This is a genomic window from Marinobacter sp. Hex_13 (genome assembly GCF_001566815.1).
Classification (GTDB): Bacteria; Pseudomonadota; Gammaproteobacteria; order Pseudomonadales; family Oleiphilaceae; genus Marinobacter; species Marinobacter salarius.
In genome coordinates, this window is the sequence record NZ_LSMM01000060.1 from 1 (window position 1) to 56,863 (window position 56,863).

55 protein-coding genes (1 of these 55 cut by a window edge) are annotated in these 56,863 nt (G+C 57.9%); 30 read left to right on the forward strand and 25 right to left on the reverse strand.

From position 1 onward, the window contains the following. A partial coding sequence (locus AXW11_RS15050) for a virginiamycin B lyase family protein (RefSeq protein WP_286792448.1) occupies positions 1 to 1,129 on the forward strand: 1,129 nt, incomplete at its 5' end. Between the two features lie 21 nt (positions 1,130 to 1,150). Here AXW11_RS15050 and guaA read toward each other — a convergent pair. Together guaA and guaB are read right to left on the reverse strand one after the other, a co-directional pair. Beyond that, positions 1,151 to 2,728, reverse strand: coding sequence for a glutamine-hydrolyzing GMP synthase (gene guaA / locus AXW11_RS15055; RefSeq protein ID WP_036205338.1), 1,578 nt, complete (start codon positions 2,726 to 2,728; stop codon positions 1,151 to 1,153). 65 nt (positions 2,729 to 2,793) lie between these two features. After that, positions 2,794 to 4,257, reverse strand: a complete 1,464-nt coding sequence (guaB, locus tag AXW11_RS15060) for an IMP dehydrogenase (RefSeq protein ID WP_007152454.1) — start codon at positions 4,255 to 4,257, stop codon at positions 2,794 to 2,796. Positions 4,258 to 4,485: 228 nt separating this feature from the next. Here guaB and xseA point away from each other — a divergent pair, with 228 nt between their 5' ends. From xseA to AXW11_RS15075, 3 genes are all read left to right on the forward strand, one after another. Further along, positions 4,486 to 5,841, forward strand: a complete 1,356-nt coding sequence (xseA, locus tag AXW11_RS15065; protein WP_091641318.1) for an exodeoxyribonuclease VII large subunit — start codon at positions 4,486 to 4,488, stop codon at positions 5,839 to 5,841. Between the two features lie 111 nt (positions 5,842 to 5,952). After that, positions 5,953 to 7,827, forward strand: coding sequence for a propionyl-CoA synthetase (locus AXW11_RS15070; protein ID WP_091641321.1), 1,875 nt, complete (start codon positions 5,953 to 5,955; stop codon positions 7,825 to 7,827). Between the two features lie 319 nt (positions 7,828 to 8,146). Beyond that, positions 8,147 to 8,356, forward strand: coding sequence for a cold-shock protein (locus AXW11_RS15075; protein ID WP_008169155.1), 210 nt, complete (start codon positions 8,147 to 8,149; stop codon positions 8,354 to 8,356). Between the two features lie 77 nt (positions 8,357 to 8,433). On the opposite strand, the gene leuA is transcribed toward AXW11_RS15075, so the two are convergent. Next, positions 8,434 to 10,134 (reverse strand): 2-isopropylmalate synthase, encoded by a 1,701-nt coding sequence (leuA, locus tag AXW11_RS15080; RefSeq protein ID WP_075196213.1) that lies wholly within the window; start codon positions 10,132 to 10,134, stop codon positions 8,434 to 8,436. Between the two features lie 146 nt (positions 10,135 to 10,280). On the opposite strand from leuA, the gene AXW11_RS15085 reads away from it, so the two are divergent. After that, on the forward strand, positions 10,281 to 10,778 hold the full coding sequence (locus AXW11_RS15085; RefSeq protein WP_036205333.1) for an Lrp/AsnC family transcriptional regulator: 498 nt from the start codon (positions 10,281 to 10,283) through the stop codon (positions 10,776 to 10,778). A gap of 4 nt (positions 10,779 to 10,782) precedes the next feature. Here the strand turns inward: AXW11_RS15085 and AXW11_RS15090 are convergent, their stop codons facing one another. Both AXW11_RS15090 and AXW11_RS15095 read right to left on the reverse strand, forming a co-directional pair. After that, positions 10,783 to 11,397: a TetR/AcrR family transcriptional regulator gene (locus AXW11_RS15090; RefSeq protein ID WP_036205332.1), complete on the reverse strand. Its 615-nt coding sequence runs from the start codon at positions 11,395 to 11,397 to the stop codon at positions 10,783 to 10,785. Positions 11,398 to 11,407: 10 nt separating this feature from the next. Next, positions 11,408 to 11,836, reverse strand: coding sequence for a PaaI family thioesterase (locus AXW11_RS15095; RefSeq protein WP_036205331.1), 429 nt, complete (start codon positions 11,834 to 11,836; stop codon positions 11,408 to 11,410). A gap of 108 nt (positions 11,837 to 11,944) precedes the next feature. Between AXW11_RS15095 and AXW11_RS15100 the strand changes: the two genes are divergently transcribed. Then, the gene (locus tag AXW11_RS15100) at positions 11,945 to 13,678 is read left to right on the forward strand and encodes a proline--tRNA ligase (RefSeq protein ID WP_091641325.1); all 1,734 of its coding nucleotides are present in this window, start codon (positions 11,945 to 11,947) and stop codon (positions 13,676 to 13,678) included. 37 nt (positions 13,679 to 13,715) lie between these two features. Here the strand turns inward: AXW11_RS15100 and murB are convergent, their stop codons facing one another. The 9 genes from murB to AXW11_RS15145 all read right to left on the reverse strand — a co-directional run bounded on the left by murB (position 13,716) and on the right by AXW11_RS15145 (position 22,538). Continuing rightward, complete coding sequence (gene murB / locus AXW11_RS15105; protein WP_091641328.1) at positions 13,716 to 14,750, reverse strand: UDP-N-acetylmuramate dehydrogenase; 1,035 nt, start codon at positions 14,748 to 14,750, stop codon at positions 13,716 to 13,718. Beyond that, a complete protein-coding gene (locus AXW11_RS15110; RefSeq protein WP_036205328.1) occupies positions 14,747 to 15,226 on the reverse strand; it encodes a low molecular weight protein-tyrosine-phosphatase in 480 nt (159 codons plus the stop codon). The genes murB and AXW11_RS15110 overlap by 4 nt, the downstream gene beginning before the upstream one ends. Beyond that, a complete protein-coding gene (gene kdsB / locus AXW11_RS15115; protein WP_041334280.1) occupies positions 15,223 to 16,020 on the reverse strand; it encodes a 3-deoxy-manno-octulosonate cytidylyltransferase in 798 nt (265 codons plus the stop codon). The genes AXW11_RS15110 and kdsB overlap by 4 nt, the downstream gene beginning before the upstream one ends. A gap of 12 nt (positions 16,021 to 16,032) precedes the next feature. Next, positions 16,033 to 16,221 carry a Trm112 family protein gene (locus AXW11_RS15120; protein ID WP_041334278.1) on the reverse strand — a complete coding sequence of 63 codons (189 nt, stop codon included), beginning with the start codon at positions 16,219 to 16,221 and terminating at the stop codon, positions 16,033 to 16,035. Positions 16,222 to 16,231: 10 nt separating this feature from the next. Next, positions 16,232 to 17,242 (reverse strand): tetraacyldisaccharide 4'-kinase, encoded by a 1,011-nt coding sequence (gene lpxK / locus AXW11_RS15125; protein ID WP_091641331.1) that lies wholly within the window; start codon positions 17,240 to 17,242, stop codon positions 16,232 to 16,234. After that, positions 17,239 to 19,014, reverse strand: a complete 1,776-nt coding sequence (msbA, locus tag AXW11_RS15130) for a lipid A export permease/ATP-binding protein MsbA (RefSeq protein ID WP_075196219.1) — start codon at positions 19,012 to 19,014, stop codon at positions 17,239 to 17,241. Before msbA ends, lpxK begins: the two co-directional genes overlap by 4 nt. Then, complete coding sequence (locus tag AXW11_RS15135) at positions 19,007 to 19,432, reverse strand: ExbD/TolR family protein (RefSeq protein WP_036205324.1); 426 nt, start codon at positions 19,430 to 19,432, stop codon at positions 19,007 to 19,009. Before AXW11_RS15135 ends, msbA begins: the two co-directional genes overlap by 8 nt. Positions 19,433 to 19,437: 5 nt before the next feature. Continuing rightward, positions 19,438 to 20,064, reverse strand: coding sequence for a flagellar polar localization protein PocA (pocA, locus tag AXW11_RS15140; protein ID WP_007155358.1), 627 nt, complete (start codon positions 20,062 to 20,064; stop codon positions 19,438 to 19,440). 92 nt (positions 20,065 to 20,156) lie between these two features. Continuing rightward, positions 20,157 to 22,538 carry a DNA internalization-related competence protein ComEC/Rec2 gene (locus AXW11_RS15145; protein ID WP_177190595.1) on the reverse strand — a complete coding sequence of 794 codons (2,382 nt, stop codon included), beginning with the start codon at positions 22,536 to 22,538 and terminating at the stop codon, positions 20,157 to 20,159. Between the two features lie 95 nt (positions 22,539 to 22,633). On the opposite strand from AXW11_RS15145, the gene AXW11_RS15150 reads away from it, so the two are divergent. Next, positions 22,634 to 23,206 carry a DUF2062 domain-containing protein gene (locus AXW11_RS15150; RefSeq protein ID WP_036205322.1) on the forward strand — a complete coding sequence of 191 codons (573 nt, stop codon included), beginning with the start codon at positions 22,634 to 22,636 and terminating at the stop codon, positions 23,204 to 23,206. On the opposite strand, the gene AXW11_RS15155 is transcribed toward AXW11_RS15150, so the two are convergent. Continuing rightward, a complete protein-coding gene (locus AXW11_RS15155; RefSeq protein ID WP_036205321.1) occupies positions 23,194 to 23,904 on the reverse strand; it encodes an ABC transporter ATP-binding protein in 711 nt (236 codons plus the stop codon). The genes AXW11_RS15150 and AXW11_RS15155 overlap by 13 nt on opposite strands. After that, complete coding sequence (locus AXW11_RS15160; RefSeq protein ID WP_036205320.1) at positions 23,897 to 25,138, reverse strand: lipoprotein-releasing ABC transporter permease subunit; 1,242 nt, start codon at positions 25,136 to 25,138, stop codon at positions 23,897 to 23,899. The genes AXW11_RS15155 and AXW11_RS15160 overlap by 8 nt, the downstream gene beginning before the upstream one ends. Before the next feature lie 114 nt (positions 25,139 to 25,252). Between AXW11_RS15160 and AXW11_RS15165 the strand changes: the two genes are divergently transcribed. From AXW11_RS15165 to infA, 9 genes are all read left to right on the forward strand, one after another. Beyond that, the gene (locus tag AXW11_RS15165; protein ID WP_036205319.1) at positions 25,253 to 25,840 is read left to right on the forward strand and encodes a PilZ domain-containing protein; all 588 of its coding nucleotides are present in this window, start codon (positions 25,253 to 25,255) and stop codon (positions 25,838 to 25,840) included. 155 nt (positions 25,841 to 25,995) lie between these two features. Then, positions 25,996 to 26,304: a hypothetical protein gene (locus AXW11_RS15170; protein ID WP_041334275.1), complete on the forward strand. Its 309-nt coding sequence runs from the start codon at positions 25,996 to 25,998 to the stop codon at positions 26,302 to 26,304. A 92-nt stretch (positions 26,305 to 26,396) separates the two neighbouring features. After that, complete coding sequence (locus tag AXW11_RS15175; protein ID WP_082040548.1) at positions 26,397 to 27,431, forward strand: agmatine deiminase family protein; 1,035 nt, start codon at positions 26,397 to 26,399, stop codon at positions 27,429 to 27,431. Further along, the gene (locus tag AXW11_RS15180; RefSeq protein WP_041334272.1) at positions 27,428 to 28,351 is read left to right on the forward strand and encodes a carbon-nitrogen hydrolase; all 924 of its coding nucleotides are present in this window, start codon (positions 27,428 to 27,430) and stop codon (positions 28,349 to 28,351) included. The genes AXW11_RS15175 and AXW11_RS15180 overlap by 4 nt, the downstream gene beginning before the upstream one ends. Before the next feature lie 7 nt (positions 28,352 to 28,358). Beyond that, positions 28,359 to 29,270 carry an AAA family ATPase gene (locus tag AXW11_RS15185; RefSeq protein WP_036205316.1) on the forward strand — a complete coding sequence of 304 codons (912 nt, stop codon included), beginning with the start codon at positions 28,359 to 28,361 and terminating at the stop codon, positions 29,268 to 29,270. Between the two features lie 164 nt (positions 29,271 to 29,434). Beyond that, the gene (trxB, locus tag AXW11_RS15190) at positions 29,435 to 30,385 is read left to right on the forward strand and encodes a thioredoxin-disulfide reductase (protein WP_041334269.1); all 951 of its coding nucleotides are present in this window, start codon (positions 29,435 to 29,437) and stop codon (positions 30,383 to 30,385) included. Between the two features lie 202 nt (positions 30,386 to 30,587). Next, entirely contained in the window at positions 30,588 to 31,301 is a 714-nt protein-coding gene (gene aat / locus AXW11_RS15195) for a leucyl/phenylalanyl-tRNA--protein transferase (RefSeq protein WP_041334266.1), read from the forward strand. Further along, positions 31,302 to 32,015, forward strand: coding sequence for an arginyltransferase (locus AXW11_RS15200; RefSeq protein WP_041334264.1), 714 nt, complete (start codon positions 31,302 to 31,304; stop codon positions 32,013 to 32,015). It begins immediately after the preceding gene. A gap of 78 nt (positions 32,016 to 32,093) precedes the next feature. Next, positions 32,094 to 32,312, forward strand: coding sequence for a translation initiation factor IF-1 (gene infA, locus AXW11_RS15205; protein WP_007153725.1), 219 nt, complete (start codon positions 32,094 to 32,096; stop codon positions 32,310 to 32,312). A 76-nt stretch (positions 32,313 to 32,388) separates the two neighbouring features. Here the strand turns inward: infA and AXW11_RS15210 are convergent, their stop codons facing one another. The 3 genes from AXW11_RS15210 to clpS all read right to left on the reverse strand — a co-directional run bounded on the left by AXW11_RS15210 (position 32,389) and on the right by clpS (position 36,300). Beyond that, on the reverse strand, positions 32,389 to 33,420 hold the full coding sequence (locus AXW11_RS15210; RefSeq protein ID WP_051946689.1) for a putative solute-binding protein: 1,032 nt from the start codon (positions 33,418 to 33,420) through the stop codon (positions 32,389 to 32,391). Between the two features lie 231 nt (positions 33,421 to 33,651). Beyond that, a complete protein-coding gene (gene clpA / locus AXW11_RS15215) occupies positions 33,652 to 35,922 on the reverse strand; it encodes an ATP-dependent Clp protease ATP-binding subunit ClpA (RefSeq protein ID WP_036205311.1) in 2,271 nt (756 codons plus the stop codon). An 18-nt stretch (positions 35,923 to 35,940) separates the two neighbouring features. Next, positions 35,941 to 36,300: an ATP-dependent Clp protease adapter ClpS gene (clpS, locus tag AXW11_RS15220; RefSeq protein ID WP_036205304.1), complete on the reverse strand. Its 360-nt coding sequence runs from the start codon at positions 36,298 to 36,300 to the stop codon at positions 35,941 to 35,943. Between the two features lie 316 nt (positions 36,301 to 36,616). Here clpS and AXW11_RS15225 point away from each other — a divergent pair, with 316 nt between their 5' ends. The 8 genes from AXW11_RS15225 to AXW11_RS15260 all read left to right on the forward strand — a co-directional run bounded on the left by AXW11_RS15225 (position 36,617) and on the right by AXW11_RS15260 (position 43,670). Next, positions 36,617 to 36,940, forward strand: coding sequence for a cold shock domain-containing protein (locus AXW11_RS15225; RefSeq protein WP_041336669.1), 324 nt, complete (start codon positions 36,617 to 36,619; stop codon positions 36,938 to 36,940). Between the two features lie 194 nt (positions 36,941 to 37,134). After that, complete coding sequence (locus tag AXW11_RS15230; RefSeq protein ID WP_091641469.1) at positions 37,135 to 37,776, forward strand: pseudouridine synthase; 642 nt, start codon at positions 37,135 to 37,137, stop codon at positions 37,774 to 37,776. Next, complete coding sequence (locus tag AXW11_RS15235; RefSeq protein WP_041334261.1) at positions 37,773 to 38,222, forward strand: NUDIX hydrolase; 450 nt, start codon at positions 37,773 to 37,775, stop codon at positions 38,220 to 38,222. Before AXW11_RS15230 ends, AXW11_RS15235 begins: the two co-directional genes overlap by 4 nt. Positions 38,223 to 38,271: 49 nt before the next feature. Further along, positions 38,272 to 39,432, forward strand: a complete 1,161-nt coding sequence (gene mnmA, locus AXW11_RS15240; RefSeq protein WP_091641336.1) for a tRNA 2-thiouridine(34) synthase MnmA — start codon at positions 38,272 to 38,274, stop codon at positions 39,430 to 39,432. Further along, positions 39,429 to 40,073 carry a high frequency lysogenization protein HflD gene (gene hflD / locus AXW11_RS15245; protein WP_036205300.1) on the forward strand — a complete coding sequence of 215 codons (645 nt, stop codon included), beginning with the start codon at positions 39,429 to 39,431 and terminating at the stop codon, positions 40,071 to 40,073. Before mnmA ends, hflD begins: the two co-directional genes overlap by 4 nt. Positions 40,074 to 40,152: 79 nt before the next feature. Next, on the forward strand, positions 40,153 to 41,520 hold the full coding sequence (gene purB, locus AXW11_RS15250) for an adenylosuccinate lyase (RefSeq protein WP_041334256.1): 1,368 nt from the start codon (positions 40,153 to 40,155) through the stop codon (positions 41,518 to 41,520). 3 nt (positions 41,521 to 41,523) lie between these two features. Beyond that, positions 41,524 to 42,675, forward strand: coding sequence for a cupin domain-containing protein (locus AXW11_RS15255; protein WP_091641339.1), 1,152 nt, complete (start codon positions 41,524 to 41,526; stop codon positions 42,673 to 42,675). A gap of 29 nt (positions 42,676 to 42,704) precedes the next feature. Continuing rightward, positions 42,705 to 43,670 (forward strand): GNAT family N-acetyltransferase, encoded by a 966-nt coding sequence (locus AXW11_RS15260; RefSeq protein ID WP_091641341.1) that lies wholly within the window; start codon positions 42,705 to 42,707, stop codon positions 43,668 to 43,670. Here the strand turns inward: AXW11_RS15260 and AXW11_RS15265 are convergent. Then, on the reverse strand, positions 43,659 to 44,669 hold the full coding sequence (locus AXW11_RS15265) for a LysR family transcriptional regulator (protein ID WP_007153713.1): 1,011 nt from the start codon (positions 44,667 to 44,669) through the stop codon (positions 43,659 to 43,661). The two genes, AXW11_RS15260 and AXW11_RS15265, sit on opposite strands and share 12 nt — an antisense overlap. A gap of 232 nt (positions 44,670 to 44,901) precedes the next feature. Between AXW11_RS15265 and AXW11_RS15270 the strand changes: the two genes are divergently transcribed. Further along, positions 44,902 to 45,675, forward strand: a complete 774-nt coding sequence (locus tag AXW11_RS15270; protein WP_041336667.1) for a hypothetical protein — start codon at positions 44,902 to 44,904, stop codon at positions 45,673 to 45,675. A gap of 122 nt (positions 45,676 to 45,797) precedes the next feature. Beyond that, positions 45,798 to 48,068: a hybrid sensor histidine kinase/response regulator gene (locus tag AXW11_RS15275; protein ID WP_228301351.1), complete on the forward strand. Its 2,271-nt coding sequence runs from the start codon at positions 45,798 to 45,800 to the stop codon at positions 48,066 to 48,068. Here the strand turns inward: AXW11_RS15275 and AXW11_RS15280 are convergent. Further along, entirely contained in the window at positions 48,028 to 48,498 is a 471-nt protein-coding gene (locus tag AXW11_RS15280; protein ID WP_036205291.1) for a MarR family winged helix-turn-helix transcriptional regulator, read from the reverse strand. The two genes, AXW11_RS15275 and AXW11_RS15280, sit on opposite strands and share 41 nt — an antisense overlap. A 3-nt stretch (positions 48,499 to 48,501) precedes the next feature. After that, positions 48,502 to 48,987 carry a glutathione peroxidase gene (locus AXW11_RS15285; RefSeq protein WP_075196229.1) on the reverse strand — a complete coding sequence of 162 codons (486 nt, stop codon included), beginning with the start codon at positions 48,985 to 48,987 and terminating at the stop codon, positions 48,502 to 48,504. Positions 48,988 to 49,227: 240 nt separating this feature from the next. Here AXW11_RS15285 and AXW11_RS15290 point away from each other — a divergent pair, with 240 nt between their 5' ends. The 3 genes from AXW11_RS15290 to htpX all read left to right on the forward strand — a co-directional run bounded on the left by AXW11_RS15290 (position 49,228) and on the right by htpX (position 51,893). Beyond that, complete coding sequence (locus tag AXW11_RS15290; protein WP_036205287.1) at positions 49,228 to 50,442, forward strand: pyridoxal phosphate-dependent aminotransferase; 1,215 nt, start codon at positions 49,228 to 49,230, stop codon at positions 50,440 to 50,442. Positions 50,443 to 50,452: 10 nt separating this feature from the next. Continuing rightward, entirely contained in the window at positions 50,453 to 50,914 is a 462-nt protein-coding gene (locus tag AXW11_RS15295; protein ID WP_041334247.1) for a hypothetical protein, read from the forward strand. Between the two features lie 97 nt (positions 50,915 to 51,011). After that, on the forward strand, positions 51,012 to 51,893 hold the full coding sequence (gene htpX, locus AXW11_RS15300; protein ID WP_091641347.1) for a protease HtpX: 882 nt from the start codon (positions 51,012 to 51,014) through the stop codon (positions 51,891 to 51,893). 30 nt (positions 51,894 to 51,923) lie between these two features. Here htpX and pdxB read toward each other — a convergent pair whose 3' ends face one another. The 3 genes from pdxB to AXW11_RS15315 are packed head-to-tail and all read right to left on the reverse strand — an operon-like array spanning position 51,924 to position 54,969. After that, positions 51,924 to 53,078 (reverse strand): 4-phosphoerythronate dehydrogenase PdxB, encoded by a 1,155-nt coding sequence (pdxB, locus tag AXW11_RS15305; RefSeq protein WP_091641350.1) that lies wholly within the window; start codon positions 53,076 to 53,078, stop codon positions 51,924 to 51,926. Positions 53,079 to 53,097: 19 nt separating this feature from the next. After that, positions 53,098 to 54,384, reverse strand: coding sequence for a DEAD/DEAH box helicase (locus tag AXW11_RS15310; protein ID WP_041334245.1), 1,287 nt, complete (start codon positions 54,382 to 54,384; stop codon positions 53,098 to 53,100). A gap of 6 nt (positions 54,385 to 54,390) precedes the next feature. Next, the gene (locus AXW11_RS15315; protein ID WP_041336666.1) at positions 54,391 to 54,969 is read right to left on the reverse strand and encodes an elongation factor P hydroxylase; all 579 of its coding nucleotides are present in this window, start codon (positions 54,967 to 54,969) and stop codon (positions 54,391 to 54,393) included. 150 nt (positions 54,970 to 55,119) lie between these two features. On the opposite strand from AXW11_RS15315, the gene dsbD reads away from it, so the two are divergent. Further along, on the forward strand, positions 55,120 to 56,863 hold the 5' portion of the coding sequence (dsbD, locus tag AXW11_RS15320) for a protein-disulfide reductase DsbD (RefSeq protein WP_091641354.1). It continues 170 nt past the right edge of the window; 1,744 of the gene's 1,914 nt are visible here — the first part of the coding sequence; it begins with the start codon at positions 55,120 to 55,122; its stop codon lies off the right edge, out of view.

Consider the following 56,863-nt stretch of genomic DNA (forward strand, 5'->3'; position numbering starts at 1 on the left):
ATCTTCACTACCGGAAGGTGCCGGCAAAGCATTGGTTGAGAAAGCCTGCACGGCCTGCCATGGCGTCTCCACCATCAAGCGCTCAGCTGGCTATAGCTCACCCGAAGAGTGGCGACGGGTTTTCTCTACCATGATTGACCTGCAGGATGAGCAGGCCACCAGGATCGCCAATTATCTGGCCCAACACTTTCCGGAAGACCCCAGCAGGCGACCAACACTGGTTCCGGGAAACGTCGACATTGAGATTACCGAATGGACAACACCTACCCTTGGTCAGCGCACTCGGGACCCGATTGAAGCACCAGACGGCTCTATCTGGTGGACAGGTATGTGGGCGAGCCTGGTTGGAAAACTGAACCCGAATACTGGCGAAATGAAGGAATACAATTTACCGCCATCAGCCCGGCCACACTCCATTGTCCCTGATGAGGATGGCAACATCTGGTACACCGGAAACAGCAACGCCACTATCGGGAAGCTGAATCCGGACACCGGCAATATCACTGAATATGAAACGCAGGCCAAAGACCCTCACTCTGCCGTGTTTCATCCCAACGGCAACCTGTATTTCACGGCTCAGCACGCGGCCATGCTGGGCCGACTGGATCCTGAAACCGGTGTATTGAAGGAAGTGAACACTGAAGCCAGGCCCTATGGAATCAAGGTAGATTCCAACGGCACCGTTTGGATTGCCTACAATGGCACGAACAAGATTGGCGCCATGAACCCGAACACTATGGAGGTTCGTTATTACAACCTGCCGGATAAACGAACCCGAGTACGTCGACTTGACCTGGATAGCCAAGGCAACGTTTGGTACGTCAATTCAACGAGGGGAAAAATCGGCCGACTGAACCCGGATACCGGCGCAATCACCGAATGGGATTCCCCCAGCGGCACGGACTCTCATCCTTACGCATTGGCCGTCATCGACGACATTATCTGGTACAACGAATCGGGCATGCGACCTGATGCACTCGTCAGATTCGACCCGAAAGCCGAGACCTTTCAAAGCTGGGCCATTCCCTCGGGAGTTGGGATCATTCGCAATGTTTGGGTGACTGAAGAAGAAAACCTGCTAATCCATCAAAGCAGCACCAATCAGGTCGGGTTGGTCAGAATTAACTGACCAACCCGACCAGCATACCGGTCACTCCCACTCGATGGTTGCCGGCGGCTTGGAGGAAACGTCGTAGGTTACCCGGGACACACCTTCAATTTCATTGATGATGCGATTGGATACCGTTTCCAGCAGATCGTACGGCAGGTGTGCCCAACGGGCGGTCATGAAATCGATGGTTTCCACTGCGCGCAATGCCACCACGTATTCATAGCGTCGGGCATCACCTACCACTCCAACCGATTTGACGGGCAGGAAGACCGCAAATGCCTGACTGGTTTTGTGGTAAAAGTCAGCACGGTGCAACTCTTCCAGGAAAATAGCATCAGCCCGACGGAGGATTTCGGCGTATTCCTTCTTCACTTCACCCAGAATCCGCACGCCCAGGCCGGGCCCGGGGAATGGGTGGCGATACACCATGTCGTAAGGCAGTCCAAGCTCCAGGCCAATACGGCGAACCTCGTCCTTGAACAGTTCCCGCAGCGGCTCCACCAGCTTCATTTTCATGGTTTCCGGCAGACCACCCACATTATGGTGGGATTTAATAACATGGGCTTTACCGGTCTTGGAGGCTGCGGATTCAATGACATCCGGGTAGATGGTGCCTTGGGCCAGCCAGTTCACATCGCGGATGTTGGCGGCTTCTTCGTCGAACACATCAATGAAGGTGTTGCCAATGATCTTGCGCTTCTGCTCAGGATCATCAACACCCTTGAGCTTGGACAGGAACAGGTCTTCGGCATCAACGCGAATAACCTTCACACCCATGTTGCTGGCGAACATATCCATCACCTGATCGCCTTCGTTCAGGCGTAACAGGCCGTTGTCCACGAACACACAGGTCAACTGGTCGCCGATGGCTTTGTGAAGCAGCGCAGCGGTAACGGAAGAATCCACACCACCAGACAGACCCAGAAGCACCTTGCCACTGCCCACCTGATTACGGATCTGCTCCACCGCATCGTCAACAATCTTGGCTGGCGTCCACAGAGCCTCGCACTGGCAGATGTTGAGAATGAAGTGCTCCAGGATGCGCTTGCCCTGCAGGGTATGGGTCACTTCCGGGTGGAACTGGACGCCGTAGAGGTTACGCGACGTATCCTGCATGGCCGAAATCGGCGCACTCTCCGTTGATGCCAGCAGTTCGAAGCCCTCTGGCATCACCACAACCTTGTCGCCATGGCTCATCCACACATCCAGCAAAGATTCGCCGGTTGCCGTGAGATGGTCTGTAATATCTTTCAGCAAAGGCCCCTTGGCCCGCACTTTGACCTGGGCATAGCCAAATTCCCGCTTCTCGGAACTGGCAACACGACCGCCCAGCTGCTCGGCCATGGTCTGCATGCCATAACAAATGCCCAGAACCGGAATCCCTTTTTCGAACAGGCCTTCCGGCGCACGAGGGCCACCCAGTTGAGTCACGGACTCGGGGCCGCCCGCGAGAATGATACCTTTGGGATTGAACTCTTTCAGTTCCTCATCGGTAATATCAAAGGCCTTGATCTCACAATAGACCCCAATTTCCCGAACGCGGCGCGCGATGAGCTGGGTGTACTGGGAACCGAAATCGAGAATCAGAATACGGTGGTCGTGGATGTTATGGGCCATGAAATCCTCGGAGCAGAAAGAAAAAACGCGGCTCACTGGGTGAGCCGCGCCCGAATCGACAGTGGTCAGCCGATACGGTAGTTAGGGGCTTCTTTGGTGATGGTCACGTCGTGGACGTGACTCTCACGCATGCCCGCATTGGTGATGCGGACGAATTCAGGCTTGGTGCGCATTTCTTCCATGGTGGCACTGCCGGTATAACCCATGGAAGCCCGCAGGCCGCCCATCAACTGGTGCACAATGTTCCGCATCGGGCCCTTGCAGGCAACGCGGCCTTCAATGCCTTCCGGCACCAGCTTCTCAATGCCTTTACTGGCGTCTTGGAAGTAACGGTCACTGGACCCCTGCCCCATGGCTCCAATGGAACCCATGCCGCGGTAGGCTTTATAGCTACGGCCCTGATACAGCTCAACCTCGCCCGGGGCTTCGTCAGTACCGGCCAGCAGGCTGCCGATCATGACACTGTAGGCTCCGGCTGCAATGGCCTTGGAAATATCGCCAGAGAAGCGAACGCCACCATCCGCGATCACGGGCACGCCACGGTCTTTCAAGGCGGCGGCCACATTGGACACTGCTGTGATCTGTGGCACGCCAATGCCGGCCACAATACGGGTCGTGCAGATGGAACCGGGACCGATACCTACCTTGACCGCGTCTGCACCAGCGTCGGCCAGATCGATTGCGGCATCAGACGTAGCAATGTTGCCGCCGATCACCTGAACTTCCGGGAAATGTTCTTTAATCCAGCGAACCCGGTCGAGCACGCCCTTGGAATGGCCATGGGCCGTATCCACTACGATCACGTCAACTCCGGCCTCAACCAGCGCGGCTACACGTGCATCTGTATCTGCACCGGTGCCAACGGCAGCGCCAGCTCGAAGACGGCCCTGCTCGTCCTTGCAAGCGAGCGGATAGTCCTTCGCCTTCTGGATATCCTTGACGGTAATCAGCCCGCGCAATTCAAAGTCGTCATTCACGACCAGGACTTTTTCAATGCGGTGACGATGCAACAGCTCTTTCACGTCGTCCAGGTTGGCACCCTCTTTCACCGTCACCAACTTGTCCTTGGCGGTCATGATTTCCGAGACAGGCGTGTCCAGGCGGCTTTCAAAGCGAATATCACGACCGGTGACGATACCAACGAGATCGACACCGTCCACCACCGGCAGCCCCGAAATGTTGTTGGCCATGGTAATGTCCACGAGTTCGCGAACCGTAGTGTCCGGCGTCACCGTGATAGGATCCTTCACGACGCCGCTTTCGAACTTCTTGACCTTGCGGACGGCCGCGGCCTGCTGCTCAACAGACATGCTCTTGTGCATGATGCCGATGCCACCTTCCTGGGCCATGGAAATGGCCAGATCAGCTTCGGTCACGGTATCCATAGCCGCTGATACCAGCGGAATATTCAGGGTGATACCTTTGGTCAGCTGGGTTTGCAGGCTGACCTGGTGAGGAAGAACCTCTGAGCGTCCTGGAACGAGCAGTACATCGTCAAAGGTGAGGGCTTCTTCGGCAATTCGCAGCATTGGGATCCGCCTTTTGAACATGCTAGATTGGAGAATTCTGACACCACACCCCGCAGGCTGTGGCAGTACAAAATTCTTAATCGACCTATTATAAATGGGCCTTGGTTGACAGTAAACCGGGGCTGACTACCTATTGGGTTGCATCTTTTTGAATTTTCGCTATTTTTACTCTCCAATTTTCGGCTTTTGCGTATACAGCAACCCCACAGAAACGAAGGAGCACCCCCTTTGGACAGCGGTTTCCAGGATTCCCGGCCCCGAGCGCTGAGTGTCAGCGAGCTCAATCACCAGGCCCGCCACCTGCTGGAAGCCAGCTTCATGCAGGTTTGGGTTGAGGGTGAATTGTCCGGATTCTCCCGCCCCTCTTCTGGCCATTGGTATTTTTCCCTGAAAGATCGCAAATGCCAGATCCGCTGCGCCATGTTCCGGGGCTTCAACCAGCGGGTGAAAGAAATTCCGAAGGAAGGCGAGCAGGTTCGCATCCGCGGCAAGGTAACGCTTTACGAGAACCGGGGCGATTTCCAGATCATTGTCGAGCATGTCGAGCCAGCGGGACTCGGCGCGTTGCAGCAGGCCTATGAGGAGCTCAAACGCAAGCTGCAGATGGAGGGTCTGTTCGATGCAGCCCGCAAAAAACCGCTGCCATCAACCCCTCGCCACATTGGGGTTGTGACATCGCCCACCGGCGCCGCCATTCACGATATCCTGACCGTACTTGCCAGACGATGCCCGGCCATTCCCGTCACCCTTTACCCCACCGCTGTCCAGGGGCAGGCAGCAACAGCTGACATTGTCCGCGCCATTGACCGGGCAGCCCGACACGGACTCGCCGATGTGCTGATTATTGGTCGCGGTGGTGGCTCACTGGAAGATCTTTGGTGTTTCAACGAGGAAGCCGTCGCCCGCGCCATAGCAGCATGCCCCCTGCCAACGGTCAGTGCGGTTGGCCACGAAGTGGACGTAACCATTGCCGACTTTGTCGCCGACCTGCGGGCACCCACACCGTCCGCCGCTGCGGAAAAGATATCACCCGATCAGCAGGACTGGCTGCGACAGCTCAAGGAACGGGAACATCGACTCGCCGGCGCCGCCAGCCGAGCCCTCAAACGCATGGGGACTCAGCTGGCGCATCTTTCCGCCAGGCTCAGGGATCCCCGGCGTGAACTGATGGAAAAAGCCCAGCGCATGGACGACCTCGACCTGCGGCTGGGCAAAGCCATGCGTCAACGCATGGAGCGGGAAAAGGTGCGCGCTGAACACCTTGGCCAGCGCCTGAGGATGCAATCTCCCGCAAAACGGCTCGACGACAACCGCAGGAGCGTCAGCCAGCTGTCCGAACGACTGACCCGCTTGGCTCGCCAGTCCGTCGTCCAACGCCAGGAGCGCCTTGAGCATCTGGCTCAAACACTGAATGTGGTCAGCCCACTGGCGACGCTGGGGCGGGGGTACGCCATCGTCCAGCAGGAAAACGGGGATATAGTTCGCCAGGCCAGTGAACTCGCGCCCGGAGACAGGATCACTGCCCGTGTTGCCAGCGGCCACGTTGAAGCGAACGTGACCGCGGTCAATTCAGGAAACCAATAACTTTCAAAAAGACAGAAACTTAGCCTATGGTCTAGTAGTCCTATACCTCAAAGCGCCTAAAGTTGTGGGTATTACAAAACACAACAACAACAGTGATGCGAGGTGGATGTTATGGACTACCACTCCGAGTTCAGGCAATCAATCGACCAGCCTGACGCCTTCTGGCGCGAGAAAGCGTCTGCCATTGACTGGATGGAGCCCCCGAAAACCATCTGGCAGCCCACCGATAACGGACATGGGGAGTGGTTTCCCGATGGCGTCCTTAACACCTCCGACATAGCACTGGATGCCAACATCCGGGCCGGGCGCGGCGAACAGAAAGCCCTGATTTACGATTCTCCGGTCACCGACACCATCCGCTCATACACCTACAATGAGCTCACCCGTGCGGTGGCAACCTTCGCCGGTGCCCTCCAGGACAGAGGCATCACCAAGGGTGACCGGGTGATTCTCTACATGCCCATGATTCCGGAAGCCGTCATTGCCATGCTGGGATGCGCCCGGATTGGCGCCATTCATTCCGTGGTCTTTGGCGGTTTCGCATCCAATGAACTGGCGGTGCGCATCGATGATGCCAAGCCCAAGGCCGTCATCACAGCCTCCTGCGGCATCGAAGTCAGCAAGGTCATCGAATACAAGCCCTTGGTGGACAAAGCCATCGATCAGGCGGACCACAAGCCCGAGTGTTGCATTGTGTTTCAGCGCCCGCAGGCTAAGGCCACGCTTCAGGAAGGTCGCGATTTCGACTGGGGTGAAATGGTTAGCCGGGCCCGGGCGGTAGACCCGGTGCCTGTCAGGGCCACCGACCCGCTTTATATCCTCTACACGTCCGGAACCACCGGTAAACCCAAGGGCGTTGTGCGCGACAACGGCGGCCATGCCGTCGCTCTTCGCTACAGCATGCACTTGGTTTACGACGCCAGCCCGGGAGATGTCTACTGGGCCGCATCGGACGTTGGCTGGGTGGTCGGGCACAGCTATATCGTCTATGCCCCCTTGTTTGCAGGCTGCACCACCATTCTTTACGAGGGCAAGCCGGTCAAAACTCCGGATGCCGGCGCCTTCTGGCGAGTGGTCCAGGACCACGGCGTGAATCTGTTGTTCACGGCACCGACCGCCTTCCGGGCGGTCCGCAAGGAAGACCCTGAGGCTGATCAGCTGTCCCGCTACGACATCAGTTCCCTGAAGCGCCTCTTCCTGGCCGGCGAACGACTGGACCCACCCACCTACGAATGGCTGAAGGAACATACCCGCCTGCCAATACTGGACCATTGGTGGCAAACCGAAACCGGCTGGGCAATCTGCTGCAACCCGGTGGGCATCGAGATGATGACGACGAAACCCGGCTCCGCCACGCTTCCGTCCCCCGGATTCAACGTTCAGGTGGTGGACATGGAGGGCCATCAGGTGCCCGCCGGCGAACAGGGCCAGATTGCCGTTAAGCTGCCATTGCCTCCGGGCTGCATGTCCACGGTCTGGGGTGACGACGCCCGATTCCGTAACACTTATCTTGCCCCCATCGAAGGTTTCTACAGTTCCGGTGATGGAGGATTTGTTGATGAAGACGGCTATGTGTTCGTGATGGGGAGAACGGACGACGTTATCAACGTCGCGGGCCACCGGTTGTCCACCGGAGAGATGGAGGAAGTGGTGGCGGCCCACCCGGCCATCGCGGAATGCTGCGTGGTCGGTGCTCACGACGACATGAGAGGCCAGGTGCCCGTGGGGCTCGTACTGATCAAGGACGGCGCAACCATCGACCACGACGAACTTGAAGAAGAGCTGGTTGAGATGGTGCGCGAAAAAATCGGCGCTATTGCCTGCTTCCGCAAGGCGCTGGTCGTGGAACGACTCCCCAAAACCCGGTCCGGCAAGATCCTGCGCCGGGTAATCCGACAAATCGCCGATGGTGAGGACTACGCAGTGCCAAGCACGATTGACGACCCCGCCATACTGGAAGAAATCAGCGAGCAGTTCAAAAGCTGACCACGAGACGCTGTCACCAATCGGAATCTGCGCCACAACGGTGCATCCGTTTGGTGACGATTTTATGACAACTTGTTGTTTTTGCGGATTAAAAAACTTAAATAAAGTGCTAAAAAAAGCGTTGACGCCCTCCCATCTCGGTCTATACTGAAATTGCTGTGAAAATACAGCGGTATTTGGTGAATGCGTTTCAACGTCCTGCCGCAGTGCTCTTCGTTGCCCCTTTCCTCAGTACTTTCTGAATTTTTACAGCGCCGGTATTCCGACTGGATACCGATGGTCCCGTGAGGGCAAAATTTCAGAAATACAGGAAAGATCAATGTCAGATACAAAAACAGGCCACGTAAAGTGGTTTAACGAGTCCAAGGGCTTCGGCTTTATCGCCCAGGACGGTGGCAGTGACGTTTTCGTTCACTATAGTGCAATCAACGCGAGCGGTTTCCGCACCCTGACCGAAGGTCAACAGGTGCAGTTTACCGTGACTCAGGGTCCGAAAGGTCCCCAGGCGGAAAACGTAACCCCAGTCTGAGGTTACGCGACCCCGCCCTATGCCCCTCACGGGCACAGGGAATCCGAAAAAGCCGGCATTCGCCGGCTTTTTCTTTTTCAGGCATCCGCTTCCGCCGACGCCTTATTGGTGACCCCATCCCGACGACCAGCTTCGACCACCTGGGAAACCGCTGAAAACAGCGCCTGCAAGGTAGCCGACGTGGTATCCTCGGCCAGAGCGGCCGCACTGCAGTGATGTCCATCCACCGTCACACGGATACAGGCCAGTGCATTGGCGTTGGTGCCCTCACCCAATGCAAATTCATCGTAGGCTTCTACCGCCAGGGTTACGCCGTATTCCGCCTCCAACGCCGCTGACACTGCCTCGACCGCTCCGAGGCCATGACCTTTGAGTATGATCGGGTCGCTTTCAGCGCCAATACTCACAACGGCATTCACGCCTTCATCATCCCGGTGAAGGTCATAGGATCTCAACTCCCAGGCTTTGGCCACCTTCAGGTAACGATCTTCGAACAACCGATGAATCGTCAGTGAGTCAATCTCTCCGCCGTTGGTTTCGGCCTCTCGCTGCACCAGCTTACTGAACTCGATCTGCAACCACCGTGGCAGGCTGATGTTGTAATCACGCTCCAGGACATAAGCCACACCACCTTTGCCAGACTGGCTGTTGATGCGAACCACTTCCTCATAACGGCGACCGAGGTCGTGAGGATCGATGGGCAGATACGCCACATGCCAGCTTTCGCCTTCGGTGCGGCGGGCCAGGCATTTACGGATGGCATCCTGGTGGCTACCCGAGAAGGCTGTAAACACAAGCTCACCGGCATAGGGGTGGCGGGGATGGGTGGAAATCTCGGTACAGGCTTCAACCACATCGGTAATCTCAGCCATTCCAGACAGGTCCAGCGTCGGATCCACGCCCTGTGAGTAAAGATTCATCGCCATGGTGACCAGGTCCATGTTGCCGGTACGCTCACCATTGCCCATCAGCGTGCCTTCCACCCGGTCAGCGCCGGCCATCACCGCCAGCTCCGCCGCCGCTACGGCACAGCCACGGTCGTTGTGGGTATGGACGCTGATACTGATGTGCTCGCGATACCGAACGTGATCGCAGATCCACTCGATCTGATCGGCAAATACATTGGGGGTCGCCATTTCCACGGTGGCTGGCAGGTTGATCACCACCGGCTGGCCCTGATCCGGGCGCCAGACGTCGTTTACCGCATCGATCACGTCCGCGGCGTATTCCAGTTCCGTTCCGGTAAAGCTCTCCGGCGAATACTGGAAAGTCCATTCGGTGTCCGGGTACTTGGCGGCGTTGGCCTTGACGATGCGGGCACCATTGACCGCAATATCTTTCACGCCTTCGCGGTCCATGCCGAAGACCTGCTCCCGCTGAACCGTCGACGTCGAGTTGTACACATGTACGATAGCCTTGCGAGCCCCCTTAAGGGCATCGTAGGTGCGCTCAATCAGCTCCGGCCGCGCCTGGGTCAGCACCTGAATGTGCACATCATCGGGAATGCGATCTTCTTCAATAAGTTTGCGACAAAAATCAAAATCCGGTTGGCTCGCTGCCGGAAAGCCAATCTCGATTTCCTTGAACCCCAGCTTTACCAGCAAATCAAACATCCGCTGCTTCTGCGCTACCGACATCGGCTTTACCAGTGCCTGGTTGCCATCCCGCAGATCCACCGCACAAAAACGGGGAGCGGTGGTGATGACTTTGTCAGGCCAGCGACGATCGGTTTTCGCCACCGGCGTAAACGCAACGTATTTACGATGATCAAATGCCATTGGGGTGATTCCTTGCTGTTCTCACGGGGAATTCATTGATTGTGTATCAGGATAACGCGTCACACGGGGAAAATGATTGCTTTTTCTCCCTTAAGAAACCCAGAATAGACACAATATTCCAGGATACTCACTGAAGGTGCAATTTTATGTCAACTTCCGACAAGTCGCTTGTTAAAATCGACAGGATTGACCGTCATATCCTCGAACAGTTGCAACAGAATGGCTCGCTGACAAACCAGGAGCTGGCAGACAAAGTCGGTCTTTCACCCTCCCCTTGCCTGCGACGGGTCCGCGCACTGGAGGACGCCGGGATCATAGTTCGGCAGGTAACAATCCTTGATCACAAAAAGCTGGGACTGTCCCTTACGGCGATCATACTCATCGGCATGGACCGGCACACCCCCGAACGCTTTGCCACGTTCGAGCGGCAGGTGGGTGAATACCCCGAAGTTCAGGAATGCTACCTGATTACCGGCCAGGACGCCGATTACATGCTCAAGGTGGTAGTGCCCGACATGGATCATTATCACCACTTTCTGCTAAATCGCATCACCCGCATCCAGGGCGTCAGTGGTGTGCACTCCAGCTTTGTGCTGAGGCGGGTTATTGACAGCACGGCCCTGCCTCTGGGGTATCTGTCCTGACTTGCTAGCGGATGAGCTCAGCCAGATAGGCCCGGGCCATGCATTTGAGCTCACTCACCATCGAACGGGCCTGATCGTCCGGCAGGGTAGCCGCAAGCCTGAGAACGGTTCCGGCCGAGCGGGGCAACATCAGGCTCGCCGTCCACCGACGGTCTTCCGGAATGCGGGGGCAGACGTCCCGCAAGCGGTTATCCAGGTCGCGGGCATGGCTGTAGAGCTCACGGATATCCAGGTCCCGCAATTCGGGCATCGATTCCACCCCGCTCCAGATCACGGAATAGGCAGGTTCGGTCCGATAAAACTCATAGAACAGGTCAATCAGAACGTCTACGGCATCCACCAGCTCCAGAGTCTGGAGCCGCTCCCGCAACGCCGTCTCCATGCGCTCAACATGCCCTTCAGCAATCGCCTTTACGATGGCCGCCTTGTTGGGAAAGTAACGATAGAGGGAGGCGAGTGACATGCCGGACTGACGGGCAATGGCAGACATACTGGTGGCATCGACACCCACCTCGTGGAAAATCGCTGCCGCATGGCTGAGAATGCTATTCACGCGCTCGCGGCTTCTGGCCTGAACAGGCTGACGGCGAGGCGTGATATCTACGGTTTCTTCGGTCATATCTCCTGCTTCAGTCGCGGTTATACGGTAAAGCATAGCTGCCCGTTACATGGGCGACCAGTTTCTCCTCGTTTCCCTGCCCGGATAGCAACCGCACCTCGCAAAAAGCAAGTCGGCGCCCCATCCGCAGAACCCTCGCCTCCCCTATCAGGTCGTCCGGTGCCGGCTTATGCAGGAAATTGATCGACAGGTTGCTGGTCACCGCCATCTCAACCTGACCAATGGCGGCCATCACTGCCGCGTACATGGACGCATCCGCCAGGGCCATCTGCACCGGGCCAGACAGTGTGCCGCCGGGGCGAATCAGGCGTTCGGAAAACACCAGGCGGGTGCGGGCGAACCCGTCTTCCCGCGCTTCGTCGACGGTAAATCCGATATCCTCGGCCATAGGCACACCGGCCCTGATAACGGCCTCGACTTCAGTTGCGGTCAGTGTCATTCGCAGCTCTCCCAATGTCCATCTGTACCTCGTGGTAATCGCTCCGTACAATAGCGAGCACGACAGGATAAATAAAGAACCCCTTCTCAACTGCTTACGGATAACACAATGCGAGCAAGCCGCTACCTGATTGCCACCCAAAAAGAAACGCCTGCCGATGCCGAGATCATCAGCCATCAAATGATGCTCCGGGCAGGAATGATCCGAAAACTGGCCTCCGGCCTCTACTCCTGGCTGCCAATGGGATTGAGGGTGCTTCGCAAGGTTGAACGCATCGTGCGCGAGGAAATGGACAAGAGTGGCGCACAGGAAGTGCTGATGCCCGCGGTACAGCCGGCGGAGCTGTGGCAGGAATCCGGGCGCTGGGAACAGTATGGCGGTGAACTACTGCGGATGAACGACCGCCATGGTCGCGACTTCTGCTTCGGGCCCACCCACGAGGAGGTCATCACCGATCTGATCCGCAACGAGCTGAAAAGCTACAAGGAATTGCCCGCGAACTTCTACCAGATCCAGACCAAGTTCCGCGATGAACGACGTCCCCGGTTCGGCGTGATGCGTGCGCGGGAATTCATCATGAAGGACGCTTACTCGTTCCATGTGAATGCGGAATCATTGAACGACACGTATCAGGTCATGCATCGCACCTACTGCGCCATCTTTGATCGACTGGGCCTGGATTACCGCCCCGTCGAGGCGGATTCAGGCGCTATCGGCGGAAGCGCGTCCCACGAGTTCCATGTACTGGCCTCATCCGGTGAAGACGCCATTGTGTTCAGCACCGACAGCGACTATGCCGCCAACATTGAGAAAGCCGAAGCCGTTGCGCCTGCCGGAGACCGCTCATCGCCTTCCGAAGAAATGGCGGAGGTGGCCACACCAGAGCAACGGACCATAGAGGCCGTTGCCACATTCCTGAACGTAGACGCCAGTCGCTGCGCCAAGACCTTGCTGGTCAAGGCCGAAGAAGACGACAACGGCCACAGTGGCCTGATTGCCCTGATTCTTCGGGGGGATCACACCCTTAATGAAATCAAGGCGGAAAACCTGCCCGATGTCGCTGAACCGCTGACCATGGCCACCGATGAGGAAATCGAACAGGTTGTCGGTTGCAAGGCCGGCTCCATCGGCCCCGTGAACCTGACAGTGCCCGTCATTGTCGATCGCAGTGCGGCACACATGGTGGACTTTGTCTGCGGCGCCAACAAGGAAGGCCACCACCTGACCGGCGTAAACTGGGAACGCGATGTAGCCCTGAGCCGCGTGGAAGACCTGCGCGATGTGGTCGAGGGCGATCCCAGCCCGGACGGCAAGGGCACCCTGGAAATCCGGCGCGGTATTGAAGTTGGCCACATTTTCAAGCTGGGCAATAAATACAGCAAGGCCATGAACGCCACGGTACTGGATGAAAACGGCAAGAGCGCCACCCTGGAAATGGGCTGCTACGGTATCGGTGTCTCCCGGATTGTCGCCTCGTCCATTGAGCAGAACCATGACGACAAGGGCATCATCTGGCCCGACGCCATTGCTCCGTTTGAGGTGGCTATCGTGACACTGAACGGCCACAAATCCCCTTCGGTCATGGCTGCCGGGGAAAAGCTCTATGAGCAGCTTCGCCAGGCTGGTTTTGATGTCCTTCTGGATGACCGGAACGAACGTCCGGGCGTGAAGTTCGCGGATATGGAACTGATCGGCATTCCTCACCGGTTCGTGGTATCCGAGCGGGGCCTGACGGCAGAAACCCTGGAATACAAGGGCCGCCGTGACGAAGACAAGCAGGATATTCCACTCGCTGAGGCACTCCCCTTCCTGATTAGCGCCTCCCCCCGCAACGGCCTTTAAGGAACCGTGCAACGAGCGTAATCGGTTCAGGCCTGCCCTATGGGCATGAACCGATTACGCCCGGTTCCATTTCCAGCGCAATACCAAAGCGGGCTTCAACATCCTCCCGGATACGGTTGGCCAATGCCAACACGTCCTGACCGCTGCCATTCGAATGGTTCACCAACACCAGTGCCTGACGGTTATGGACGCCAACGCGGCTATTGCGATACCCCTTCCAGCCACACTGGTCGATCAGCCATGCGGCCGCCACCTTGGCATTGTCATCACCGGGGTAGCCGGCGATCTCTGGGTGTTGCTCCTTCAATGACTCCCAGGTTGCCATTGGCACAACTGGGTTCTTGAAGAAGCTGCCGGCATTGGGAAGCTGTTCCGGATCAGGCAATTTGCGTCGACGAACAGCCATCACGGCACTGGCGACATCAAGCGGAGTGAGATCGCGCAGGTCCTGCCCGTCGAAATAGTCGCAGAGGTCACGATAATCCAGTGAGAATGGTCGGGTGCGGGACAATCTCAGACGAACCTCTGTGATGACGTAGCGCCCGGGTTCGTGTTTGAACACGCTGTCACGATAGCTGAAATGGCACAGACTGTTCGTCAGCACCACTTCGTTGCCGGTCTGCCGATCCAGGGCCCGGATATCCACCAGGGTGTCCTGCAACTCCGTGCCATAAGCTCCGATGTTCTGAACCGGTGCCGCCCCGACAGTGCCAGGAATCAGCGCAAGATTTTCAATCCCTCTGTAGCCGGAGGAAGCCGCGTACAACACACTTTCGTGCCAGTTTTCACCAGCGCCCAGTACCAGTGTCGCCTCGTCGCCACTAACCTGCTCCCAGCACCGGCGTGCGATGGCGATGCGAATCACCAGCCCCGGATAATCCCCTGCAAATACCAGGTTGCTGCCACCTCCGAGCAGGAGCGGCTCAACCGATGCTTCCGATGCCCACGCCAGCGCTCTCCGGAGCGCCTCGACAGTGGTGACTGACACAAAATACCGCGCCCTCGCCTCGATACCAAGACTGTTCATCGTCCCCAGGGACACGTTCTCCCTGATCTCCCCGGAACGGGTCACACCAGCCGCTCCCGGATATGCTCAAGAAGACCTTCACTGGCCTCGGTAATCAGGTCAAGTACGTGCTCGAAGCCCTGGTCGCCACCGTAGTATGGGTCCGGCACTTCCTCTTCATCAGAACGACCAAACCCCAGAAACAATGCCGGCTCGGTCCCGCCATGTTGCTGCCAGATATCCCTGACGTCCGCGAGATTCTGACGGTCCATCACCAGTACGTAATCGAACCGGTCCAGATCCGGCGCCTGGAACTGGCGGGCCCGGAGATCACTGATATCGATTCCGCGCTTGCCGGCAGCGGCCATGGCGCGTCCGTCCGGGGCCTTGCCCACATGCCAGTCGCCGGTGCCGCAGGAATCGATGGCAATGCGACTTTCGAACCCGGACTGCTGAACCACCTGGCGAAAGACACCTTCTGCGCTGGGCGAACGGCAGATGTTGCCAAGACAGACAAACAGTACGTTTACTTCCGGCTTCATGGGTGTCCTGCCCCCTTTTGTCTGGTAATCATGATTTGCCGCAGACGCTCTAGATCCTCGGCGGTATCCACGCCCGCGGGTGGCATCCGGCACGCTTCTTCGACGTGAATGCGGGCGCCATTGTAGAGTGCCCGCAGCTGTTCCAGGGATTCAGTGACTTCGGTCGGGGCTGGCGCCCAGGTCACGAAATTCCGCAGGAGGCTGACGCGGTAGCCGTAGATGCCAATGTGACGATAGTAATTGCTGTCTTCCGGTAGCGGCCGCGCCGCGGCGGTGTCGCCACCGTCCTGCCACGCATCCCGGGCCCAGGGAATCGGCGCCCGGCTGAAGTAGTGGGCCATGCCCCGGTTATCGAAAACCACTTTGACAACATTGGGATTGAACACACTGGTGGCGTCAGGAATCCGCTCGCAGAGGGTGGCGATGGCTGCGTCAGGGTGAGCTTCGAGGTTTGCGGCCACCTGGTCAATCAGTTCCGGTGGGATCAAGGGTTCATCACCCTGAACGTTGACAACCCGGTTGTCCGAACCAAACCCCAGTTTTCGAGCTACCTCTTCAAGACGGTCCGTACCACTGGCGTGGTTGGCGGAGGTCATCACTACTTCCGCGCCGAAGGCGGCACAGGCGGCCTTGATGCGTTCGTCATCCGTGGCGATCACCACACGACCAGCCTGACTTTCACACGCCCGCTCATAGACGTGCTCAATCATCGGCTTGCCGGCAATGTCTGCCAATGGCTTGCCAGGCAGCCGAGTAGAGGCATAACGTGCCGGGATAACGACGGTGTAGGACATACGGGCTTCCTGTCAGCGTTTGTGGAGTCGCTCGTCGGTCGTCAGAGTCCGGGCTTCGGTGGCGAGCATCACCGGTATCCCCTCGCGAACCGGAAAGGCCATCGCATCCTGATAGCAGACAAGCTCGGTTTTGGCGTCGTTCAGCTTCAGGTCACCTTTGCATACCGGACAGGCCAGCAGGGCCATCAGTTTTTTATCCATGGTGCGGTTCTCACAATGTCATTGTATCCAGCGATTGGTTGCAGTCATTGACGCGGGCCACGAACGCCTCGGAAAACACCTCGGGGAGGCTGGCCGTGACAGACAGGACCCAGGTGTTGTCAGGGGCGATCCCGCGGCACTTGACCGCATCCTTAGCGGTCATCACCAGCCATTCGCCGTCTTCGGAGTGCAGGTCGGCGGGCGTAAAACGATGATGGTCCGGCAAGGCAAGAGGCCTGACCTGGGCCCCCAGCGCCATCAGTGTATCGAAAAATCGGCTGGGATTACCGATCCCTGCCACTGCCCTCACGCGCCGGCCTTCCAGGCATTCCGGAGACAGCACTTCCCCGGTCACAAGGTTGCGCAGCTCAGTAGGGGCCAGGGTCATGGTGAACTGGCGCTCATGCTCGAGCTCGTCGAGATGGCCGCCATTGGTGATCACGAAGTCGACGGATTCCAGCCGCGCCAGAGGTTCACGCAACGGCCCCACTGGAATCAGGGCGCCGTTGCCGACACCACGGGCCGCATCGAAAACGGCCAGTTCAATATCCCGGGGAAGCCGATAATGCTGGAGCCCGTCGTCGCACACCAGAATGGTACCCAGCCCTTGCTCCAGTGCCCATAGGGCACCCCGTCTGCGATCCGGGTCCACCACAACCGGGCATCCCGATTGCGCGGCCAGCATTACCGGCTCGTCACCGGCGATCCTGGCGTCGGTGTCAGCGTTGACCAACAGCGGATAGCGATCAGACTTGCCACCGTAGCCACGGCTCAGGATCACTGGCTGCCAACCCTGGTCCTTCAGCAGACTGGTGAGAGCGGCAGTCAGCGGGGATTTTCCTGTGCCCCCGGCGGTGATATTGCCCACCACCACCACGGGAACCGGAATGCGTTCGTTCATCGCCTGCCAGGCCCGGCGGCGACGGTTTTCAGAAATGGTGCGGTAGAGCCAGACCAGCGGATACAACGGCCACAGGGGGCGCCTACCGCTGTACCATACCCGTTCCACCAGCGTGGTCATGCCTGCTCGCTGAACTGCATCTGGTGGAGCTGGGCGTAGGCGCCGCCCTCGGCCAGCAATTCATCATGGCGACCGGACTCGACAATTCTGCCGCCATCCATCACCAGGATGCGATCCGCCTTTTCAATGGTTGATAGCCGGTGGGCAATGACCAACGTTGTACGACCCTGCATGACGGTTTCCAGTGCATCCTGTATGTGCCGTTCCGATTCCGTATCGAGGGCCGATGTTGCCTCGTCCAGGATCAGCACCGGTGCGTTTTTCAGCAGGGCCCTTGCAATGGCCAGTCGCTGGCGCTGGCCGCCGGAAAGCATCACGCCGTTGTCACCAATCATGGTATCCAGACCTTCCGGCATACGCTCGATGAACTCCAGCGCATGGGCCTTGGCCGCTGCATCAGTGATTTGCTCGCGACTGCAGTGGCGGAGTGCGCCATAGGCAATGTTGGCCGCAATGGTGTCGTTGAAAAGAACCACGTTCTGGGTCACCAGCGCAATCTGTGAGCGCAGGGCTTCCAGGCTGAATTCTTTCAGGGAGTGGCCGTCCAGACGGACATCCCCACCGGTGTACTCGTAGAAACGAGGCAAAAGACTGACCAGTGTCGACTTGCCACTGCCCGAACGCCCGACCAGGGCAACACTCTGACCGGCGGGTATGTTCAGGGAAATATCCTTGAGAACGTCGTCCAACTGGTCACGATAGCGGAAGGACACGCTTTCAAATTCAATGTTGCCGTTAACCCGTTCCGGCGCGTAGGTGCCCGGATCGTGTTCCGGTTCCTCGTCCATGGTTCCGAAGACGTCGTGGGCAGCGGCAACGCCACGCTGGATCTTGGCATGTACGGACGTTACCTGGCGAATGGGCTTGGCCATGGTTGTTGCGGCGGTAATGAAGGCCACAAGCTGGCCGGTACTCATTTCGCCACGGATCTCCGGCGCCAGCATGGTCCACACCAGTGCCGCGATGGCAATCGCCACCAGCACCTGGATAACCGGGATGCTGATGGCCTGGGTGGAAGCCATCTTCAGGCTCTGCTCCAGGTTTTTCTCACTGACCTTGCGGAAGCGGTCGCGTTCATAGTGCTCGCCGCCAAAGGTACGGACCACCCGATAGCCACTGATGGACTCGGAAGCCGCATGGGTAATATCGCCCATCGACCCCTGGATACGTTTGCTGATTCTGCGGAAGCGCTTACTCGCGTAGCTGACCACCAGGGCAATCAACGGCCCCACGGCCAGGAATACAAGGGTCAACTTCCAGTTGGTGTAAATCATAAAGCCCAGCAGGCCGAGAATGGTAAGCCCTTCCCTGAGGGTGATGGTCACGGCGTTGGTCGTGGCATCCGCCACCTGTTCAACATTGTACGTGATCTTCGAAACCAGCCGGCCGGAAGCGTTCTCATCGAAATAGCGAGACGGCAGGCTCAGCAAACGGTCGAAGACTTGCTGGCGCAGGGCGTTAATAACCTGCCGCCCAACGTAACTGATGAAATACTGGCTCATGAAGGTGCCGACACCACGAAAGGCAAACACCCCAACAATCAATAACGTCAGCAGAATTCGGTTCTTGTCGGTGGGATTTTCCAGTGCCGTAATGACGTATTCCATCGCCGCAGCCATACCTGTAGAAGCCGCTGCGTAGATGATATTGCCAACCACGGCGAGCGAGAACGCCAGCCAGAAAGGCTTTACGTAAGCCAACAGGCGTTTGTAGGTTCCCCAGTTGGATGCCGGCTGGTGTGACTCTTCGGCTGTCGACGTGGCGTCACTCACTGCCTTCCGCCTCTCGTTCGGTGGTGATGCTGAGTTTGGCAAAACCAAGACGACCCGCCACATCCATGGCACGCACGACGAACTCGTGAGGGGTACGGGCATCCGCGGTGATGATGAACGGCAGCGACGTGTTGTCCTGTGCCAGTTCACTAACCGCCCTTTCCAGGGTTTCCCGACGATTATTCACCAGGGTTCGGTCGTTGAGGATGTACTGGCCCTCGGCGTTGATGACCACATCAATCAACTCCGCCTCGGATTCCGACCGCTCACCGTTGGCTTCCGGCAATTCGATATTGAGGTGGCTCTCACGGGTAAACGTGGTGGACACCATAAAGAATATCAGCAGCAGGAAGACCACATCGATCAGTGGCGTCAGGTCTACCCCGACTTCCTGACTTCTCTGACGCTTGAACTTCACAGTGTTCAGGCTCCTTCCACGTCAATTTCGCGGTCGCCATGCACCACTTCCACAAGCTTGATGGCTTCCTGCTCCATGCCGACAACCAACTCATCGACACGTCGAATAAAGTAACGGTGGCAGATCAGTGCTGGTATGGCCACGCTCAGGCCCGAAGCCGTCGTAATCAGTGCTTCCGAAATACCCCCGGCCAGATTACCGGCATCGCCTACACCGGCGAGCTGGATCTCTGCAAACACCTTGATCATGCCGATCACGGTCCCGAGCAGGCCCAGGAGAGGCGTAATGGTCGCAACGGTCCCGAGGGGGTTCAGGAAACGTTCCAGTTCATGAATGACCTGACTCGCCTCGTGCTCAATGCTTTCCTTCATGATCTCGCGACCATGTTTGGCATTCATCAACCCGCCGGCCAGGATCCGCCCCAGGGGAGACGACCCCTGCAGTGCCTTGAGCTTGCGCCCGTTAAGCTCCTTTTTCTTGATCCACCGCCACAGTTCGTTGATGGTGTGCTGAGGCGTTACCCTGGACGGTCTGAGCGTCCAGAAGCGCTCTAGAATGATGGCAAGGGCAAGAATGGAACAGGCAAGAATCGGCACCATGAGGATGCCACCGGCTTTCAAAAGCTCGAACACGCTTGGTCTCCCTGATTGTTTACAAGCCGCGCTACTTTAGCATAGCTGCCGGTGTAGGCCACACCCGGAATGTCACGGTTTTTACACTCTGTTCAGGGAGTTTCGGGTTTACGAATCCAGAACGGGGTCGCGGCCCTTGCCTTTGTGGTTATCACTCCACCCGGCTCCAGAACCAGCCTGATCGCGCCGGAGGTAGCGGTATTGGCGATATCGCTGCCAACGGACTGATACCGTTCAACCACGTCTGCATGGGGATGACCGAAACGGTGCCGGTAGCCAGCACTGACTACGGCGAGATTCGGAGCCATCCGGGCGACCCAAGGTTCCGATGAGGACGTTTTGCTGCCATGGTGGGGTGCCAGCACAACCCGATAGCGGTCGGTATCATTCCGATAATGGTCGGCCCGGGCCATAAACTCCTCTTCCACCCGGCGGGTTATGTCGCCAGGCAACACCACCTCAACGGGCGGGACAACCGACGATACTGTCAGCACACAGGACGCGTCATTACCCTCAACCCTGCCCCGGCTTTGCCAGAGTTCCAGTTCCAGATCGCCCATCTTGACATCCACCTGGCCAGAACAGGGCTCAACCTTTACGCCTACGGGCAACTTGTCGGCAACTCTCCCGGGTTCGCCGGTAACAATCCGCCCAACTTTGAATCGGTCGAACAGCAATGGCAGCCCTCCGGCGTGATCACCATCGCCGTGGCTGATTACCAGGGTATCAATGCGGCGTACGCCCAGAGCATTCAGATTGGGAATCAGCACCGACTCCACCGACGAGTAGACTCCCTCCAGTGCCGGGCCAGTGTCGTAGAGCAGCACCCGGTCCCGCTCGCGAAGCAGGACGGATAGCCCCTGGCCGACATCCCATACCCAGATTTCAGGGTGGGCGACCGTCTCGTTCGTCCCCTCCATCCCCTCGCCCCGAAACACGATCATGGCAATCCATAACGACGTGACACAGGCAGCCGCCTTCCGAAACCCGTTGAAAGGGACCAGCAGAGCCATCAGAACCACCAAGGAAAATCCCGCAACCTGCAATGGGGCGGGCACCGTCAGCACAAGATCAACGTTCGCGAGCCAGGAAAGCCCCTGCCACAGAACCCCAAAAACGGCATCCAACACGCCAATCACCAGGGCATCCGCAGAGGGGAGCAATACCAGTACAAAAGCTCCCACGACCAATAACGGCATGACCACCAGCGATACCCAGGGAATGGCAAACAGGTTGGCTACCAGACCGAGCACAGGCTGAGGCTGCCCCAGGGTGGATAATATCGGCCAGAGCCCGGCAAAGACGGCCACTTGGGCCAGCAATAGCCCCGTGAGCCAAGCAGTCCTGCCAACACGGAGGGCAAACAGCAACACCAGAACCATCACGGCGCCGAAAGAAAGCCAGAACCCCTGGTCCAGGGGCGAAAACGAATCACTTAACAACACCAGGGCCAGCGCGGTCAGCAGCCCCGTAAAAACCCCGGTTTGCCGAGCGCCAACGAGAACCCACCCGGCGATGATGACCATAATAAGCGCCCGCCTGGTGGGCACGGAGAACCCGGCCACAAGCGCATACCCGATGCTCGCGCTAGCGACCACAAGGAAAACCAGCATTCTTAGTGCCGCAGGCGATACTCGACGTTCAGGAAGACAAAGCAGCAGGCGGCGGCACAGGAAGCCTGCCCCAGCGGCAATCAACCCCAGATGCAGACCCGAAATAGCAACCAGGTGAATGGTTCCGGTAGCTTTCAGAACGTCCCAGTGTTCGGGCTGCATATGCCCGCGGTAGCCCATCATCAGGGACGTTATTAATGGGAAATGGCGCGCATCAGACAGCCTGCCCGAGACAGCGTCCACCAGTTCTCCCCGCCAGCGGTGATACCGGCAACGAAACGGGCACTCAAGGTGGTCTGAGCGGGAAAGCTCGCGGACTGTGCCGGTGGCACCAAACCCCTTCCGATACAGCCAGGATTCGTAGCGGAACCCCTCCGGATTCACGGCACCGTGGGGGCGCTTGAGCGCAACCGTGAGTATCAGCCGATGACCGGGCCTGGTCGTGGCCTCATCGCCGTACCAGGCGAGTCGCAACCGATCCGGCAAATCCTCATCGGAAAAGGTACTGTCGCCTTCGGGCAGATGCCATTGAGTCACGCAAAAGGCGAAACGGACGCTACCGAAGCTGCCTTCGGATGGGACATCACAAAGATACCCCGAGACGTCCAGTTCCAGGCCTTCCAGTGTCGTCGGTAGCACCGACTGCTGCCGGCCGTCCGCTTGCAGCGCCGCCCAGGCCAGGCCAACAATCCCACCAGCAAGCAGGACTGCGACCGCCCTGAACAGCGGAGACCTGGCGAGAAGTATCGCGACAAACGGGATAGGTGTCGCGGAAATCAGCCAGTGCAAAGGTGGCAAGACCGCCAAGCTATACAGTAAGATAACGCCGCAGGCGAAGCCCACGAGGCCGACCCTGGCCATAAAACTTCCGGACAATCCTTGTCCTCCTGATAGTTGGTCAATTCCGGGAGCCGCCATACCCCGGAACCATTATCCCGAGCAGGCAGAACTTCCCAATGCCAAAGAAGTTCATGAAACGCTATCTACCAACGCCGGAACGGGTGCGCTCGATCGAGTCGCTGCACTTCCTCGGAGATATCCTTCATGAACCCAACTTGTGGCACATCAATCGCCACAGCGTCGCCAGGGCGTTCCTGGTCGGTATTTTCCTGACATTTATACCGATGCCGTTCCAGATGGTTGCCGCTGCGTTCTTCGCCATCTGGTTCAACGCCAACCTGCCGCTTTCGGTAGTGCTCGTCTGGATCAGCAATCCGGTGACCATGCCACCGATGTTCTACTTCAATTACAAGATTGGAGCCTGGATACTGGACAGACCGGTACTGAACTTCGAGATCCAGTTGTCCTGGTCGTGGCTCAGCGGCCGCCTGATGGATATCGGCATCCCTCTCTACCTGGGCTCGGTACTGGTGGCCACCTGCTCGGCCTGCCTTGCCTATCTGGTCATTCAATTCCTGTGGCGGCGCAAGGTCCGCAGCGACTGGCGGGAGCGCCAGCTACTTCGAATACGCCACCGCCGGGCCACCCGCAAGTCCAAGCCGGGCGCCGACGCCCATCAAAGCTCCTGAAACAGTTCACCCTGCTCCAGCCGAAGCACCCGCCCCAGGCTCCTGGCCATGGCCATATCGTGGGTGACCAACACGAACGCAATGCCAATCTGGTCCCTGAGCGACTCGATAAGCTCGCGGACGCTTTCCCCGGTCTGCTCATCCAGATTGCCAGTGGGCTCATCCATCAAGACGCACTCGGGCTCGTTCACCAGGGCGCGGGCAATCGCCACCCGCTGACGCTCACCACCAGACAGTTCTCCGGGTTTATGCCCCAGACGCGCGCCTAACCCGACACGTTCGAGAATGGCGGTTGCCTGTTCCGAGGCCTGGCGAACGCCACGGCCACCCAACGCACCCGGCATCATGACGTTTTCCAGGGCCGAAAATTCCGGCAACAGATGATGGAACTGGTAAACAAACCCCAAGTGACGATTGCGAAAACGCGCCCGGCCGGATTCGCTCATCCGGTGAATATCCTGCCCGCAGATATCAATATGACCCGAAGAAGGTTTATCCAGCCCCCCGAGCAGGTTTAGCAGCGTGGTTTTGCCAGCACCACTGCTGCCAACAATGCCTACCGATTCGCCGGCCGATACCTGAAGCGAAATGTCCGAGAAAATCGTCAGCTTTCCCGGCCCTTCGTTATAGGTTCTGGTTACTTTTTCGCAGTTGATCACCAATGACCTGTCATCGTTCATGGTTGCTGAATCACTCATATCGCAGGGCCTCTGCCGGGTCGACGCGGGATGCTCTCCACGCTGGATAGATCGTTGCCAACAGACTCATGGCGAGGCCGGCACCACTGATGATCCACACGTCCTGCCATTGCAGCTGGGACGGCAGATAACTGATGAAATAGACGTCTGCACTCAGGAACTGATGCCCCATAAAGGCCTCCAGCCAGGCAATAAACCCGCTGATGTTGTAGGCACCCAGAATGCCCAGCGCTGTGCCCACCAGGGTGCCGGTAATGCCAATCACCGCGCCCTGAACCATGAAGATCCGCATCACTCGCCCGGGTGTGGCGCCCATCGTGCGCAGGATAGCGATATCGGCTGTCTTGTCGGTAACCACCATCACCAGTGTCGACACAATGTTGAACGCGGCCACCGCGACGATGAACATCAGCAGCAGGCCGATCATGGTCTTCTCCATGCGGATGGCCTGGAACAGATTGCCATGGGTTCGGGTCCAGTCAGATATGAAGTGGCGACCGCTCAGCTGGCGCGCAACTTCTTCTGCCACTTTCGGAGCCTGAAACAGATCGTCCACCAGAAGGCGCACGCCCTGGGCTTTGCCGTCGGTGCGTATGAGCTTTGATGCATCATCCATATGAATCAGGGTGTAGTTGCCATCCAGTTCCGCCCCGACGCTGAATACGCCCTTGACCGTGAATCGCTTCAGTCGCGGCAATACCCCGGCTGGAGTTACCGATGCTTCCGGCAACACCACGGTGACCCGATCACCCAATTGCAGGCGCAGGCTGGCGGCCATCTGCCGGCCAATAATGATGCCAAACTCTCCGGACTTCAGATCGTCCAGCCCGCCTTCGATCATATGGTTTTCAATGATGGAAACGCTCCGCTCCTGCTCTGGCAGTACACCATTGAGCATGACGCCGCGAACGTCACCGCCACCCGTGACCATGCCCTGCCCCTGAATAAAGGGCGCTGCAGCGATCACCGATGGGTGTTGCTCTACTTTCCGGTCCACTTCCTGCCAGTCATCAAGATCAGGGTTACCCTGGATCACAGCGTGAGGCACCATGCCCAGAATCCGCTGCTTGAGCTCACGGTCGAAGCCATTCATCACCGACAACACGATGATGAGGACAGCCACGCCCAGCATCAGGCCAATCATGGAGGTCAGGGAAATGAACGAAATGAAGTGATTACGTCGTTTGGCCGCGGTGTACCGCAAGCCGACATACAGTGATAAGGGTCTGAACATTGGGAGGAGCCTGTCGCTGCCTTCTGGTCTGTCGAAAATCCTGCGGCGATACGGACCGTCAGGAAGCTGCTAAACTGCTATCAGGAAACAATAATACCGCGTTATGGAGCCCAGATGTCTGAAACGACACCCGACAATAACCCGGCGAATAATCCTTCTGATCGCAGGGACTACTTTCGCATCAGTGACCATATTGGCCTGGAAATCCGAACGCTGGGTCCTGGTGAAGCTAATCGGGAAAACCCCTTTAACGGCAATCACATGGAGAGCCTGCGTTCGGAATTCAGACGCCTGGACCAGGATGTCAGGGCACAGCTCGCCAACCTGGCAGAACGTGACCGCCTGCTGACCTCGCTGATCAAGTCTCTGAACGGGAAGCTGGATACGTTGGCGCGCATTATGGCCTTTGAGCAAAATCCGTTGCAACCTGGGGACTGGCAGGACGTCACACTCAGTGAAGGCGGGCTGTCGTTCCACAGCTCCACCAACCGTTTTTCCGCCGGTGACCAACTGGCCCTGAGAATGACGCTGCCACCGGAGCTGTTTCAGCCAGTGGCGACTGCCAGAGTCATCGACGTTGTACCTGACAAAAGCGGCGGTGGCAGGGTTCATACGGAATTTACCGACATTCAGGACAGCGACCGACAGCAAATCGCCCGCCACGTGATGCGATGGCAGATCCGCCAGCGACAGAAAGAGTAAACGGTCCACAAATCATCGAATTCGGGCTGACTTTTGTTAGTCTTTGGTGGATATTACGTTTTATCAATGTCTGGCGAGCACCATCCACGGCACTTTCCAGATTTTCCAGGCAACCCGTTCAATCGGATACGACGATCCCAGGGAGTAAGTCACTGATGAAAAACCGCACCATAAAAGCCGTTTGCGCCGCCGCAGCCCTCTCAGGACTGGCGGTAGCCCCGCTTGCCACCGCGGTGGCGGAAGAGGTTCGGGTTCCAGTGATGTCGCAGGCTGAGCGCGGCGCACAGGAAAACCTTCCACGTACTGGCATGAGTCAGTCCGGCGTTCGCAACGGCTGGGGCAACCCGATCCGCACCTCCGGGCCTGTGGGCAACCCACCCATATCGCAATGGCACTACGCGGATTTTGTCGTGTACTTTGAAGCTGACCGGGTGATCCATGCGGTACTGAAGCCCAGCCGCTAAAAAATCCTCTGCACATCCTGACGCAACCCCGCTCGTTCGTTAGAATGGCGGCTTTTGGATAAGGTGTTCACAACTTGACTTCCAGACCTGTGATGCCCGCCGAGTGGGCACCCCAAAGTGCCATCATGCTTACCTGGCCCCACCCCGGAACGGACTGGAGCGACATCCTCGCCGATGTCGAGCCGGTGTTTATGGAGATCGCGCGGACCGTTTTGCGTTTTCAACACGTATTACTCAGCTGTGAGCATGTTGTCCGTTTGCAGGAGCTGGAAAGGGACCTTAATCAGTTCGCTCAGGATAACGGTTTGCCCGGCCGCGTTGCGGCCGTTCCTGCCCCGGCCAACGATACCTGGGCACGCGACCACGGCCCCCTAGCCATTAGCCGTGGCGAGGGCCACGAATTACTGGATTTCAGGTTCAATGCCTGGGGCGGAAAATTCCCTTGGGAAAAGGACAATGCCCTGAACAGCCACCTGTCGAATTTTGGCAGCTTTGGCACGACACCGCTGATACCGGTCGACTTCGTTCTCGAGGGAGGCTCTATCGAATCCGATGGTAAAGGCACCTTGCTGACCACCAGCGAATGCCTGTTGACGCCTTCCCGCAATCCATCCATGGATCGAGCCGGTATTGAACACCTGTTGTCGGAAACACTGGGCGCCGAGCGCATCCTCTGGCTGAACCACGGCTACCTTGCCGGTGACGACACTGACAGTCATATCGACACCCTGGCGCGCTTTTGTGCCCCCGACCATATCTGTTACGTGGCCTGCCCGGACGTCAGCGACGAGCACTACAGCGCCCTGGCGGCCATGGAGGAGGAGCTGCAGCAATTCCACCAGGCTGACGGCCACCCCTACCGCCTGACCCCGCTGCCCTGGCCAGATGCCATCCATGACGAAGACGGCGAGCGCCTTCCCGCAACCTATGCCAATTTCCTGGTCATCAACGGCGCCGTGCTGGTACCGGTTTACGGGGTGCCTCAGGATGAAGACGCTGTCGCCACCCTGTCGAACGTTTTCCCTGAGCGGGAAGTGATTCCGGTGAACTGTCGACCACTGATCACACAGGGAGGCAGCCTGCATTGCGTCACCATGCAGATACCGGCAGGGGTTGTAGGCGCATGACTCAGATTCCTCAATCCGCCGATCTGGCCATTGCCGCCATTCAGCAGCAATGCAGCGCTGACAAGGATACCAGCCTGGCAACCAGCGAACGTCTGATCCGCCAGGCGGCTACGGACGGCGCCCAGCTCGTCGTCCTGCAGGAATTGCACGCCACGCTCTACTTTTGCCAGACCGAAGACACCTCGGTATTCGAACTCGCCGAGCCGATTCCCGGCCCGACCAGTCGTCGGCTATCCGCTCTGGCGGCGGAACTTGGCATTGTTCTCGTCGGGTCTATCTTTGAACGGAGAATGAACGGCGTCTACCACAACACGGCCGTCGTTTTTGAGCGGGATGGAAACATCGCCGGGCTCTACCGCAAGATGCATATTCCCGACGATCCCGGCTTCTACGAAAAGTTTTATTTCACCCCGGGCGACGCCAGCTTCAACGACGGCCGCAACGGCTTCACCCCCATTGACACCTCCGTGGGTCGGCTGGGTGTGCTGGTGTGTTGGGACCAGTGGTATCCAGAAGCCGCCCGCCTGATGGCCCTGGCCGGCGCAGAGGTATTGATCTATCCCACGGCCATTGGCTGGGACGTCACCGACGACCCGGAGGAACAAGCGCGCCAGTTGGATGCCTGGGTAACCGTTCAACGCGGCCATGCGGTTGCGAACAACCTTCCGATCATCGCGCCAAACCGAGTCGGCACGGAACCAGACCCTTCAGGCAACTCGGACGGCATTCGTTTCTGGGGCAACAGTTTCATCTGCGGCCCCCAGGGAGAATTCCTGGCCCGTGCCGACGACAAGTCGGAAACCCTACTGTCCGCCACCATTAATCGCTCTCGCAGTGAATCGATTCGTCGCATCTGGCCGTATTTCAGGGATCGGCGCATCGACGCCTACGGTGACATTCTCAAGCGGGTAAGGGACTAAGCACTTCATGAAAAAACTGACCGACACGGTTATCCGCGAGTTAAACAGCATACTGCTGGGCAAGGATCACCAGGTACGGCTTTCACTCTGCGGCTTGCTGGCCAAGGGCCACCTGCTGATTGAAGACATTCCGGGAATGGGCAAAACCACCCTGTCCCATGCACTGGCCAAGGTCATGGGCCTGACCTACCAGCGCATCCAGTTTACCAATGATCTGTTACCGGCTGACGTGCTTGGCTTCTCCATGTACGACAAGCAAGCGGGGAGCCTGGTGTTCCATCCCGGACCGATCTTCGCGCAGGTTGTGCTGGCTGATGAAATCAACCGCGCGTCTCCCAGAACCCAGAGTGCATTGCTGGAAGCCATGGAGGAACGGCAGGTTTCGATCGAAGGCGAAACCCGCCCCCTGCCCCACCCGTTCTTCGTTATCGCCACACAGAATCCCATCGAGCAGGGAGGCACCTACCCGTTACCGGAATCCCAGCTTGACCGGTTCCTGATGCGCATACGGCTGGGCTACCCCGACCCGCGCGCCGAACGGGAACTGCTGGAAGGTGAAGACCGCCGGGTCATGACCGACAGACTGCAATCACTGCTTTCTTCGGAAAACCTGCAAACCCTCCAGGACGCCGTCAACCGGGTGTCCACCAGCCCGGCGCTGCTGGACTACGTACAACGCCTGCTGGAACAGAGCCGGCGCATGCCCGGCCTGCTGTACGGCCTGTCGCCCAGGGCCGGGCTTGGGCTCGTGCGCGCCGCACGGGCATGGGCCCTGATGGACGGTCGCCACCATGTCTTACCGGACGACATCCAGGCGGTCTTTCCGGCGGTCGCCGAACACCGCCTGGAACAGGGCGAGTCCGGAAAGAGCGCGGAGAGAGTAAGGCAACTTCTGACCTCCGTCTCTGTCATTGAATAGATAGCATCACTTAATGGAATGAATTGGGCAAAACAACTGGAAACCAATCCTGTTCATGTTAGCCTTTTGCCCTTTTCCTCCGGGCCAGCCCCCGGACGAACGTACCGATTACGTGAAAACGCGGCCAGCGCAACACGTCCAGATTCGTTAGCGAGAGAACCACAATGAGCGAAACCAAGCACTCCAGACTGATCATCCTAGGCTCCGGCCCCGCCGGCTACACCGCTGCCGTCTATGCCGCCCGTGCCAACCTGAAACCCACGCTGATCACCGGTATCGAAGTGGGCGGACAGCTGACCACCACCACCGACGTGGACAACTGGCCGGGCGACAACGATGGCGTACAGGGCCCTGAGCTGATGCAACGTATGCTCAAACACGCGGAGCGCTTCGAGACCCAGGTGGTCTACGACACCATCAACGAAGCCGACCTGCGTAACCGTCCCTTCCGCCTCAAGGGTGACAGCGGCGAATACACCTGCGATGCATTGATCATCGCCACTGGCGCCTCCGCCATGTACCTGGGCCTGGACTCGGAAGAAAAATTCAAGGGCCAGGGCGTCTCCGCCTGCGCCACCTGCGACGGCTTCTTCTACAAAAAACAGAAAGTCGCCGTCATCGGCGGCGGCAACACCGCCGTCGAAGAAGCGCTGTACCTCTCCAACATCGCCGACGAAGTCACCCTAGTACACCGCCGCGACAGCCTGCGCGCTGAAAAAATCCTGCAAGACAAACTGTTCGAAAAAGCCGAAAACGGCAACGTCAACATCATCTGGGACCACACCCTGGACGAAGTCCTCGGCGACGGCACCGGCGTCACGGGCATGCGCATCAAAAGCACCAAGGGCGAATCCACCCAGGAAATGGACCTGGCCGGCGTCTTCATCGCCATCGGCCACAAACCCAACACCGATCTGTTCCAGGGCCAACTGGATATGGAAAACGGCTACATCAAAATCCGCTCCGGCCTGGAAGGCATGGCCACTCAGAGCAGCATCCCCGGCGTCTTCGCCGCCGGCGACGTAGCCGACCACGTCTACCGCCAGGCCGTGACATCTGCAGGCTTCGGCTGCATGGCAGCACTTGACGCCGAAAAGTTTCTGGACCAAGACTGAGTTTAACCGAGAAACTTATTCGGAAGTGGTTCAGGGCAGGCACCTCCGAGGCCCGAAAAGGCGAGTGGTTACGGATGTCTGAAACTGTGCGGAGCCATGGATGGCGGAGCCCAAGCGCCACACGGACGTGCTCGAGCGTGTTTCAAACATCCGTGACCACTCGCCGACTCCACCAACACTCGAGTACTAACTCCGGACCGAGATGACGTCACTACCCTGGCTAGACCCCGACCAACTCTGGTTCCCCCCTGCCGAACAGGCCCTGGACGACCCCGACGGATTGCTGGCACTGGGCGGTGACCTATCCACCGAGCGGCTCAAACTCGCCTACCGCAACGGCATCTTCCCCTGGTTCAGCGACGACCAGCCCATACTCTGGTGGTCCCCCAGCCCCAGATGCGTCCTTTTCCCGGAAGAGATCCACATCTCCAGAAGCCTCCGGCGCACCCTCAACCGCGGCTATTTCACCATCACCGCCGACCAGGCTTTCCCCCGCATCATCCGCCTCTGCGCCAACACCCGTGCCGAAGGCACCTGGATCACCCAGGATATGATTGACAGCTATGGCCAGCTTCACAAACAGGGGGTAGCCCACTCCATAGAAGTATGGAATCCAAAGGGAGAACTGGCCGGGGGAATGTACGGCCTGGCCATTGGCCGCTGCTTTTTTGGTGAGTCCATGTTTTCACTGGAAACCAACGCCTCGAAAGTATTGATGGTCCATCTGGCCAATCAACTCCGGGATTGGGGCTATCGGATTATGGATTGCCAGGTGGAAAGCGGCCATCTGTTGCGAATGGGTGCGCGAAGTATCCCACGCAGCGAATTTTTATCTATACTCAGGACATGCGTCGACAGTAGTCCGGACCACAGCGACTGGGGCTTCCGGTGGCAGTGGCCCGGCCCGGAGGTGTGAATGAGCAATCTCAGGACCCTGGTGTTTTTTGCCACGCCGGCCCACGACTGCAGTTACCTGCCAGATCGCGAAGCAACCACCATGTTCGTCGACCCGAGGGCCCATGTGGACAAGCGGCTGTACAGCCAACTGACCGCCCTGGGCTTCCGTCGAAGTGGCTCGCATTACTATCGCCCCCACTGCGAAAGCTGCAATGCCTGTGTTCCTGTCAGGCTCAAGGTGGAAGAGTTCCAGCCTGACCGCAGCCAACGCAGGGTCATGAAAAAGAACGCCGATCTTAGTTGCCGCATGGTCAAGGCAACCTTTTCGGAACGGTATTACAGCCTCTACGCCCATTACATTGAACAACGGCACTCTGACGGCGACATGTACCCACCCTCCCGTGAACAGTTCATGTCGTTCCTGGTGGAAGGCGCCACCGATTCCTGGTTTGTCGAAATCATGGACGGAGACAACCTGGTGGGCCTGGCCGCCGTGGACATGCTGGACGAAGGCCTGTCCGCCATCTATACCGTATTTGATCCTGCCTACGAAAGCCGAAGCCTGGGCACCTTTGCGGTGCTTTGGCAGATAGAGGAAGCAAAACGGCTGGGGCTTCCGCACCTGTATCTGGGGTATTGGATCGAAGAATGTCGGAAAATGAACTATAAAACACGATTCCGCCCGATCGAAGCGCTTCGGGACGGGCAATGGCACACCATGGAAGTGAACTGATTTTGCCAAATGGCGGTAAATCAGGCAGAATTGCGCAATTTAAAATCACAGCAAGCCAATTTACGAGGTTTTTACTGAATGGCGAAGTCCGATGCTATTGAAATGGAAGGCGTTATTGTTGATACGCTTCCAAACACCATGTTCCGGGTTGAACTCGAAAACGGCCATATTGTGACCGCTCACATTTCTGGCAAGATGCGCAAGAACTATATCCGTATTCTGACAGGCGACAAGGTCAAGGTAGAACTGACCCCCTACGACCTGAGCAAAGGACGCATCGTGTACCGCGCCCGCTGATAGCTGTTAGCTGTATGAGACTTGAAAGCCCCGAATATCGGGGCTTTTTATTTTCAGGCCTTTCCATGCCAGGCCGCTACTCCCGGTTGTCCGCCGAGCATTCCATCGCGCCTGGATTGGTATAACACCGCACCTTCCGCAGTATCGTCATCATGTCGTCATGGTACACACCCGCAGCCAGCATGCCCGAGTCTTCCGTGGACTGCTGCATATCAATCCTCACGCTGCGCAACATTTCCTGGTAACCCCGGACGGCTTCGGGTGAAATCTTGACCCAGCGCTCCTCGGGAATCGACCGTTCGTACTGCCTCACAATGCGCATGGCCTCCGGGTAGAGCCTGGACATGATCCGCCGTGACTTCCTGACAAAAGCGTCGTCGAACTCATCCGCCCGGGCGATCAACTGAACGGTTACCTGCCCTACCGGATAATCGACAATACCACCTTTGCTGCCCATGCCCCGGAACATCTCCAGCACCTCGTAGGCAGCCGCCGGCGCATAACTGATATCAGCCTCGCCGGAATTGAACAGGCTGGCAAAGTCGGAAATTTTCGCCGCAACCGGCACCGCGCCAACATACTCAACCATATGACGGGCATCGTGGTGCCCCTCGAACACCGTGATGCGCTTTCCCTCCAGAGCCTCCACGTGGTCAATCGCCCGGTCGTTCACGAACAGGTAAGCCGCTCCCATCGGCGTCACACCCAACACCTCGTAGCCATTCTGCTCAAGATGACGGTCAACCCTGGGGCTGGCCAGAATATGGAGCAGCACTTTCAGGTCTTCATAATAGGGAATCGCCCCGATGGCACTGATGGAGCCTGAAAAATCGTTGAATTTACGGGCGCCCATATCGGTCACCGCCACAATGTCGCAACGCCCGGCTCTTAAATCTGCGACGGCCTGATCTTCATCGGTGTAGGGACGCATGTTAAGGCCTACGCCGGCCAATGCGGCCTTGCGGTGGTAATCCTGCAACGTACGGTAGACAAATCCACTTGCTCCGGCGACATCAAATACACAGAACTCACGGCGCTCACTCGCGCCGGCATTGCTCCAGCCGGAAAGCCCGAGCACAACCAGCAAAAGCATGGATAACGCTTTCATTTCCCGGTTCTCCTTATCATTGTTGTTTCACGGAAACACAGACCACGGCGCGTACGCGTCAGGTAATCTGACTGTCAGACAACAATTTGACAGAGAAGCGGAGCAATTGGATTGACGACAATGTCAGGGCTGGCCCTTCAACTGAGTCAATTGATGGTCGGCCAGTGACAAAAAAGGCCATGCTGTTTCCAGCATGGCCTTTCCAGGAGGAGAAGAATCGCTCAGGGCTGCTTACACAGCCTCAGCCGGTTCGTCCTCGTACTCGAACTCCAGTTCACCATCCTTGAGGTGAATGTGGACATCACCACCATGCTCCGACAGCCGGCCGAACAGGATCTGTTCCGCCAGGGGCCGCTTGATCTTGTCCTGGATCAGGCGAGCCATCGGGCGAGCCCCCATGGTGACATCGTAGCCCTTCTCGGCCAGCCATTCCTTCGCGGCGTCGTCAACGTGGAGCACCACGTGCTTCTCGTCCAACTGCGCCTGCAATTCCGTGAGGAACTTGTCCACCACGTGGGTGATGGTGGCCGGCTGGAGATCACCGAACTGGATAATGCCATCCAGGCGGTTGCGGAACTCCGGCGTAAAGGTCTTGGATATGATTTCCATACCATCCGTGCTGTGGTCCTGCTCGCTGAAGCCAATGGAACGGCGGGCCATGCTTTCAGCACCGGCGTTGGTGGTCATCACCAGGATCACATGACGGAAATCCGCCTTACGACCGTTATTATCCGTGAGCGTACCGTGATCCATCACCTGCAGAAGCAGGTTAAAGACCTCCGGATGAGCCTTCTCGATCTCATCCAGCAACAGCACACAATGCGGATGCTTGCTCACGGATTCCGTCAGCAGACCACCCTGGTCATACCCGACATAGCCCGGAGGCGCACCGATCAACCTGGACACGGTATGCCGCTCCATGTACTCGGACATGTCGAAGCGCACCAGCTCGATACCCAACACCTTGGCCAGTTGCTTGGTGACTTCGGTCTTGCCCACACCCGTGGGGCCGGCAAACAGGAAGGCACCTTCCGGCTTCTCCGGCGCCTTCAGGCCGGCACGGGCCAGCTTGATGGCGGTGGACAATGACTCGATAGCCGGATCCTGCCCGAAGACCACCATCTTGAGATCCCGCTCCAGATTGCGCAGCAGGTCCTTGTCGCTGGTGGATACGTTCTTCGGCGGGATGCGGGCGATATTGGCCACCACATCCTCGATTTCCGACACGTCGATTGTCTTCTTGCGTTTGGCCACCGCCAGCAGACGCTGATGGGCACCGGCTTCGTCGATTACGTCAATCGCCTTGTCCGGCAGGTGGCGATCGGTGATGTAGCGTTCAGACAGCTCCGCCGCCACACGCAGTGCCTGATCGGTGTACTTCAGGTCATGGTGCTTCTCGAAATGGGACTTCAGCCCCTTGAGGATCTGGTAGGTATCCTCAACGCTGGGTTCGTTCACATCAATCTTCTGGAAGCGGCGAGCCAGCGCGCTGTCCTTCTCGAAAATGCCACGGAATTCCTGGAAGGTGGTGGAGCCAATGCACCGGATTTCCCCTGAGCTCAGCATGGGCTTGAGCAGGTTGGAGGCATCCATCACACCGCCGGACGCGGAACCGGCACCGATGATGGTATGGATTTCATCGATGAACAGAATCGCATGCTTCTCTTTCTTCAATTCTGCAAGCAGCCCCTTCAGCCGCTTCTCGAAATCACCCCGGTACTTGGTGCCAGCCAGCAGGGCACCGAGATCAAGTGAATAGACCACCGCGTCAGAAATGATCTCCGGCACCTGGCTATCCACAATGCGCTTGGCAAGGCCTTCGGCAATCGCGGTCTTGCCCACACCCGCTTCGCCCACCAGCAGCGGATTGTTCTTGCGACGGCGAACCAGTATCTGAACCACCCGCTCGACTTCGTGTTCACGTCCGATCAGCGGGTCAATGCGGCCCTGGCGGGCCTGGTCATTCAGGTTGGTTGCGTAGCTTTCCAGCGGACGTGATGCACCGCCTTCTTCTGCGGCTTCATCATGAGACGCCTGATCGTGACCCTCCTGATCTTCGGCACCCTGAACGCGAGAGATGCCATGGGAAACAAAATTCACCACGTCAATGCGGGCGATGCTCTGTTTCTTGAGCACATACACCGCCTGGCTCTCCTGCTCACTGAAGATGGCCACCAGCACATTGGCACCGGTTACCTCCTTCTTGCCAGAGGATTGTACGTGAAATACAGCACGTTGTAGCACGCGCTGGAATCCGAGCGTGGGTTGTGTTTCCCGCTCGCTGTCGTTGCTGGGGATCAGTGGTGTGGTTGAATCCACAAACTCTACGAGTTCTTCCTGAAGCCGGGCCAGGTCTGCACCGCATGCTTTCAGGACGCCCACTGCCGATTCGTTGTCGAGCAAGGCCAGCAAAAGGTGCTCGACGGTCATGAATTCATGACGCTTGTCGCGGGCACTTTTGAAAGCCGCATTCAATGTAATTTCAAGATCTTTGCTCAGCATGGGCCACCCCAAGGTCTATCAGTCCGCACGTTCAATCTCGCAAAGGAGCGGATGTTCGCATTCCGAGGAATACTGGTTCACCTGTGCCGCCTTTGTTTCCGCGATGTCCCGGGTATATACCCCGCATACAGCCTTTCCCTGCGTATGGACGAGCAGCATCACCTGCGTCGCCTTTTCTTCGTTCATTCCGAAGAACTTCATCAACACATCCACTACAAAGTCCATGGGTGTGTAGTCATCGTTCAGAAGCAGAACCCTGAAGCGCGCGGGGCGCTTGAGGGCGGGCTTCTCGGGAGCAACACTGACATCGTCCTGACGTCCTGGCTGTTCGTCCTCCCCCTGATTTAATACTAGTAGAGAATTCTGGATAGTCCGCATGATTCTTTACCGGAAATCGGTGCCTCTGCTTAAAGATGGTTGTCTGCCGCCCGGTTTTCAAGGTACCTCCGGTAACCGGACGTGCGCTGGTTATCAATCTCGCCATGATACAGGCTCCGGCCCCGGTTCAACCATACATTCCGGCTATAACTGCTATTGACTCTGAGCGAATATTGGTCAACAGTACGATAGCAATGTAAAATATTGTAAATTGGCGTAAGAAGCCTATAACAGGCTGCAATCCGTGCAAGGCAAAACGCTCGGCAATAACATCAATAACAAAGACACTGACAGTGAAAGAACAGGGGAGTTCATCATGCCAAGAGGCAAAGTAAAGTGGTTTAACAATGCCAAGGGTTATGGCTTCATTATCGAGGAAGGCTGCAGTGACGATCTGTTTGCTCACTTCTCTTCAGTGCAAATGGAAGGTTACAAAACCTTAAAGGCCGGCCAGGCCGTCACCTTCGATAAAAAGCCCAGCGACAAAGGGATCCACGCGGTCAACATCGTTCCGGAGGAGCAGCCACAGAAGCAGAGTTCCCAAGAGAACGCTTCTGAGAAAACGTCCGGCAGTGACGACGACGTGGAACAGAATCAGGACAGTGGATACCAGGATCAGCCCCGCGCGGCAAACGCTTGACGGCTGACGCCACCACTGCCCAGGCAGATAACACCGGCCCACAATGACCGGCCAGTTAGCCTGTGTCCGGACGTTCGGTCGTTCCGCAACCAGATGGGGCGACCGGGCCCTCCTCCCCAACCCCCTCTCTCCCTACTTCTGGCATAATGCGCCTGTTCAAATTCGATTCCCTAAATCAAGGTTCATTTGCCACCATGGCAACGCTGATTCTGTTCAACAAACCGTTCCGGGTGCTTTGCCAGTTCACCGACGAGAAAGGCGGTACGGATGGCACCCTCCGCGCCACCCTTGCCGACTGGCTCAAGATCCCCGCTGTCTACCCTGCCGGACGGCTTGACTATGATTCGGAAGGTCTCTTGCTGCTAACGGACAACGGGCAACTGCAGCATCAAATTGCCTCTCCCCGGCTGAAAATGCCAAAGACATATTGGGTTCAGGTTGAAGGCGAGATCAGCGAAACGGCACTGAAGAAACTGCGCGAAGGCGTGGAACTCAAAGACGGTAAGACTCGCCCAGCCGAAGTTACGACGATGGCTCCGCCGGAGATCTGGCCCAGAAACCCGCCAGTACGCTACAGAGCATCGATCCCCACGAGCTGGGTGAAGCTCACCATCACCGAAGGTAAAAATCGGCAGGTCCGTCGCATGACGGCGGCAGTCGGCTTCCCTACCCTACGATTGGTTCGCTATGGTATTGGAGACTGGACCCTGGACGGGCTTTCGCCCGGCGAATACAGGGCAACATCCGTACATGCGCCTTCGCCCCCGCCTGGAACCGCGGCGCGGAAGGCGGCGAAACCCCGCAAACACGCACCCCGGAGGCGACCCCGCCCATGACCTGGACACCCCACGCCACAGTTGCCGTTATTGTTGAAGATGACCATGGCCGTTTTTTGCTGGTTGAGGAACTCAGCCATGGTCAGGTGGTGCTCAACCAGCCCGCGGGCCACGTAGAGGAAGGCGAAAGGATCCTTGACGCAGCGCAGCGGGAAACCCTGGAGGAGACTGGCTGGGAGGTGGTCCCTGAGCACTTTCTTGGCGTCTATACCTACAAGGCCCCCGCCAACGGCGTTACCTACTACCGGTTTTGCTTCTCAGCCAGGGCCCTGGGCCGCGTGACCGATGAGCTGGACGACGGCATTATCGCTGCCCACTGGTTAACACCCGGTGAAATCCGCTCACAGGCCGACAAACTTCGGAGCCCTCTGGTCATGCAATGCATAGAAGATTACCGAAACGGACGCCGCTTTCCCCTGGATGTCATTGTCGAGCCGCAGACGTAACCTGGCTTAAATGCTAGAATCCGCCCCTTTGACCCCGACAGACCCAGACATGACTAAAGCACCTGAAAATACCCGAGTGATTGTCGGCATGTCCGGCGGCGTAGACTCTTCCGTGGCAGCCTGGCTCCTGAAGGACCAGGGTTACCAGGTGGAAGGCCTGTTCATGAAAAACTGGGACGAGGATGACGGCACCGAATACTGCACCGCCATGACCGACCTGGCGGACGCTCAGGCGGTGGCGGAAACCATCGGTATTACGCTGCACACCGCCAGCTTTGCGGCGGAATACTGGGATCGGGTATTCGAGCACTTCCTGTCGGAATACAAGGCTGGCCGGACCCCGAATCCCGATATCCTCTGCAACAAGGAAGTGAAGTTCCGGGCGTTTCTCGATTACGCCATTACCCTCGGCGCTGACTACATTGCCACCGGCCACTACACCCGCCAGCGCCCTCTGAACGACGGCAGTGGCGGAGCCGAACTGCTCAAGGGCCTTGACCCCAACAAGGACCAGAGCTACTTCCTGCACGCCGTCTCTGGCGAACGTATTGCCCGTACGCTCTTTCCAGTGGGCGAGCTTGAAAAACCGGAAGTACGGCGCATTGCCGCCGAACAGGGCTTTATCACCCACGACAAGAAAGACTCCACCGGTATCTGCTTTATCGGGGAGCGCAAATTCCGGGATTTCCTCAAACAGTACATTCCCGCGCAGCCCGGAAACATCGAGACCCCCGATGGCCAGGTGATCGGCCGCCATCAGGGCCTGATGTACCACACCATTGGCCAGCGTCAGGGCCTCGGCATTGGCGGCTTGAGTGAGTTTGGCGACGAGCCCTGGTACGTCGCGGAAAAAGACCTGTCCCGCAACGTACTGGTTGCCGTTCAGGGCAAGCATCACCCCCTGCTGTTTTCTCGCGGACTGATCAGCGGACCGGTGGATTGGATTGCCGGCGAAGCTCCGGCTGCGGAGTTCCGCTGCAAAGCCAAGACGCGCTACCGCCAACCGGACCAGGACTGCACGGTAACAGCCCTGAACAACGGGTTCAGGGTTGTCTTTGACGACGCACAGCGCGCCGTCACTCCGGGTCAGTCTGTCGTGTTTTACCGCGACGAGGTCTGCCTTGGTGGCGGCGTTATCGAACAAACCTGGCGGGACGGTGAGCAGACGCCCACAGGAACTGACAACAAGGCGGAAGGAGCCGGCGCATGAGCCGATCGATACACGACCAGACCCTGGCTCTGGCGGGCGTCTTCCAGGCCTCTGCTCTGGTCCAGCAAATAGCCCATTCCGGCCAGTGCGCGGAGTCCAGCTTTGAAACCTGCCTGCGCTCACTGTTCGCCACGCAGCCTGAAACGACCCTGGATGTGTTCGGCGGTGAACTGAAGGACCTGCGTGAAGGCCTTTCCACCCTCGCCAGCGTAATGAGCCAACAGAGCAAACAGCAGGACATTGAAGTACTGCGTTACGCCCTGAACCTGATCAACCTCTCTTCCAAGCTTCGTCAAAACAGCGACATGCTGGATGTAATCGGCAGCCGGATCGACCAGGCCCGGCACACCGCAAGCCATTTCGGCTACAGCCACAGCAACCTGATTGCCAACGTGGCGTCGATTTACACGGACACCATCAGCACCTTCCGCCAGCGTATCCAGGTCAGCGGTGAGCCCACGATTCTTCAACGCGAGGAGAATGCGGCCAAAGTACGTGCCCTGTTACTGGCTGGTATTCGCTCCGCCGTCCTTTGGCACCAGACCGGCGGCCGCCGCTGGCAGCTTATCTTCACTCGTCGCAAGGTCATCATGACCGCCCGGGAATTGGCGGAGAAGGCAAACCGCTCGGTTTACGACTGAATCCCGGCCACCACTGGTGTATCATATGCGCCCCCAGTTTTTCTTTTGACCGTATCTTTGATGACTTGAGAGGTTTTCGATGGAACTCAACGCCCTGACCGCCATTTCCCCGGTCGATGGACGCTATGGTAGTAAAGTCAGCGTTTTTCGTGACATTTTCAGTGAATATGGCCTGATCAGGAACCGCGTGACCGTTGAGCTCCGCTGGCTGCAGAAACTGGCGGCCCATCCCGGCATCACCGAAGTGCCTGCCTTCTCCGCCGACGCCAACCAGTTTCTGGATCGCATGATCTCGGAGTTCAAGCTGGCAGACGCGGAACGGATCAAGGGCATTGAACGCACCACCAACCATGACGTAAAGGCGGTGGAATACTTCATCAAGGAAAAGATCTCCGAGGTTCCGGAACTGCACGCCGTTACTGAATTCGTGCATTTTGCCTGTACCTCCGAGGACATCAACAACCTCTCCCATGCCCTGATGTTGCGCGAAGGTCTGGACCACGGCCTGCTCCCGGCCATGGAGCGCATCGTTGACCGGCTGGCGGAGCTGGCCCATGAGCACGCGGAACAACCCATGCTGTCCCGCACCCATGGCCAGACGGCCTCGCCCTCCACCGTCGGCAAGGAACTGGCCAACGTGGTTCACCGCTTACGCCGGCAGGTGAAACAGATTCGCGCCGTGGAGTTGATGGGCAAGATCAACGGGGCCGTAGGCAACTACAATGCCCACCTGTCTGCCTACCCATCAATCGACTGGGCCCAGAACGCCAAGGAATTCATTGAAAGCCTGGGCCTGGACTGGAACCCGTACACCACCCAGATTGAACCCCACGATTACATCGCCGAGCTCTACGACGCCATTGCTCGATTCAACACCATTCTGATCGATCTGGACCGGGATATCTGGGGTTACATCTCCCTGGGCTACTTCAAGCAGAAAACCGTGGAAGGCGAAGTAGGCTCGTCCACCATGCCCCATAAGGTCAATCCAATTGATTTCGAGAACTCTGAAGGCAACCTGGGCATTGCCAACGCCCTGTTCAGCCACCTGTCTGCCAAGCTGCCGATTTCCCGCTGGCAGCGTGACCTGACCGACTCAACCGTTCTGCGCAACCTCGGCGTGGGTTTCGCCCACAGCCTGATTGCCTACGAGGCATCCCTGAAAGGCCTGGGCAAGCTGGAAATCAATCCGGCACGCCTGGACGAGGACCTGGATCACGCCTGGGAAGTCCTGGCGGAGCCGATCCAGACCGTTATGCGCCGGTACAACATCGAGAAGCCCTACGAAAAGTTGAAGGCGCTGACCCGTGGCAAAGCCATGACACCGGATGTGATCAAGGCCTTTGTGGAGTCACTGGACATTCCCGATGCCGCCAAGGCGGAACTGATGGAACTCACTCCCGGCTCTTACATTGGCAACGCCACGCAACAGGCACGGGATATCTGAACCATGCAACTGCCCGGCGGAATGCCCGCCCAGGAATTCCTGCGGGACTACTGGCAAAAAAAACCACTGGTCATCCGCCAGGCCTTTGCGGGCTTTGAGTGCCCTGTCTCGGCCGACGAGTTGGCAGGACTGGCCTGTGAGGACGCTGTTGAATCGCGGATTGTGATCGAGGACGACAACGGCAAACCCTGGCAGTTGCACAACGGCCCTTTCGAGCCCGAGCGTTTCAGCAAACTGCCAGACAGCCACTGGACACTGCTGGTTCAGGGTCTTGACCACTGGGTTCCTGACTTTGCGGACCTGCTGGACGAATTCCGCTTCGTACCCAACTGGCGGCTGGATGACATTATGGCCAGCTACGCGCCAAAAGGTGGCAGCGTAGGCCCCCACTACGATCAGTACGATGTCTTCCTTCTGCAAGCCGAGGGGCATCGTCGTTGGACCTTTGGCGGCCATTGTGACCACACCTCGCCGCGCGTGGACGGTACGCCGCTACGAATCCTGAGCAGTTGGGACGGCGAGGAGACGGTAACCCTGGCACCGGGAGACATGCTGTACCTGCCACCGGGCGTTGGTCATCACGGGGTCGCCGAGGACGACTGCATTACCCTGTCTATCGGGTTCCGCGCACCTACGGTCGACGATGTACTGACAGGCTTCACCGACTTCCTGTGCAGCCGCTCCGATGCCTCTGACCATCTGGATGATCCGGACCTGAAGGTCCAGGACAACCCCGGCGCCATCAAGCCCGACGTTATCCATCGGCTTGACCGCCTCATCCGCGACCAACTCAGTGATCAACGCCAGTTGGCACTCTGGTTCGGCCAGTACTCAACGGCACCCAAGAGCCTGGAAATCGTTGTGCCCGCGGAAGAACCGGTCACACCAGAGTTGCTGGGCGAGTTGATTGCGGCCGGCAACCCATTGCGCTGGAACGAGGGCTCACGTTTCGCCTACCATGACTTCGAGGACGAAACCGCCCTGTTCGTGGACGGTGAGCAGTTCCTGCTTCGGGGCGACGCACGGCCCCTGGCACCCCTTCTTTGTGCCAGCGCTCGCCCGGACATGGGCGCACTGGCCAGCTTTGCCGGTGACGATGCCATACAGGGTCTTCTGAGCACACTCGTCAACCAGGGCTCTCTGTACTTTGACTGACATCTGACTGAAACCTGGGTGAAGGCAGCATGAACGTACGGGTTCGAAAATACAGCTGGCAACTGGCGCCGGCCGATGTCCTGAACATCCGCCAGTCCGTATTCGTGGACGAGCAAAAAGTCCCACCGGAACTGGAGTGGGACGACACCGACGAAATTGCCGACCACTACCTGATGGTATTACCCGACAACACCCCCGTTGGCGTCGCCCGCCTGTTCTCCACGTTGGAGGAAACGGCACACATCGGCCGCATGGCTATTCTTCCGGCACACCGGGGCAAGGGTCTGGGTGAAGTCCTGCTACGCCATCTTGTCTCCGAAGCCGCAGAGCGTTTCACCGAGCTGCAACTTTCCGCCCAGGAACACGCCATCCCCTTCTACCAACGCTCGGGCTTTCACGTGTGTTCCGACCTCTACGACGACGCCGGAATCCCCCATGTCGACATGCGCTGCCTCGCTCCGAAGCTGGTGAACGACGCCTATTCAACCCGTGAGAATCCCATGTTGTTGGGTGAAGATCGGGACGCCTGGCTGTTTGACCGCGAGAGCACCATGGTAGATTTGATCGACTCCCTGACTGGCCAGGCGCGTCAGCGGATCTGGCTGTATGACCGGGTGCTGGACCATGATCTCTATGACCGCCTGCGCTTCCGGGAACTGATATCCGGCCTGGCCCGTCGACATCGGCTCAGTGACGTGCGGCTTCTGATTCACGATGACAAGCCGCTGGTCCAACGCCGTCACCAGATTGTTGAATTGATGCGCCGCCTGCCCAGCCGGATTGAACTGAGGCTGGTGAACGAGGATTATCCGGTGGACGACCAGCCCTTCCTGCTCGCGGACCGCGAGGGCGTGGTTTACCGGCATGACTTCTACAAGCCGGAAGGCTTTGCAACGTTTGCAAACAGCGGCCGGGTAAAACTTCTCGCTGAGTCGTTCCAGCGCATGTGGGATGCAGGAAGGAGTTCTCTGGAACTGCGAGAACTACCGCTCTGAGTGGCGGATACCGGGCACCCCGGTGGATTCAAACTGTGCTCCGAACGGGGCAAATTCCGCGTCTACCTCTTCCGCCACTTCGGCAATCAGCTTACGTAACCACTGGTGATCCGTGTTGTGTTGCAACAGCGGGCTCCAGGCCATTTTGAGCTCGAACGGCGGTATCTCGAACGGTGGCACTTTAACCACCAGGTTGGCGTTGTCTTTCTGCAACCAGGCCGCCCGGCATGGCAGCGTGGCGATCAGGTCGTGCTGCTCCGCCAGCAGCATCGCCACCTGGTAATGCCGCGTAAACACGGAAATCTGGCGTTTTCGGCCCATCAGTGACAAGGCCTCGTCCACCCACCCCAGGCGCTGGACGTCTTTCGGGTTCACCCCCACCCCGACACCAAACCCGGTCTTGCTGACCCAGATATGACTGGCGTCCAGGTAGGTATCGAGGGTAAACGGCTCCTTGAGTATCGGGTTACGTGCGTTCATCAGGCAGGCAAAGTACTCCGTCCACAGAGTTTTCTGGTGGAACGACTGGGGGATCTTGTCAAAACGGTTGATCGCCATATCGAGGCGCCCCTGCTCCACGTCGAGGAAGCTCACGTCACTGGGGGTAAGAACATCCAGAGTCACATGAGGCGCTTCCTGACGAATCCGGCGAAGTACCCGTGGCATCAGGCAGGATTCCGCGTAGTCACTGGCCATGATCCGAAACACGCGCTGACTTTCCATAGCCGCGAACGCGGTTTTCTCATGAACCGCCTGCTCAATATCGGACAGAATGCTCCGCACCAGTGGCTGTAGCTCAGTGGCACGCTCGGTTGCGGTCATCCCCTCACTGGTACGAACCAGCAGCGGGTCTCCGAACAGGTCCCGCAGTCGGCGCAGGCCGTTGCTCATCGCGGGCTGGGTAATCCCAAGATGATTGGCGGCTTTGGTGACGTTCCGCTCCCTCAACAGTACATCGAGATAAACAAGCAGATTGAGGTCTACCCGGGAAATGTCCATGACGTGGCCCCTATCGGAAGTAACACGTAAAAACGGCTTTTATTCACTAGAATAATGGTCAACAGGGTATCAATTCATCGGATTGATATGAAGCTGCAATCTTTCACATTTCAGAACGGAATCATCCGGGGTTTTCTGCTAATCTTCCGTATACTTGCTGGATTTCTCCGGATTTTTTCTGTGGCCGGAGCTGCCAGTGGCCTGTCCATTCAGCCGGAGTGTTTGCAACAAGATGGATACCACAATGATTGTGCTGCTACTGGCGGCTGTCGTTACCGTTTCGATCATTATTATTGTGGCCAGTCAGATGCGAGAGCGCGCACGTATCGAGCGTATTCGTAAAACAACGGCTCTGGAAGACAGCTACAAAAGAGCCGGCCGCCTGCTCTCCGAAATCCCGGGCCAGTATTTCACTGCAGATTTGAAACTGCTATTGATCAAGCGGATGGAGGAGTCTTGCAAAGACCTCCAGGCCCTGAAATCTGATCAGCCCGTTGAAGAACGACTGAGTGCTGTACAACAGCTGAAAAAGTCCGTAATGGACGGCGAAGACAAGCGCACTCCGATCAAGATCGACTCCCCCGAAAAGTCCACCTATGTCCAGGAGCTGCTGCAAAATCTGTTCAAGATGATCGAGGGCATGCACAAGGCCGGCAAGATTGATAGCGCCACCGCCAAGAAAAACCTGAAGTTCGTGTTGTTCCTGGTGCACAAGACCCACGCCGACCTGCATGTGTTCCAGGCACGCGATTATGTGAAGCAGAACCAGATTCGAAAGGCCATTCACGCCTATCATCTGGCCAGTACCGAAATGGGCAAGTCCAGGGACAACCCGATGGCCATGAAAGCCGTGAAAAGTTTCCGTACCCGCATCAAGGAACTGGAAGCCATCAAGGGGGACGAAGAACACAGTGCCGCGGCCGCGGGCCAGTCAAGCCTGGACAAGGAATGGGATACGTTCCTCCACGACGATGAGTGGCGCAAGAAAGCCGACTACGACGACTAGGCGCCAACTGGCGCCCCGCGAAAACCACCGAAACGTTACAACAGGGACCGTGAAACGCCGTGACAACTGCATTCCAAAAGCGGCTATCCTATCGCCTGACCCGTGACACCGTTTTAATCGCAATGGTATTGGGCCTTGTGCTCAACATTGTCCAGGTCACTCTCGATTATTTCAGCGCCAGGGACTCCATGGAGCAGGAGATCCGTGCGCTCATCGAAATCAGTCACAGCCCCGCTTCGCAGATCGCCTACAACATCGACATCCGGCTTGCGGAAGAGCTTCTTGATGGCTTGCTTCGCCATCCCGCAACCATCGACGCCCGTATTATCGATAACAATGGCCAAACCATGGCTGCGGCGAGCCAAAGCAGCCCGGATTCGCGCTATCGGTGGATCAGCGACCTGCTCTTTGGTGACAGCCGCGTATTCAGTCAGGAACTGGTGGTACCGCAGCTGAGCGACCTCTCCCTCGGGAGCCTCACGGTCACCATCGATACCTACCACTACGGCCTGCTGTTCCTCCAACGCGCGGGCTATACCGTCATCAGCGGCCTGCTGAAAAGCCTGGTGCTGACTGCTGCACTGCTGTTCATTTTCTTCTTTGTGCTGACCCGGCCCATGCTGAACGTCATCGGTGCTCTGAGCCGGGTCAAGGCTGAAACGCCTGAGAAGGTCCGGCTTCCTGTGCCGGAGAATCATCGTGAAGATGAGATCGGGCTGATGGTGGGTGTCATCAACCAGCATCTGGAAACCATCGATTCCAGCCTCGCACAGCTCAGGATGGCCGAAAGTGCGATGAAGAACTACTCCAGCCAGCTGGAACAGGAGGTGGAAGACCGCACTCGGGAAATTTCCGAGAAGAACGATGCCTTGCAGCGAGGCAACCGCGCCCTGGTTCGCGCCAAAGAGGACGCTGTACGCCGTGCCAGAGCCCGTGCCAATTTCCTGGCCAGCATGAGCCATGAGATACGCACACCACTCAACGGTGTTCTGGGGATGTTGGGCCTGGCGCTGGAAGGCGACATGGAACAGGCACAACGAAACCGGTTGGAAATTGCGCTCAATGCCGGCCAGAGTTTGCTCGGTCTGTTAAACGACATCCTGGACATCTCCAAGGTCGAAGCCGGGAAATTGAGCCTGGAGAACATCCCGTTTTCACTCCGCAACCTGGTGGAAGAATGCGCGACACTGCATGCCCAACAAGCCAGGCGCAAGAATATTGACGTTGTGGCGGACATCGACTGTGACCTGCCCGAAAGCTTTCTTGGCGATCCCACCCGAACTCGGCAGATCCTGAACAACCTGCTCAGTAACGCTATTAAATTCACCGAGCAAGGCTTCGTCCGCATCCACGCCACCCGCTACAACGGCAACGTACGCATTGACGTTGTCGACACCGGTATCGGCATGTCCAAGGAAGGGCTGCACAGGATATTCTCACCCTTCTCACAGGCTGACAGTGACACTACCCGGCTCTATGGCGGCACTGGCCTGGGCCTGACACTGTGTCGTCAACTGGTGGAGCGGATGCATGGCCAGATCCTGGTAGATTCCGAGGAGCACGAAGGCACACACTTCACTGTGAACCTGCCCCTGCCGGTTCACGATGAGCAGGAAAGCCAACCGTCGATGCCGGCTATTCCAAGCCTACTTCAGCAGGTAGGTGTCGATATCGGGATGCCCCGGGACTATCCGCACCGCACGCCCATCGAGCATCAACTGAGAGCCTGGGGCATTCCACTGCGCGAGGCGGCACCCGACGGAGAGGGAATTCTGATGATCGCCGCCAACGAAAGCGACGAGACCGCGGCACAACTGGCATCGTCCTGGTCCGGCACCGGCATTATTCTGGTGGACCGGGACGGCTCCGCCCATCCCACCAAAGATCGTCAGATACTGTCGATGCCACTCAGACGTGAGCAGTTGTACCGAACACTGTGCAGGGCCGCTGGGCTGGACATCGGGGACAGGGCAAGAATCATCGCAACCCCGGCTGGCGTGTCACGCACGCTGAATCTTCTTCTGGTCGAAGACAACCAGGTAAATCAGGTGGTCGCCAGCAGCATGCTGAAAAAGCTGGGCCACACCGTCACCCTGGCCGAAAACGGCAAACAGGCACTGGAAGCCTTGCAGCAAGGCGAAAGGAGATTCGATATTGTACTGATGGATTGCCAAATGCCGGTGATGGACGGCTATGAGGCCACCCGCAACATTCGTGAAAACCCTGAGTGGCAGGATCTGCCAGTGATCGCGGTCACCGCCAACGTCATGCAGGGAGACCGGGACGACTGCCTCGAGTCCGGCATGAATGACTACATCACCAAACCTTACAATCGTGCCGACCTGAAATCCATTATTGACCGCTGGGCGCCTCCCCAGCCTCCAGAAGACTGAGGACAGATCGCAGCTCTTCCCTCAATTCCACAATGCGCTCCTGATCAATGCCCGTACCACACAACAGGCGGCCGGGAATGTCCCGAGCCTGCTGGCGCATGGCACTGCCCTTCTCAGTGGGGGCGACCGTAACCACTCGCTCATCGGTGGTATCCCGCAAACGGGTTACCAGATCACGCTCAGCCAGACGTTTGAGCAGCGGCGTCAGGGTTCCGGAATCCAGGCGCAGTCGTTTACCCAGGTCAGACACCCTGACCGTCTGTCCGTTCTCCCCGGCTTCCCACAACACCAACATGACCAGATACTGCGGATAGGTCAGATTCAGTTCCGCCAGCAGCGGACGATAGCGGGCGGTTATTGCCCGGTTGGCGGCGTAGAGGGCAAAACAGAGCTGATTATCCAGCGCCAGGACGTCGTCTTCGTCAGTCATGGTTCACAGTAACGCTTCAATGTCGGCGCGAATGGCAGACGGCTTGGTGGTCGGCGGGTAACGACGCACCACTTCACCCTCACGATTCACCAGGAACTTGGTGAAGTTCCATTTTACAGCTTCCGATCCCAACAGCCCCTTGGCACTGTGCTTCAGGTACTCAAACAGCGGGTGGGCATTAGGGCCGTTGACGTCAATCTTTGCGAACATGGGAAAGTCCACGCCGTAGTTAAGGCTACAGAATTCGCTGATGGCCTTGTCGTCCGCCGGGTCCTGATTCCGGAACTGGTTGCAGGGGAAACCGAGCACTTCGAGGCCTTTTTCTTTCAGCTCGACGTACAGGGACTGCAAACCCTCGAACTGGGGAGTGAAACCGCATTTGCTGGCCGTGTTTACGATCAACAGAACTTTGCCACGGAACTCATCCAGGGAATGCTCCTCACCGCGAATATCGGCCGCGTTAAAGTCGTAGATGCTTTGCGTGCTCATTACATTCCTCCCTTGTATTTTTCGCTATTATATTTTGCACAACCCTATTTACAACTGATTCCGTCACGGTTGTCACGCTCAGTTCATGGAATCTGTGAGCTTTGGGCGTTAAATCTCCGCATTTGTGCCACAATTCATCACAATTGGCCTGTTGCCGCCGGCCGTTGCTCCGCTAGAATACAGGCTTGTCTTTGAAACATGGCACTTGTCATCTTACCGATCTAAGGAAATACCGGGCTTATGCAGAACTATCTCAAATCCGCCAAGCTGGATAACGTGTGTTACGAGATACGTGGCGTGGTTCTGCGTGAAGCCCGTCGGCTGGAGGAAGAGGGCCACCGGGTTCTCAAGCTCAATATCGGCAACCCAGCGGCTTTCGAACTGGACGTTCCCGAGGAAATCCAGCAGGACGTTATTCACAACATGCCCCTGGCCCAGGGGTATGTGGAATCAAAGGGGTTGTTCTCTGCGCGTAAGGCGGTGATGCACTATTGCCAGCAACGTGGCATCGACAAGGTGGATATCGACGATATCTACCTGGGCAACGGCGTCAGCGAAATGATCGTGATGTCCATGCAGGCCATGCTCAATACCGGCGACGAGGTTCTGATCCCGGCCCCTGACTATCCGCTCTGGACGGCCGCCGTGACCCTGTCCAGTGGCAAGCCGGTTCACTACCGATGCGACGAGCAACAGGACTGGTTCCCGGATATCGACGATATCCGCAAGAAAATCACCCGCCGCACCCGGGCTATCGTGCTTATCAACCCCAACAACCCCACCGGCGCCGTGTACTCCCGCGAATTGCTGGAACAGGTGGTGGAACTGGCGCGGCAGCACAACCTGATCGTGCTGTCAGATGAGATCTACGACAAAATCCTGTACGACGGCACTGAACACGTCCCCACCGCGTCACTGGCGGATGACGTGCTGTTCTTTACCTATAACGGCCTGTCCAAGAACTATCGTGCCGCCGGTTACCGTTCCGGCTGGATGATTATCAGCGGCGCCAAACACCGCGCGCGGGACCTGATCGAGGGCATCGAAATGCTCTCCAACATGCGCCTGTGTGCCAACGTACCGGCACAGCTGGCCATCCAGACCGCACTTGGGGGCTACCAGTCAATCGAAGACCTGGTGGCACCGGGCGGTCGCCTGTTCGAACAACGGGAAACCGCCTGGAACCTGCTCAATGATATTCCAGGCGTCAGCTGTGTGAAGCCCAAAGGCGCTCTATATCTGTTTCCAAAGCTGGACCCGAAGCGCTTCCCCATCGTCAATGACGAAAAGCTGGTACTGGACCTGCTGCTGCAGGAGCGCATCCTCCTGGTTCAGGGTTCCGCCTTCAACATCGACGACAAGCAACACCTGCGCGTGGTCTTCCTACCCCGCGAGGACGCCCTTGAGGATGCCATGAAGCGTTTGGCACACTTCCTGTCGTCTTACCAGTTGTGAAGGGGGCTTGATGGCGGACATTCATATCGAAGAGTTCTACAAGGACGCCGCAATCGCCCTGGTTCAGCTCTACAATGCCTTTCCCCGCCGGGTCAACCTGTTTGTGGAAGACATTGCTGGCCCCGACGAACCAGACGAGTTCGGGCTCCACAGCAAGCGGCACATGGCCTGCTTCGGCACCCTGCTCTGGTTAGCTGAGGAAGGCCTGCTCCGCTACGTGGATACCATCCGCCAGGAAGCCTTGGACCAGGCCGTGCTGACCCAGCGGGCGTTCGTGCGCCTGAGTTCGCCTGCCAGCCCAGATCTGCATGAAGAAAACAACGCTGACAGCAGCCAGGACCTGCCACCGGCTATCCGCGAGGATTTTTCCACGCACATACACATGCTTCGCAACGCCCTCCGAAGCGGTAGCTCCGCAAAAATCAGCCGCGTAATGCAGGCGACGTTCTTTCGCGACCGGTCCGATCATTAAATTGGCGTAAACCTGTTGAACATGGCCACACTGGCCACATATAAATACCCAGACACAAACCGCGGTCTGCGGCCGACGATTCAACAAGGGATTCAAGATGCGTATTCTGCTGTTTCTTGCCACCAACCTGGCCGTCATTCTTGTCGCCAGTTTCACCCTGAAACTTCTGGGTGTTGACAGCTATCTCGCCCAGAACGGTATCCAGTACGGTTCGCTGCTTGCCTTCGCTGCGGTCTTCGGCTTTGCCGGCGCCATTGTATCGCTGCTGATTTCCAAGCCCGTGGCTAAGTGGAGCACCAAGGCAAAGGTGATCGAGTCGCCGCGTACGCCGGCTGAGCGCTGGCTGGTAGACACCGTTCGCGAGCTTTCAGAAAATGCCGGCATCGGTATGCCGGAAGTCGCCATTTTCCCGGCCTCACAATCCAATGCCTTTGCCACCGGCTGGAACAAGAATAACTCCCTAGTAGCCGTCAGCGAGGGGCTGCTGCACCGCTTTAACAAGGAGGAAATTCGTGCGGTCCTGGGCCACGAAATAGGCCACGTGGCCAACGGCGACATGGTAACCCTCGCGCTGATTCAGGGTGTGGTGAACACGTTCGTGATTTTTGCGTCCCGCGTGATCGGCTCGTTTGTTGACCGCGTGGTGTTCAAGAACGAAAGCGGGCATGGTATCGGCTTCTTCGTGGTCAGTATCGTGGCGGAAATCGTGCTGGGCATTCTTGCCAGTACCATTGTGTTCTGGTTCTCGCGTCGCCGGGAATACCGTGCCGACATCGCTGGCGCGCAACTGGCAGGCCGTGGCGCCATGATCAACGCCCTGGCGCGGCTGAAACAGGAAAGCGAAGTGCCTGATCAAATGCCCGACAGCCTGCAGGCGTTTGGCATCAATCGAGGTGCGAGGGCGGGCATCAGCGCCCTGTTCATGACACACCCGCCGCTGGACAGCCGGATCGAGGCTCTGAAGAGCGCGCAGCTGTAATCGGCGCGAACAGGCGCGTTCGAAGGAACGTCAGAGCTTCAGCTTGAAGCCAAGGGCCCGGAAAGTATCCTGCATGGATTTACTGGTGCCCTTGAGCTGGATCTTCAAGCTGGAAAACTCCCGCCGGACCGGATAATCCCGGCGCAACCGGTCAAAGGCCTGCGCCCGATCCTCCGGCGGCAACGCCATTGCCAGCCGCATGCGAGCGTCATCCTGGCGCGGATCGTAGCAGGACCGTATGGCAATATTGGCTGACGCCATTTCTTCTGCAGCACTGGTAAAGGAGAGTTTGCTCAACGCTGGTTCTGGCAGGAACTGACCAGCCTTCTTGCGGGCGGGCAGTCCCATATAGCGACTCAGCGCCTGGTACACCACCTCACTACCCTGCACCTTGCCCTCCAGGCTATAGCCTGCGATATGGGGAGTGACAAGCCATACTTTTTCCACCAGTTCAGCGTTAACCCGGGGCTCATGCTCAAAGACATCCAGTACCACTGTAGGCGCGTTTGGCGCTTCCAGACGCGCCAGCAAGGAGGAGGTTTCAATAACTTCGCCCCGGCTGGTATTGATCAGCAACTGGTCTTCAGTCAACGAAGACAATCGTTCCTGCCCGAACATATGAAGCGTTGCGTGCTCTCCCTCGCGGGTCAGTGGCGTGTGCAGTGTTACCACGTCGCACGCCATGGCCTCGTCAAGACTGACAAATTCCTCGCCTTCGTCGCCTTCCCGTTCGGCCCTTGGCGGGTCACAAAGGCGCACATTAAAACCGAGCCTGTCCAGCTTGTGTGCAAGCTCTCCACCTACATTGCCGGCACCCACGATACCAACACTGAGTTTTGACCAATCCGCCATGCCACGCTTTTCCGCGTGCAGCGAGATCACTGACAGCACGTACTCAACCACACTGTTGGCGTTGCAGCCGGGCGCCGCTGAAAACGCGATGCCACTGGATTCAAGCCATTTCAGATCAACATGGTCGGTACCGATGGTACAGGTTCCAACGAAGCGGACCCGACTTCCTTCAAGCAATGCCTGATTGACCCGGGTGACTGAACGAACCAGCAGGATATCCGCATTCTGAACATCCGCAGCAGACATCGTGCGCCCGGACACTGGTCGTATCTCGCCGATATCGCCAAAAAACGATTCCAGTAAGGGTATGTTCTCATCCGCTACTATCCGCATGATCCTGCTTCCCAACCTGTTAGTTCCTGCGTTGACGCTGGTTTCCGCCACGTCCACCCTGGCTGCGGTTGCCCTGGGGACGCCGGCCACCACGCTTGCGAGTGATTGGCGGTTTGGCGAGTTCGGTCATCAGCGCTTCATCCGGCACCGCCGTGGTCAGTTTCTGGCTGATGTAGGACTCGATAGCCGGCAGTGAAAAGGCATCGTCCTCACTGGCAAAGCTGACAGAGACACCGTGCTTCCCTGCCCGACCGGTGCGCCCGATACGATGAACGTAATCCTCAGCGTTGTCCGGCAGATTATAGTTGAATACGTGGGTTACACCGTCAACGTGGATACCACGACCGGCGACATCCGTGGCAACCAGCACCTGAATGCTGCCATTCTTGAACTGTTCCAATGTCTTCAGCCGCTTGTTCTGGGCGATTTCCCCTGACATCAGCGCGACCTTTACGCCCTGGTTGCGAAGGTCCTCATCCAGGTCACGACACTGGTCACGACGGTTCGCAAAGACGATGGCTTTTTCCACCTCGGGGCGCTGAAGATAGTTGACCAGTACCGGCAGTTTTTCATCCTCGCCCACCAGGTAGACAGTCTGCTTCACTCGCTCGGCGGTCTTCTGTTCCGGTTCGATCTCGACGAATTCCGCACTTTTGGTCCACATCGAGGCGAGGTTGAGGACGTCCTGGTTAAAGGTGGCGCTGAACAGCAAGGTCTGACGCTCTTCCTTTGGCGTGCACTTGCGGATAATGCGCTTCACATCGGGAATAAAGCCCATGTCCAGCATCCGATCCGCTTCATCCAGAATCAGGATGTCGAGCTGGTCGAGAAAAACGTCCTGAGAGCCCAGGAAATCAATCAGCCGGCCCGGGGTTGCCACCAGTATGTCAACGATCTCGTTCTGGAGCTGATCGCGCTGCTTATCGTAGTTCATACCACCCACCACGGTGACCACATTATGGCCCGTGTAGCCGCATAGTTGCTCGGCGTCCTTGGCGATCTGCATGGCCAGTTCACGGGTTGGCGCCAGGGCCAGAACCCGGGGTTCCGAGGCGAACCGGTCCTCTTTCGGAATCGGCGTTTCCAGCATGCTCTGGATAGCAGTGATCAGGAATGCGGCGGTTTTACCGGTGCCGGTTTGAGCCTGGCCGATCAGGTCCTGGCACGCCAGGGTGAACGGAAGAGTCTCTGCCTGGATGGGTGTGCAATGCTCAAAACCGATATCGGTGATGGCATCGAGCACTCGCTGGTCAAGGTTGAGATCCTTGAAGAAGGTTTTGCCGGCTTCGGGTGCGTCAGATGTCATGTTGCTTCAATCTACCTCAGTGTCTGTGGCGGAATCGTCGGGCATCAGGCGCCTGGTCTCTTTCTTCCAGACTTCGTTAAAATCAGCCGCGGTTCCGTAAAATGTCTTGAGCGTCTCGAAAAACAGGCCCGCGCGGGCCGGCATGCCGTGCTCAAGGTAATAATCTGCCTGCGCCCGCACATTCCTGCGAAAGGCGTTCTCATCCCATGCCCCGCAACCGGAGAGATTGTCGACGCTGATGTGGAAACGTGTGCCCGATGCGGCAGAGAACAGCCATTCCAGGGCCTGCGGCTTGATTTCAGCCTTTTCAAAGGCTTGCTGCTGCGCCTCGTCGCGGCCATCGGGACAGTACCAGTAGCCAAAGTCCCGAAGTGTGCGCCGGTGCTCACCGGCGATACACCAATGACTGATTTCATGCAGAGCACTGGCATAATAACCGTGAGCAAAGATAATCTGTGCGTAACTGCCAGACGCCGTTGCGGGCAGGTATTCAGGCTCATCGCTGCCCTTGACCAGAACGGTCCGGTAATCCTCCCGGAACAGGTCACTGAACAGCATGATAAGATCATCAGGATCGTGTTTCATGGGACGGCTATTGTGCGACTTTAGACCGTTCAATACCAGAGGGAACTTTTGCCTGACAAATGAGTCCATTGCAACCTTGGGATGCAGGGTTTCAACAGACACTGAGACCACGCAGATATTTCCAGAACCAGCTACGGTAATCCATTGACTATGACCGGCAACAACACAGCCTCACGCAGTAGTGCTCTCCATCGGGTGCTGAGCCGCTTTTTAGTGTTTCTGGCACTGTCCGCCGTATCGCTGTTCGCGTCCGCGGCAGGCAATTCGCTGTTCGGCGGCAGCAACGATTTCCTTCCGGTGGACGAAGCCCTGCCGTTCAATTACACCGTCGATACCGGCGCTATTGTGCTGTCCTGGGACGTCACCCCTGAACACTACCTCTATAAAGGTCGCATCCAGGTAAGCAGCAAAACAGACGGCGTCACCCTGGGTGAACCTGATTTCTCCTACACAGGTACCGATACGGAGGATGAGTTCTTCGGCAAGGTCACGGTCTTCTACGACCCGGTTCAGGCACGCGTCCCGGTCAATCTTCCGGAAGGCGTCCGCGAGGCGGAGCTTCAGGTTACCTACCAGGGCTGTGCCAAGGCAGGCCTGTGCTACCCGCCGCAAACCCGTGACGCGCTGTACTACGCCAGCGCCGGAAGCAACGACGCCCCCGTTCCTGCCGGCATGTCCGGCTCTTCGGGGTCATCAGGCAATGCCCAGTCATCGTCAACAAATGCACCCACGGATACATCCTCGGCGACCGGGCTCGCCGGCTTTTTGGCCAACCAGTCTGTCCTGGTCATCGCGGCCCTGTTTCTGCTACTTGGGCTGGGGCTGACCTTTACACCCTGCGTCCTACCCATGGTGCCAATCATTTCCTCACTGGTGTCCAGTCGCAACACCAGTACCACCGCCCACGCGCTGCTGCTTTCCGGCAGCTATGTCCTGGGTATGGCACTGACTTATGCCGCAGCGGGTGTGATTACCGGGTTACTGGGTGCCAGTTTCAACCTTCAGGCACACCTGCAGTCGCCGTGGGTGCTGAGCGTTTTCGCGGCACTGTTCGTGGTATTTGCCCTGTCCATGTTCAACCTGTTTGAGATCCAGCTTCCCCGGTTTATCCGGGAACCGCTCAACGATGCCAGCCATCGCCTGACCGGCAGCCGCGTGGTCAGCATCTTCGGCATCGGCGCGCTGTCAGCACTGATCGTTTCACCCTGCGTGTCGGCACCGCTTGCTGGCAGCCTGCTTTACATCAGTACCACCCAGGATGCCGTCATTGGAGGCGTTGCCCTGTTCGCCCTTGGGCTCGGCATGGGTATTCCCCTGATACTCGTGGCGGTGGGTGGCCGCAAACTGTTGCCTTCCACCGGTCCCTGGATGAACGTGGTTAAGGCCTTCTACGGCGTCATGCTGCTGGCGGTTGCAATCTGGTTGGTGGAACGGCTGGTACCAGCCTGGCTGGCGCTGACACTCTGGGGGTTACTGATTGCCGTGACTGGCGTGCAGCTCGGAGCCTTCGATGCCGCAAAGGCTGGCTGGGAGCGCACTCGCAAAGGCCTCGGCCTGGTGATGTTTGCCTACGGTATTGCGCTCTTGGCCGGCGCGGTGTCTGGCGCCAATGATCCAATGAAGCCATTAGCGCCGTTCACGGCAGCCAACCCGGCGGTTGCGGGTGGCCCCGCCTCCCAGATGGCCCACGCCCAGTTCCTCCGCCTGGAATCGCCCGCCGATATTCGCAATCAACTGGCCCAGGCCAAACGAAACGGCACCCCGGTCATGCTGGACTTCTACGCCGACTGGTGTATCTCCTGCAAGGTTATGGAGCGGAACGTTTTCAGCAATGACTCTGTGATCCAGGCGCTGTCACCCTACACACTGCTGCAACTGGACATGACGGACAACA

Bases quoted from the DNA above. Each gene is read 5' to 3' on its own strand.
- guaA (WP_036205338.1), bottom strand. From the start codon at position 2,728: ATGGCCCATAACATCCACGACCACCGTATTCTGATTCTCGATTTCGGT.
- guaB (WP_007152454.1), bottom strand. From the start codon at position 4,257: ATGCTGCGAATTGCCGAAGAAGCCCTCACCTTTGACGATGTACTGCTC.
- AXW11_RS15070 (WP_091641321.1), top strand. From the start codon at position 5,953: ATGGACTACCACTCCGAGTTCAGGCAATCAATCGACCAGCCTGACGCC.
- AXW11_RS15075 (WP_008169155.1), top strand. From the start codon at position 8,147: ATGTCAGATACAAAAACAGGCCACGTAAAGTGGTTTAACGAGTCCAAG.
- leuA (WP_075196213.1), bottom strand. From the start codon at position 10,134: ATGGCATTTGATCATCGTAAATACGTTGCGTTTACGCCGGTGGCGAAA.
- AXW11_RS15085 (WP_036205333.1), top strand. From the start codon at position 10,281: ATGTCAACTTCCGACAAGTCGCTTGTTAAAATCGACAGGATTGACCGT.
- AXW11_RS15090 (WP_036205332.1), bottom strand. From the start codon at position 11,397: ATGACCGAAGAAACCGTAGATATCACGCCTCGCCGTCAGCCTGTTCAG.
- AXW11_RS15095 (WP_036205331.1), bottom strand. From the start codon at position 11,836: ATGACACTGACCGCAACTGAAGTCGAGGCCGTTATCAGGGCCGGTGTG.
- AXW11_RS15100 (WP_091641325.1), top strand. From the start codon at position 11,945: ATGCGAGCAAGCCGCTACCTGATTGCCACCCAAAAAGAAACGCCTGCC.
- AXW11_RS15110 (WP_036205328.1), bottom strand. From the start codon at position 15,226: ATGAAGCCGGAAGTAAACGTACTGTTTGTCTGTCTTGGCAACATCTGC.
- kdsB (WP_041334280.1), bottom strand. From the start codon at position 16,020: ATGTCCTACACCGTCGTTATCCCGGCACGTTATGCCTCTACTCGGCTG.
- AXW11_RS15120 (WP_041334278.1), bottom strand. From the start codon at position 16,221: ATGGATAAAAAACTGATGGCCCTGCTGGCCTGTCCGGTATGCAAAGGT.
- lpxK (WP_091641331.1), bottom strand. From the start codon at position 17,242: ATGACCACGCTGGTGGAACGGGTATGGTACAGCGGTAGGCGCCCCCTG.
- AXW11_RS15145 (WP_177190595.1), bottom strand. From the start codon at position 22,538: ATGGCCAGGGTCGGCCTCGTGGGCTTCGCCTGCGGCGTTATCTTACTG.
- AXW11_RS15150 (WP_036205322.1), top strand. From the start codon at position 22,634: ATGCCAAAGAAGTTCATGAAACGCTATCTACCAACGCCGGAACGGGTG.
- AXW11_RS15155 (WP_036205321.1), bottom strand. From the start codon at position 23,904: ATGAGTGATTCAGCAACCATGAACGATGACAGGTCATTGGTGATCAAC.
- AXW11_RS15160 (WP_036205320.1), bottom strand. From the start codon at position 25,138: ATGTTCAGACCCTTATCACTGTATGTCGGCTTGCGGTACACCGCGGCC.
- AXW11_RS15165 (WP_036205319.1), top strand. From the start codon at position 25,253: ATGTCTGAAACGACACCCGACAATAACCCGGCGAATAATCCTTCTGAT.
- AXW11_RS15170 (WP_041334275.1), top strand. From the start codon at position 25,996: ATGAAAAACCGCACCATAAAAGCCGTTTGCGCCGCCGCAGCCCTCTCA.
- AXW11_RS15175 (WP_082040548.1), top strand. From the start codon at position 26,397: ATGCCCGCCGAGTGGGCACCCCAAAGTGCCATCATGCTTACCTGGCCC.
- AXW11_RS15180 (WP_041334272.1), top strand. From the start codon at position 27,428: ATGACTCAGATTCCTCAATCCGCCGATCTGGCCATTGCCGCCATTCAG.
- AXW11_RS15185 (WP_036205316.1), top strand. From the start codon at position 28,359: ATGAAAAAACTGACCGACACGGTTATCCGCGAGTTAAACAGCATACTG.
- trxB (WP_041334269.1), top strand. From the start codon at position 29,435: ATGAGCGAAACCAAGCACTCCAGACTGATCATCCTAGGCTCCGGCCCC.
- aat (WP_041334266.1), top strand. From the start codon at position 30,588: ATGACGTCACTACCCTGGCTAGACCCCGACCAACTCTGGTTCCCCCCT.
- AXW11_RS15200 (WP_041334264.1), top strand. From the start codon at position 31,302: ATGAGCAATCTCAGGACCCTGGTGTTTTTTGCCACGCCGGCCCACGAC.
- infA (WP_007153725.1), top strand. From the start codon at position 32,094: ATGGCGAAGTCCGATGCTATTGAAATGGAAGGCGTTATTGTTGATACG.
- AXW11_RS15210 (WP_051946689.1), bottom strand. From the start codon at position 33,420: ATGAAAGCGTTATCCATGCTTTTGCTGGTTGTGCTCGGGCTTTCCGGC.
- clpA (WP_036205311.1), bottom strand. From the start codon at position 35,922: ATGCTGAGCAAAGATCTTGAAATTACATTGAATGCGGCTTTCAAAAGT.
- clpS (WP_036205304.1), bottom strand. From the start codon at position 36,300: ATGCGGACTATCCAGAATTCTCTACTAGTATTAAATCAGGGGGAGGAC.
- AXW11_RS15225 (WP_041336669.1), top strand. From the start codon at position 36,617: ATGCCAAGAGGCAAAGTAAAGTGGTTTAACAATGCCAAGGGTTATGGC.
- AXW11_RS15230 (WP_091641469.1), top strand. From the start codon at position 37,135: ATGGCAACGCTGATTCTGTTCAACAAACCGTTCCGGGTGCTTTGCCAG.
- AXW11_RS15235 (WP_041334261.1), top strand. From the start codon at position 37,773: ATGACCTGGACACCCCACGCCACAGTTGCCGTTATTGTTGAAGATGAC.
- mnmA (WP_091641336.1), top strand. From the start codon at position 38,272: ATGACTAAAGCACCTGAAAATACCCGAGTGATTGTCGGCATGTCCGGC.
- hflD (WP_036205300.1), top strand. From the start codon at position 39,429: ATGAGCCGATCGATACACGACCAGACCCTGGCTCTGGCGGGCGTCTTC.
- purB (WP_041334256.1), top strand. From the start codon at position 40,153: ATGGAACTCAACGCCCTGACCGCCATTTCCCCGGTCGATGGACGCTAT.
- AXW11_RS15255 (WP_091641339.1), top strand. From the start codon at position 41,524: ATGCAACTGCCCGGCGGAATGCCCGCCCAGGAATTCCTGCGGGACTAC.
- AXW11_RS15260 (WP_091641341.1), top strand. From the start codon at position 42,705: ATGAACGTACGGGTTCGAAAATACAGCTGGCAACTGGCGCCGGCCGAT.
- AXW11_RS15265 (WP_007153713.1), bottom strand. From the start codon at position 44,669: ATGGACATTTCCCGGGTAGACCTCAATCTGCTTGTTTATCTCGATGTA.
- AXW11_RS15270 (WP_041336667.1), top strand. From the start codon at position 44,902: ATGGATACCACAATGATTGTGCTGCTACTGGCGGCTGTCGTTACCGTT.
- AXW11_RS15275 (WP_228301351.1), top strand. From the start codon at position 45,798: ATGGTATTGGGCCTTGTGCTCAACATTGTCCAGGTCACTCTCGATTAT.
- AXW11_RS15280 (WP_036205291.1), bottom strand. From the start codon at position 48,498: ATGACTGACGAAGACGACGTCCTGGCGCTGGATAATCAGCTCTGTTTT.
- AXW11_RS15285 (WP_075196229.1), bottom strand. From the start codon at position 48,987: ATGAGCACGCAAAGCATCTACGACTTTAACGCGGCCGATATTCGCGGT.
- AXW11_RS15290 (WP_036205287.1), top strand. From the start codon at position 49,228: ATGCAGAACTATCTCAAATCCGCCAAGCTGGATAACGTGTGTTACGAG.
- AXW11_RS15295 (WP_041334247.1), top strand. From the start codon at position 50,453: ATGGCGGACATTCATATCGAAGAGTTCTACAAGGACGCCGCAATCGCC.
- htpX (WP_091641347.1), top strand. From the start codon at position 51,012: ATGCGTATTCTGCTGTTTCTTGCCACCAACCTGGCCGTCATTCTTGTC.
- pdxB (WP_091641350.1), bottom strand. From the start codon at position 53,078: ATGCGGATAGTAGCGGATGAGAACATACCCTTACTGGAATCGTTTTTT.
- AXW11_RS15310 (WP_041334245.1), bottom strand. From the start codon at position 54,384: ATGACATCTGACGCACCCGAAGCCGGCAAAACCTTCTTCAAGGATCTC.
- AXW11_RS15315 (WP_041336666.1), bottom strand. From the start codon at position 54,969: ATGAAACACGATCCTGATGATCTTATCATGCTGTTCAGTGACCTGTTC.